This window comes from Bradyrhizobium sp. T-12, assembly GCF_058314695.1.
Map to the genome: position 1 here is coordinate 6,077,290 of NZ_CM177756.1, position 55,650 is coordinate 6,132,939.

The window sequence follows — 55,650 nt, forward strand, 5'->3', positions numbered from 1 at the left end:
GCCTGCATGACCTGCCCCTCCAGCAGGAACATCACGTCGTTGACGAGCTCGACGGAGACCTTGCGGTCCACGCGCAGCACCGCGCCGTTGATGTAGATGCGTTCGCCCGCCCGCAAGGAGACTTTCATCAAAGGGCGTCTCGGATCAGGCGGTTGATTTCGATGAGCTGCATCACGTCGTTCGATCGCTCCTCGCGCAGGCGATCGGCTTCCTTGACCACCCAGAGGCCGATCGAGATGATGTCGGCGCGCAGCTTGTCCGGCAGCCCGTTTTCCGGGTGCGAGAGGTCCTCGATGAAGATCGTCCACAAGCGCCGGACGTAGAGCAGGCTCTCGACCAGATCCTCGAGGCTGAAGCGCCCCTTCTGGAGTCGTTCGAGCCGGTCGATGCCGAGGCTGAGCGCCTGCCGCTCGCGGCCGCGCGCTTCAAAGCCACTCTCGTCGACGACCGCTTCATAGGCTTCAAACGTCATCAGAACCACTCTGCGCAGGAGATCGAAAAACAGGACAAAGGTCGCGAGCCCAACTCAGAGATAGTTGATGAGGCTGATCTGCTGGAGCTGCGAGGTTAGCGCGAGCGCCGTCTTGATCTGGGTCTGCAAGGTATTGACCCGGACCGAAGCCTCGGTCGGATCGACAGCCTCCATCTGGACGATCTGGTTGTTGAGGATGTCCTTCTGGATCTTCAGCTTCTCGGATGCACCGGTGACCCGCTGCTGGATCGACCCGACGGTGCCGCCGAGCACGGCGAGATCATTGATCGCGCCGCTGACGAGACTGATGGCCTTGTCGACGACGACCTGGAACGTGTCCTTGCTCAGGCTGGTGTTGCCGAGGTCGGTGAGCATGGTGTAGGCCTCGGCCAGCTTGCGGAAGCCGGGCTGGTTTGCGCTGACCGAGCTGTCGACGACCTCGGTCGTGGAGATGCGGCTCGACAGCGTCTGGTCCGTGGCCGCCGACCAATTGGTGTTCCAGGCCGGGCTTGCAAACTCGGGATCGAGGACGTTGTCGAGGAAATTCTGCATCTGCGCCGGCGTGATCGTGCTCACGCCCGGCGCGGACTGCGAGAAGCCGAACGTCGCCAGGAAGTCCGCGTCGACCTGGTTCTTGCTGGCCGAGCCGGCCGTGTAGCTCGTGACCGGCACGGTCTGCGTGTTGATGCCGCCGAACAGGTACGACCCGTTGTAGGAGACGTTGAGCGCGCCAATGAGGTCCTGAAGGTTCGCGGACGCGCTCGGCAGGATGATCTTGGCACCGCTGTCGGCGTCGCGGGCCGCGATCAAATTCTTGAGGAAGTCCGACGCTGTCTTGCCGAGCTGCGTGATCCGGTTCTGGGTCACATCGAGCCGCCCCGTCACCAGCTCGTTGGTGTCGACCAGCTGATCGGCGAAGTTGAAATCGGCCCGCAGCGCCACGTCGCGGCCCGTTCCCGTGCCGAGCTCGAGGCCGACATCGGCAAAACGGCCGGTAGTCGCTTCCTTCGAGGCCTTGGTCAGCGCGCTCTGGTTGTTCGTGATCGACGACCTCAACGACGACGACAGCATCAGGGTCGAGATGTAGTTCGCGCTCATCATGACTTAGTTCCCCACGGCCGCCAGCAGGCTCTGCAACATCTCGTCGACGGTCGAAATGATCTTCGACGACGCCGAATAGGTGCGCTCGACCTGGAGCATCAACGACATCTCGTCGTCCATGTTGACACCGGCGACGTTGGACAGCGCCGCGGTGCTGCGGTCGAGCAGCGTGTTCTGGTACTTGACGTTGTCGTCAGCGGTCTTGCGATGGCTTTCGATCCAGCTCGCCGATGACGACGCGAACTCGATCACGCTGCCGCTCGGCTTGCCCTGGGCCGTGGCGTCGAACGGCTGCGACGCGTTCATGTTGTCGATGAGCTGATGCAGGCGGGTCGAGAAGCCGGCGTTGCCGGTCGTGTTGTAGTTGAAGGCGGGATTGCCGCTGATCGCGCCGTCGCGCAGAAGGTTGGGATTGCCGCCCGCGGCCGGGTCGACCGACGCAGCCACCGAGATCAAGCCGGCGAGACCGACCGAGATCGTGGCGCTCGCAGGCATCGCGGGCGCGCCGGGATAGGTGAAGAGGCCGGGCCTGTCCGCCAGCGTCGGAACGGCCGATTGATCGCTTTCCTTGAAGGTGTCGATCAGGCCGCGCGCGATTTCGTCGAGCTGGCTCTGATACGTGACCGTGTCCTGGTCGCGCAGCTGGGCCAGGCCGGCGAGCTTGCCGGACTTGAGCGGCATGACGGAATTGGCACCGGTCACGGGGACACCGTCGATGAAGACGGCGTTGCCGGTGGTGCCCGCCGTGTAGGCGTTGGTCGGCGCAAAGCTCACGGTGCGCGCCGACTTGTCGAACAGCACGACGCCACTGTCGGTGTAGAGCGCCGCGTCGCCATTGGGACGGAGCGACATGGTGACGCCGACCTCCTGCGACAGCTTCGAGACGATGCTGTCGCGCTGGTCGAGATAGTCGGTGACGTCGTCGCCGGTGATCGTGCCCTTCACGATCGCGGTGTTGACCGTCTGGAACTGGGTCAGCAGCTGGTTGATGTTGGCGACGGACGTCGCCATGTCGACGTCCGCCCCCTCGCGAACCGACTGCACCGTCTTGGTGGCCTGGTTGAGCGCGGTCACCATGTCCTTGGCCGAGGTCACGGCGGACTGCGCCAGGGTCGCATTGTCGGTCGAGTTGGCGTATTGCTGCAGCGCCTGTTTCAGCTTGTTGAGCTGGGCGGTCGGCGACTGTTCGAGCTCGGGATCGTCCACCGTCGCGGCCGCGATCTTCTGCAGGCCGTCATAGATCACGCTCTGCTTGGCGGACGATGACGTCGCGGTGAGGACGTTGGAATAGAGGCCCGAAGACGCCGCGCGCTGGATCGCCGCGACATAGACACCGGTGCCGGGCAGATTGTCCAGCATGGTGAGCTTGCGCGAATAGCCGGGGGCGCTGGCCCCGGCGATGTTGCGCGAGATCGTCGCCGACTGGATGCCCGACGCCATGAGCGAGGAGCGGGCGGAGTTGAGAGCGGCGGTAATGGACATGACGTGCCCTTGCCCGAAACGAGCGCTGAAGAGTTCAGCGCTTCAGGTTGACGACGACGTCCAGCAGGTCGGCGCCGGTCTGGAACGATTTCGAGTTCGCGGTGAAGCCGCGCTGGGCCTCGATCATCGAGGTCAGCTCGTCCGCGAGATCGACGTTTGAATCTTCCAGCGCACCGGATTTGACGGTGCCGAGACCGCCCTGGCCGGCGAGGCCGACCTGCACGTTTCCGGACTCCAGGTTCGGCGAATAGACGTTGCCGACCTCGGGCGTCAGATGGTCCGGGCTCGGCACGGTGGCGAGCGCGATCTGGAAGCTCGGCAGCGTGGTGCCGTTCTTGAGCACGGCGGTGACGATGCCCTTGTCGTCGATGTCGACCTTCTCAACCGAGGACGGGGCGTTGCCGTCGACCGTCGCCTTGAAGTCGAAGGCGGCGGCGACCTGGGTCATCGCCGACAGGTCGATATTGAAGGCCGCGGAACCACCGGGGATGGCGACCGAGAGCGCCGTCGGGCTCGCCGCGGCCAGCTTGCCTTTACCAGTGGCGGTGACGTCGAAGGTGAACGTGGTCGCGGGGCCGGCTGTCGTCAGTGCCGTCGCGCCGTTGTAGACCTGGATGTCCCAGGTGTTGGCGCCGGTCTTGGCGGCGTAGACGTCGAGCGTCACGGCGTTGCCGATGTTGTCGTAGGTCACCATCGACGTCTTCGACGTGTAATTGGCGGGCCCTGCCGGCGCTGCGATCGCGGTTGCGCTCGGATCGAGATTGGCGGCCACGGTCGCCTTGGTCGACGGCGCAGCCTGCAGCGCCATCTGGTTGACGTTGATGACCTGGAGACCGCCGAAGCCGTTGGCGGCGACGTTAGGGACGGCACCGTTCGCGATGTTGTAGCCCATCAGCTGGAAGCCGGCGGTGTTGACAAGATTCCCGGTGTTGTCGGGCACGAACGCGCCGGCGCGGGTGAGAAAGTTGTTTCCGTTCGCATCCTGCACGACGAAGAAGCCGTTGCCCTGGACCGCGAGATCCGTCGTCGAGGTCGTGAAGTGATAGTTGCCGGCGTCGGAGATGGCATAGCGGACCGAGGTCTCGACCGCGCCCGAATCGTAATTGCCGGAGCCGCTCTTCAGGATCAGCGAGGAGAATTCGGTGGAAGCCCGCTTGTAGCCGGTCGTGTTGACGTTGGCGATGTTGTCCGAGACCGTCGACAGCTTGTTGGACTGCGCGTTCATTCCGGAAACGCCGGTGCGCATAACACCATACAGGCTCATGAAGGGGGCTCCTTTGGTAGGTTGCAGCTACAATGCGGGTTCTTGCTTGCGCGGGGCTGATGATTGGGAACGATGCACAACTTGTCGTCGTGCCGACGCCTGTTGCTTCAGGCCCTCACATCAGGTTGCTTTCGGCTGACAGAACGAGCGCGCCTTGTCGGTCCAGGCGCCGAAGCCGCTCGAGACGAGATGAGCGACGATGTGACAGACGTAGCGCTTCTGCGCCGGCTGATTGTTTGGGCCGGCATTGTAGCGCGCGACCGCCATGGTCCAGCTGCCCTCGCGCTGCTTCAGCTCCTTGAGGAAACGCGCGGCATAATCGACGTTTCTGGCGGGGTCGAACATCGCCCGCACCGAAGCGAACTTTTCGCCGTGATAATAGTGGTTGATCTGCATGCAGCCGAGGTCGATCAACTTGATCCCCTTGCCCCGCATCGCCTCGAAATTCGCCATCGCATCGTTCATGTCCTTGGCGAACACCGTCTGGCCGTCGGCGCCGAGCGCGTAGGGATGGAGCGCGCCGCGCCGTCCGGTCTCGGTGAGGCCGACCGCATAGAGAATGCCGAGCGGAATCCCGTGCTGCTGGGCCGCGCGCGCCATCTCGCGCTCGCAGGGGCGCGCGTTGTCGGTCGCCGCCGCCGCAGCACCGACGTTACAGATAAACAGGGCCGCGACGATTCGGCTGGCCCAATTCCTGATCATGACGCGTCTCCTGATTGGACTGGCGCTCCTGCCGGGCCTGTCTCGCGCCGCCGTCGGACTGCCCCGACGACGTGCCGCCGCCGTCGAACGTGCCTTGCGACTGCGACGAGGGCTGTTGCTGGCTGGGGAGCTGCGGCTGCGACTGGCCGGAGCCGCTCTGGAATCCGTCCAGCGAGCCGTGCTGGACCGGTGCGACATCGGCGACGTAGCCCGCCGACTGCATGAGATCGCGGATCTGGTCGCGCTGCTGGTCGAGCATCTGGCTGGTGTCCTTGCGCTCGGCCGCAAGATGGATGGACACTTCGGTGCCGACGAGGCGAAGGCGCATGGTGACGTTGCCGAGCGCCGGCGGCTCGAGATTGATCGTCAGGATCTTGAGCGGCTGATCCGGCGCATTGGTCTGGGACGCCGCGAGATCAAGCGCCGCGGGCACCGTCGGGCCGGCGGAGTCCTTCAGCTCAGTGACGACCGCATTGGCGACCTGCTGCGGGGCATTGAACTGCGCGGGCGGCAGATGGGTCTCCTGCTGAACCACGGTGACCTTGGTCGTCTCGGGCAATGCATCACGCCCCGCGGCCTTGGCGGCGCGCTCGACATTGGCCGAGACCGCCTCGAATCCCGGCGTCGCAGGCATCGCGCCTGACGGCTCACTGGCCTGTGCAGGCAAGGATTGCGGCGCGGCCGCCGCTTGCGATGCCGCGGCCTGCGCGCGCGCGGCGGCCGGAGTGACATTGGACGGGGCGGTATCGGCTGTCGCCGCCTTCCCCGCGCCCTGAACCTCACGCTTCGTCGTGGAGGAACGCTCCTCGCGCGCCGGCGCGTCCTTCTCCGCGGCCTGCGATTGCATCTGCGGCTTCCCGGCAGGCGCGGCAGCGATCTCCTGCCCAACCACCACGGCCATGCCCGATGGGTCCAGAACATCCGCCTTGGCGGCATGATCGATCGGACGGTGTTTCTCCGCTAGCCTGTTGACCTTCTCGTCGGAAGCTTCCTCCGTGGGCTCTGGTCGCTCCGACGCCACCGTGAGCTCGTGCACCGAGGCGTTCTTCTTTTCCTTCTCGGTCGGATGCGCCAGATGCGGGCGCAGCGTTGCGGCCTTCGCGGTCGTATCGCTGCCGTCGTCTTTCAGGGCCTGCTTGGCAAGGTTCGAGACGGTATGGAGCAGATCGTTGAACGAGGCGCCTGCCTGGGACTTGGCCCCCGCGCTCTTTCCCCCGCGTGACGACCCCCGGATGTTGAGGCTCTCGGCGAGGCCCGAAAAGAGCTGTCCGGATGTTCCATTGAGCTTGGTCATGGACGGCGGTCCCTGGTGAGGAGTTCGAGTTCGCCCAGCTGCTTCTTCGCGCGCGCAAGCATCACGGTCGACGACGCCAGATCGAGACGCGCCGGCGTTGCCGGAGGCTTGTCGGCGGCAGTAACGGATCCGCTGGGGAACGGCTTGCGCATGTCGAGCGCGAGCTGCAGCGTGGCGTTCAGAAGCGGAACGTCGCGCTCGGGCAGCTTCGCCCGGTCGAGTGCCTTCAGCTCGGCGAGACCGCCGTCATACTCGTCGGTGAGCGCTCGCGCGGCGCCGCGGAAGAAATGCGCCCGCTCGCGCTCCGCGGAGGCGTCGGCGCTGAGCGTCAGCGCCCGCTCGCCGGCAAGCCGCGTCACGCCGAGCTGCCCGCGCACCATCGCGGCGCGCGCTATCACGAGATAGAGCTTGAGGCGGCTCGCGCGATCAATCTGCTCCAGCATGGCGGCGATCCGCGCGAAGCGGCGCTCGTCGAGCGCCAGGCTCGATTGCGTCAGGCCACTGGAGAAGCGCTGCCAGAAATCGCCGGCATAGATCGAGTTGCGGTAGTGGCGCAGATAGGCCAGCGTCAGGAACTCGAACTTGTCGAAGTCCTCCGCCTGCCCGACCAGCAGGATCTCGCGCCGCAGCGCCGCCTCCTCCACCAGCGTTCCGGGCAGCAGCAGGCGCGCGTCGTCCAGCCGCTCGATCGCGAGCGATGCTTCGGAACGCGCGAACAACGCGCCCTGCACCAGCGCGACCTGTCCGCCGAGGCCCGAGGACAGCGTCCGCGGCTTGACGTCCTTGAGCAGCTCCCGCGCTTCCTCCTGACGCCCCTCGACATAGGCGAGCGCGCCGTTGAACAGCCGCTCGTCCACGCTCATCTTGTCGCGCGGCAGCTTGCGGACGATTTGCGGTGCGCCGCCGCTGAGCAGGTAGATGACGACAGCCTGGCTGTTCTGCGGATTGCTCCACACGGCAGGATCGGCGGCGAGAAATTTCTCACCGACCTGCCGGATCAGCGCGATGTGGCTGCCATGCGCGGCTGTGTCGCCGTTGGCGATGCCGTCCTGCACCGCCTGCAATGCGCGGACGAGCTCATAGGGCTCGCCCGGCTGGCGCGCGGACTGGGCCCGCACGTTCGCCGCCGTGAACGGCAGGAGCAGCAGAGCGGCGCAGAGCAACGGCCTGATCAAGGGCGCTTCTCTCGGAGCAGGATCTCGATCCGGCGGTTCTGCGCGGCCGCCGGATCGTTCGGAAGCTTCGGCCGCCGATCGGCGTAGCCTTCGACATGCTCGATCCGCTGCGCGTCGACGCCGGAGCGAACCAGCATGTAATAGGCCATCTGGGCGCGCGCAGTCGACAGCTGCCAATTGTCGTAAGTGTCCGAACGATACGGCCGATTGTCGGTATGGCCGCGGACGATGATCACGCCCTGGCGTTTCGTCAGCAGCGGCCCGATCTTGTCGATCACGCGGATCAATTCGGGCCGCGGCTCGGCCGAGCCGACCGCGAACATGCCGAAGCTTGCATCGTCGGTCAGGCTGATCAGGAGACCCTCCTCGACCTGACGCACCTCGGCCGCCGGTCCTGCGCCCGCCTTGACGTCCGACAGCGCGTCCGCGATCGCGGACTGCAACTGCTTGATGGTCGGCTGCTGAGTCTGGGCCACATCGCGCGGTTCGGATTCCTTCGTCGCATCGCTCTGACGCGCCTGCGCGTTGGCTTGAACAGTGGTTTGGGCGCTCCCTTCGCGGGGCGATTGCGCCGGCGCGGGCCCCGGCGGCAGCAGGGGCGACAGGTTTGCGGATGGCGCATCCGCGCTCGGCGCAACGCTTCCGCCGGCATCGTCGGTCTTGGCACGACGTGCTTGCTCGCCCTGATTGGTCGCGGGCACGGCGTCGCGCGCCGCATGTGGCCTGGGCTCGCTCTCGATCATGCGATCGGCGTCCTTGGACGCTTGCGGCGCCAGCTTCCAATAACCGGGGTCAAAAGGGTCACGGTAGGCGTCGCCGCCCTTGAGGCCTTCCTCTTCGGCGGACGTCAGCGCACCGACGCGCCGCTGTCCCGAGGACTGGTTCGCGCTGTTCGCGATCTCCGCGAGCGTCGCATAGGGATCACGGAACAGGACCTTCTCTTCAAAGGAGGCCGGCTTCTCGATCGTCGGCGAGTCACCGCGACGTTCTTCGTTCGAGCCGGCCGGCTGACGCTTGCCGTCCTGGCCTTCGAACGACGTCGGCTCCTTCTTGGAGAGATTCTTCAGGCCCTTCGGCGCGGGGGCATTTTCCGCGAGCTGGATCGGGTTGAAATAGCTCGCGACCACCTGCTTCTGGTCCTGGTTGAGCGCGTTGAGCAGCCACATGACCAGGAAGAAGGCCATCATCGCGGTCATGAAGTCCGCGTAGGCGATCTTCCAGACGCCGCCATGATGCGCCTCCTCGGCGAAGGCGCTGCGCCGGCGGACGATCACGAGCTCATGCTTGACCTCTTCCATGGCGGATTACCGGCGCGCTTCCTTAAGGCGTTCGCTCCAGGCCGAGATCTGCGTCTCGATCACGGTCTGGTCCGCAACGACACGAACCTCGAGCGCCTCCGCCGTCTCGTACTCGATACCGATCCGCCTGGACGTTTCGAGCTGCGTCTTCACGAGGTCGAGCAGTTCGCTCGGACCGGTGACCTTGAACGCCGGCGCCGACGAGTTGCCGGTCAGCGCCGCAATCTGCTCGACCAACGATCCGATCGCCTTGTCGCGGACCGCGTCGGCGAGGAACGGCAGCAAGATCCGCGCGACGGAGCTCGCGATGTTGGTCTCGATCTCCCGGCAGGCCGCCTCGAAGCCGCCGACGATGGCGACCGCCTGCTGGTCGGACCATTTGGCGCGCTCCTCGCCGAGCCGGATCGCGCTGCGGACGCGCTCTTCGGCGAGCTTGGCGTCGCCTTCCGCAACCCCGGCCGCAAGACCGCGGCGGTAGGCGTCGTCCAGCAGATTGGTAGGGGGAGCCTCGGCCTTCGGCGCCGGAGGCGGCGAGTGTGGCAACGGCTGCGGCTGAGCCTGAAGTTGCGGCTGAGGTTCGCGCACCACCTCCTTCGGCCGGGTCAGCAGGTCCTGGACCCTGGGCGGCGGAGCCGGTGGTGACTTGGCCCGGCCGTTCGCGTCGAACTGCGTCAGGAACTTTCCGATTGCCGCGTTCATGCCGCCTCCTCGCGTCGCATCCAGTCTTTAAGGATCGCTGCCGCCTGCGCCTGATCGAGCCGAACGATCTGCTCCAGCCGCTTCTGCGGCGTACGCTGCATCTTGCCTTCGAGGTCCTCGACAAGGTTGAGCTCGGAGTCCTGACTTTCGGCCAGCGCGAGGGCGGCAGACGCTTCGAACTCGGCGGCCTCGGCCGCCTCCACCTGCTCCTGCTCGGCGCGATGGGTCAGGATGCCGTTGACCGCCGGCCGCAATCCGAACCAGACCAGCATCGACGCAACGGCCAGGATCGTCACCGCGTTGATGACGCTGCCAAGCTGCTTGTTGATCATCTCGACGAAGCTGATCGGAGGCACCGGCGCCAGTTCGCGCGAGCCCTCGATGAAGTCGACGGCCGTCACCTGGATCTGGTCGCCGCGCGTCTTGTCCAGTCCGCCAGCCGTCGCCGCGAGCTGGCTGATCTCGGCGAGCTTGCTGTCGACGATGGCCTGGTTGGTCTTGTCGCCGAGATCGGCGACCAGCCGCGCGCGGTTGACAAGGACGGCGATGAACAGCTTCTTCACGGCGTAGCCGTCGCTCACCGTCGTCGTGGTCTTGGACGAGACTTCGAAATTGGTGACGTCCTCGCGGCGGGTCTTGTCCTCGCTGGAGTTCTTGCCGCCGCCGGCGTTCACCTGCTGATCGGGAAGGTTCTGCTGCACCGTCGTCGGGGTCGAACGGTCGGCGTTCTGCGACGATTCCTTCTCGCGCACGTTGCGCACCGAACGCTCGGCGCGACTCTCGGGATCGTAGACGGTCTCGTTGATCTGCTTCTTGTCGGTGGAGAGCTGCGGGGCGACGCTGACCTCGAAATTGTCGAGGCCGAGATACGGCGTCAGCGCCTTGCGGATGTTCTCCTGCACCATGCCGCCGACCGTCTTCTGCAGGCTCGCCATTTTGGTCGGGGCGGCGCTCGCCTCGTCCTCCTCGGCGAGCAGCATCGAGCCGTCGGCATCCAGCACCGTCACCTTGTCGCGGCTCATGCCGGGAATCGCGGCGGCGACGAGATGACGGATCGACTGCGCCGTGCGCGCCTCGATCGCGCCGTCGGTGCGCAGCACGACCGAGGCCGAAGGCGGCTGCTGCGTCGCGCGGAACGAACCGCGGACCGGCATCACGATATGCACCCGCGCCGCCTTGACGCCCTTCATCAGCTGCACCGTGCGCGCGATCTCGCCTTCCAGCGCCCGGAGCTTGGTGACCTCCTGCATGAACGAGGTGAGGCCGAGCGAGCCGATCTTGTCGAACAGCTCGTAGCCGGAATTGGCGCTGGTCGGCAGCCCCTTCTCGGCCAGCAGCATCCGCGCCTGCATGGTCTGGCTCGGGCGCACCGAGAGCGCGTCGCCGGCCGTATTGACGTCGAACGTGATGTTCTGCTCGCGCAGCGCCGCGCCCATGCGCGTCACGTCCTCGCGGGTGAGGCCGGTATAGAGCGTTTCAAACTCGGGACGGCTGAGATAATAGGCGCCGCCGACGACGGTGACGAGAACGGCAAAGCCGATCAATCCCAAGGCCATCAGGCGTCGCGGCCCAAGCTCCAGCAGATTATTGAGCAGTTGCTGTATCTGCGCACGACTGAGCATATGACCTCGTACCAATGCGAACGGTGAGGACACTCCGCTGCCAACCTTGTCTGAAGGTTGCGCGAGGACGGCATTGTGTCAGTTCGCAGGCACGGCGTTGCAATTTTACAAGAAACCTGGAGACGCCGGCTTTCCGGAAACGCGCGAACGCTCCGGGCGCATCATGGTGCGATCGGTTGCGGCGGGCCGTATGAGATCTGGCATCGGGGTCGATTGCGGGCACGTCATGTGCCGCCGCATCCGCCGGTCACGGCGGGGACCGTGCTCCCCTTAGGGAGCACGGTCGTTTTCGAAAGCGCCTCTTAGCCGCGGAACAGCGACAGGATGCTCTGGCTGTTCTGGTTGGCGATCGAGAGCGCCTGAACGCCGAGCTGCTGCTGGGTCTGCAGCGCCTGGAGGCGGGTCGATTCCGCGTTCATGTCGGCGTCGACGAGCTGGCCGATACCACGATCCACCGAGTCCATCAGCGACTTCACGAATTCCGTGTTGTTCGAGATGCGGTTCTTGATGGCACCGAGGTTGGCGGCCGACTGGCTGACCGTGTTGATCGCGGTGGTGACCTGCGCGATGTAGCCGTCGAGGATGGTCTGGTCGGCTGCCGAGTCGGTCAGCGAACCGATGCCGATGGTGTTGACCGACGCGCTGCCGGTCACCGTGTCGAGGATGCCGCTCGTGGACGCCGTGTAGAGCGAGTAGTTGGCAACCGTCACCGTGATGGTGTTGATCGTCGGCGTGCCGCCGACGCGCGAGAACGACGACACCAGGTTGACCGTCGTGGGGGTGGATGCGTTGGTGCTGAGCCAATTGACGCCGTTGAAGGTCGCCGCGTTGGCGACGTTCTTCATGTCCTGCTGGATCTGGGTGATTTCAGCCTGGATCTTGGTGCGGTCGATGCCGGCGGTCTTGGCTTCGACCAGCAGCGCCTGCAGCTTGGTCAGGCCGGAGTTCTGGTCGCCGATGACCTTGTTCAGAGCGGTGTACTCGGTGTCGACGGTCGCGGCCGACAGACCGAGCGAGTCGGAGACGGCAGAGAGCGCGGCGTTGTCGGCGCGCATCGAGGTCGCGATCGACCAATAGGCCGAGTTGTCCGAAGCGGTCGAGACGCGCTGACCGGTGGAGATGCGGTTTTCGGTGGTCTGCAGGCTGGCGCTGACATTCCGGAGGGTCTGGAGCGCAGTCATTGCGGCGGAGTTGGTAAGCAGGCTGGAAGCCATCTTTGATGTCCCTTTGAAAACAGATTGAATGGGGACATACCGGGCTTGCACCGGTACGACAGGGCGGCATCATGCCTTTGGGTCTGCGGAAATGCGCATGAACCCAACCCGTCGTAACGGCCAGACTAGCCAACGAAGCTTGTGCGGGGCTTGTGGCGCTGTGATCCTGCGGCAACAGCGCAGCCGAAATCGCGGCGCACGGCGCCGCGTCAAACGAAAGGGCCGCGCTTCGCGAGAAGCGCGGCCCTCCCGGACTATCTAAGACTTAGCGGAACAGCGACAGGATGCTCTGGCTGTTGTTGTTGGCGATCGAGAGCGCCTGAACGCCGAGCTGCTGCTGGACCTGGAGAGCCGCCAGGCGGGTGGACTCCTGGTTCATGTCGGCGTCGACGAGCTGGCCGATACCGCGATCAACCGAGTCCATCAGCGACTTCACGAACTCCGAGTTGTTCGAGATCCGGTTCTTGATGGCGCCGAGGTTGGCAGCGCCCGAGGACACCGTGCCGATCGCCGCGGTGGCCTGCGCGATGTAGCCATCGAGAATCGTCTGGTCAGCGGCCGAGTCGGTCAGCGCACCGATGTTGAGGGTGTTGACCGACGCGCTGCCGCTCACCGTGTCGAGGATGCCGCTCGTGGACGCAGTGTAGAGCGAGTAGTTGGCGACGGTCACGGTGATCGAGCTGGTGGTCGGCGTGGAGCCGACGCGCGAGAACGACGACACCAGGTTGACGGTGGTCGGCGTGGAGGCGTTCGTGCTCAGCCAGTTGACACCGTTGAAGGTCGCCGCGCTGGCGACGTTCTTCATGTCTTGCTGGATCTGGGTGATTTCCGACTGGATCTTGCTGCGGTCGATACCGGCGGTCTTGGCTTCGACCAGCAGCGACTGGAGCTTGGTCAGGCCGGAGTTGCTGTCGCCGAGCACCTTGTTCAGAGCGGTGTACTCGGTGTCGACGGTCGCGGCCGACAGACCGAGCGAGTCGGAGACGGCGGAGAGCGCGGCGTTGTCGGCGCGCATCGAGGTCGCGATCGACCAGTAGGCGGCGTTGTCCGCGGCCGTGGCCACGCGCTGACCGGTGGAGATCCGGCTCTGCGTGGTGGAGAGTTGCGAGCTGACAGACCGCAGGGTCTGGAGCGCGGTCATGGCGGACGAGTTCGTGAGCAGGCTTGACATTGCGAATGTCCCTTTATGTACGCGTTACATTTTCATCAGGGGACATACCGGACTTGCACCGGTACGGAGGGGCGGCATCATGCCTTTGGACTGCTGTGGGTGGGGTCCAACCCGCCGTGACGCATTGCTAACACGCGAAATCTTGCTTGCGGATTAAGATCGGCTTGAATTCTTCAGCAATATCAGATGATTAATATTACCCACCGCTAACCATAACGCGGTACTTTCCGCTAACCATGACGGGGCGCCACGCGGCCACCGCCCCTTACGAGAACGAGCGCACCAGCCCGGAGGCGAGCAGATTCCAGCCGTCGATCAACACGAAGAACAGCATCTTGAACGGCAGCGCGAGGATTGTCGGCGGCATCATCATCATGCCCATCGACATGGTCAGCGTCGCCACGATCATGTCGATCACGAGGAACGGCAGGATGATGAGGAATCCGATTTCGAACGAACGCCTCAGCTCGGAGATCATGAAGGCCGGGATGATGACGCGCAGATCGACCCGCTTGTCGTCGAACTTCTTGCGGAAGCTCTCCGCGGCGAGCGACTCGAAGGTCTGCAGATCCTTGTCCCGGACGTGGGCCAGCATGAACTCGCGGAACGGATCCGTGATCTTCAGATACGCCTGCTCTTCCGAGATCTCGTTCTTCATCAGCGGCTGGACGCCGGTCTCCCAGGCGCGGTCGAAGGTCGGCGCCATCACGTAGAAGGTCATGAACAGCGCGAGGCTGATCATGACCAGATTGGCCGGCGTGGTCTGCAGGCCGAGACCCGCGCGCAGGAACGACAGCGCCACCGCAAATCGCGTGAAGCTCGTCACCATGATGAGCAGTCCCGGCGCCACCGACAGCACCGTGATCAGGGCCATCAGCTGGATGATCCGGCCGCTGGTCGAGCCGTTTCCGGGCGGCAGCAGCGAGTTGAGGTCCGGAATCTGGGCGAACGCCACTTCGGGCAGCACGACCATGATCAAGGCGAGCAGCAGGACTTTCACTCTCACTGGATCACCAACGTCTCAATGATCAATTCGCGAACCTTGCCCGACGAGCGGATGGCGGCGCGCTCGGTCAGGTCGTCGCGCAGATGCTGGAGCCCGCGCGATCCCTCGAACTGCGCCACCGAGGCGGACCGCAAGTAGGTGACGATGTCTTCGCTGATGTGGGCGGCCAGGATGCCGGCGTCCTCGTCGCTCATGCTCTCGGTCACCATGGAGGCCTCGATGCGAGCCCAATTATTGGCCGGCGCGGCCAAGTTGGTCACGATCGGCGACAATTTCCGCAAGCGCGCGCTGCCGGCGTAGCTCGACGCCAGCGGCGGCGGGGTCGCGCCCTTCTTCGCGTCGGCGACGCGCTCGGCGGTCGCAAACAAATGCAGGCCGGCCAGCGCTCCCGCGCCGATCGCGACCAGGGTCAGCACGACGATGGCCGCGATCAGGCGCATGACGTCCCCTGCCCTCGCGACACGGCCAGGCCGGCGCTAACTTCAGAATGGTGCCACGGCGTCATAGATCCGGTGTCCCCATCCAGGCTGCTGCACGTCCGAGAGATTTCCGCGACCGCCGTAGGACACGCGGGCCTCGGCGATCTTTTCATAGGAGATCGTGTTGGTGCGCGATATGTCGCGCGGACGCACGATGCCGCCGACATTGAGCACGCGCATCTCCGTGTTGACGCGGAACTCCTGCGAGCCGCTGATCATCATATTGCCGTTCGGCAACACGTCGGTGACGATGGCGGCGATCGAGAGCTTGATGTCCTCGGTACGGTCGATCTGGCCGTTACCCTTGATCTGGGTGTTGGTGTTGAGGTTGGCGCTTGTCGAGCCCTTGTCCTGCCATCCCGCGACGTCCATCAGCCAGTCGAGCCCGAACTTGACCTGCGAATCGCGCGAGCGGCCGGTCTTGTTGTCGAGCTTGGCCTTGTCCTGCATCGAGATGATCACCGTCACGACGTCGCCGGTGCGCCGGGCGCGGGGATCGCGGTAGAGATCGGTGCCGTCGTCCCAGGTCGAGCGATAGCTGACGGCCGTGCGCATGCGCGGCGTCACCGGGATCGGATCGGCCTGGGTCCGGAGGCCGCTGCCGACCGGGGACATCTGCGGTCCGCTCAGGACCTCGGACGGATCATGCAAGCATCCGGCCAGGAGCACGGACGCCAGGATCAGCGGGAGGATGCGGATCGGCTTCTTCATCTATTTGGTCTTTCCGTCGTCCACGCGACGCATTCCGCCCAAGAGGTCAGCGAGGTGCGCCGCGCGCGCCGTCTCCATCTCATTGAAGATCGCGCTCGAGCTCCTCGGGCTGAGCTTGGCGAGCACGGCGGCGGCGGTCTCGTCCGCCATGCCGGCAATCTGGGTCGCCGCGGCGTCGGGCTTCATGCGCGAATAGATCTCGACGACGCTCGCTTCGGCCTTCTTCAGGAAGTCGTCACGCAGCGCCATCCACTTTTCATATTCGGCGCGCTTGGCCTCAACCTCGGCGATCCGCTCGCGCAGCAGGCTCTCGGCTTTCTCCAGCTCCTTGAGCTGCCAGGCCAGCCTCGCATCGACGGCGGGATCGGCAACGTTGCTGCAGAACAGGGCGACTTCGTTGTCCGCGAACGGCGCGGCCTGCGGCGGTGCGGGCTTCGGCGGGGCCGTGACACTGGCAGGCTTGGCCGGGCGTGCGGGCGCTGCCGCCGGCGCAGGCGTCTCGGGCACCGCACCGGTGGTTGAAGGTCCCGAATCCTCGGCCGCCCATGCGGTCGCCCGCATCGACGCATTGTCGCCCGGCACCGCCGCGACCGGCTGCGGCTTCTGCGGTCCGGGCGCGCGGGCGCGCGCGAAGGAAAGCAGGTTGAGTGGCTTCGAAGGCTTGGCCTCGTCCAGGGCGAGCACCGGCGAGATGCTCGCGAGCATCGATGCCGCGATCAAGAGGAGTTTGGCTTTGTGATCCAGCGTCAGCATCGGGCCGCGTGCGATTCTCGCTTCAGACCTGAGCATTGAGCGACCAAGCTTGCACGACGCTTATGCATCATTGCACGATGACGTCGGCCTGGAGCGCGCCGGCGGTCTTGATCGCCTGAAGGATCGCGATGATGCCCGATGGTTTCAGGCCGATCTGGTTCAGCCCGCGCACCAGGCGCTGCAGATCGACCCCACTGAGGATCGCCACCTGCGATCCCGCCTCGTTGGCCTCGACCACGGTCTGCGGGACGACCACGGTCTGGCCCCGCGAGAACGGCGCCGGCTGCGACACCACCGGCATCTCCGTGACGCGGACCGTCAGATTGCCGTGCGTCACGGCAACGGTCGATATTCGCACGTCGCGCCCGATCACCACCGTGCCGGTGCGCTCGTTGATCACCACCCGTGCCGGCGTGTCCGGCTCGACCGTCAGCTCACCGATCTCGGCAAGGAACCGGACCGGGCCGATGTGGCGCGGCTTCGACAGCACGATGGTGCGGTAGTCGCGCTCGAAGGCGATCTGCGCGCGGTAGCGCCCGCCGGCGAAGCGGTTGATGGCGTCGAGGATGCGCGTTGCGGTGACGAAGTCCGGGTTCTTCAGCTGTAGCACCAGGTACTCCATCTCGTGGAGACTTCCCTTCACCTCGCGCTCGACCAGCGCACCGTTCGGGATGCGTCCGGCGGTCGGGGTGCCCTGGCTGACGTTCTGCGCCTGGCCTCCGACGCTGTAGCCGGCGACCATGATCGCGCCCTGCGCCACCGCATAGACGGCGCCGTCCGCCGCGCGCAGCGACGTCATGACCAGCGTACCGCCGAGCAGCGACGTGGCATCGCCGAGCGAGGACACCGTGACGTCCATGCGCTCGCCGGGCCCGATCGAGGGCGTGAGGTCCGCAGTCACCATCACGGCCGCGACGTTGCGCGTGCGCAGCGTCGTCGGACGGGGCGGATTGTTGGTGCTCGTGGTCTCGTTCCTGACATTGATGCCCATGTTTTCGAGCATCGATTGCAGGGACTGCTCGGTGAACGGAGCGTTGCGAAGCGTATCGCCGGTGCCGTTGAGGCCAATGACGAGGCCATAGCCGACGATCTGGTTTTCGCGCAGACCCTTGATGTCCGCGATGTCCTTGATGCGGACGGCGGCATGAGCGCTGGCGGCCGAAAGCAGCAGGACGAGCGCAAGCAGGAGCCGGGTCATGAGCCGTCCGCGACCTTGACGGTACCGTCCGGCTGGACGACGCCTTTGATGATCACGCCGGTATCGGTATTGCGCACCGGGATGAGCGCGCCCGCCGCGCCCGACTGCATCGCCGAGCCGTAGGTGACGATGGACAGTCCGCTGTCCTCCACCACGACCTTGACCATGGCGCCGCGCGCGACGGTCCAGGGATCTTCCACCGCATTGCTGGGAATGGGCTGGCCCGGCAACAGCGCGCGCCGCGCCATGCGGCCGACCAGGACCTGGCGCCCCTCGATGAACATGGCAACGCCGAGCAGGCCCGATGCGAAGGCGCGCTCGGTGATCATGTCGTCGCGGATCAGCTCGCCGGCGCGGATCGCAACCGCCGGCACGGGAAGCCGCTTCTCCTCGGCCATGGCGAGGCGACCCGAGGCCAAAATCAGCAGCACGGCGGCCAACCCGCGCATGATCAGGCCCACCCTGTTCACCATCGCAACACCGGAACTAGCGCATGCCCTTCGAAACCGTTTGGGCCATTTCATCCGAGGCCTGGATGACCTTGGCGTTCATTTCGTAGGCGCGCTGCGCCGAGATCAACTCGGTGATTTCCTTGACCGGATCGACGTTCGAGGCTTCGAGATATTTCTGGTTGATCTTGCCGTATCCGGAATCGCCGGGAAGACCGACGACCGGCGTGCCCGACGCCGTGGTCTCCTTGTAGAGATTGCCGCCGAGCGGCTCGAGGCCGGCTTCATTGGCGAAGTTGGCGAGGTTGAGCTGGCCGATCTGCCGCGGGTTCACTTCCGTGTCGAGCTTGGCAAACACCTGCCCGGTGGCGTTGACCGTGACCTCGACGGTTCCCTGCGGCACGGTGATCGCGGGGTCCAGGAGGTAGCCGTCGATCGTGACGAGCTGGCCGTTGGCATTTGTATTGAACGAGCCCGCGCGGGTGTACTGCACCTCGTTGTTGGGACCGAGCACCTGAAACCAGCCGCGGCCGTTGATCGCCATGTCGTAGGGATTTCCGGTCTGCGTCAGCGCGCCCTGGATGTGCAGCTTGCGGATCGCCGCCGACTTGACGCCAAGGCCGAGATTGGCGCCTTCCGGAATCGGCGAGGAGCCGTTGACGTTGGCCACGCCCTGCATGCGGTCCATCTGGTAGAACAGATCGGTGAATTCCGCCCGCGCCCGCTTGTACGACGTCGAGTTGATGTTGGCGATGTTGTTCGCGATGACTTCGATGTTGGTCTGTTGGGCATTCATGCCCGTGGCCGCAATGGCGAGCGATTTCACTTGAACCTATTCCTTCAGATCAAATCGACATCCGGACGACTTCTTGATAGGCCTGCACGACCTTGTCGCGAACCGCGACCGCCGTCTGCAGGGCCTGCTCCGCCGACATCAGCGCCTCGACGACGCGCCGGGTCGATTCCTTGCCCTGCATCGCCGAGATCGACGCGGCTTCGCCCGCCTTCAGCGTCCCGATCGCATCGCTCGTCACCTGCTTCATCACAGACTCGAAGCCGACATCGTCCGTGGACTGGACTGCCGTCGTCGCCGCAGGCGAGATCGCCTGCGTCTCGGTCGCGCGCGACGCCGCCTGTCCTGCGGAGATCGCCGTGGATGAAATCGCCTCAAGCATTGTCAGCTCCTTAGGAGGTCGATGGTCATGCCGAGCATCGACCTGACCTGTTTCACGACCTGGAGATTGGCTTCATAAGACCGGTTGACTTCCCGCATGTCGGCCATCTCGATCATCATGTTGACGTTCGGCAGCTTGACGTAGCCGGCCTTGTCGGCGGCGGGATGCCCGGGATCGTACTCGACGCGGTACGGTGTGGTGTCGACGCCGATCTCCTTGACCTTCGCGAGCTGCGAGCCCGAGGCGCGGTCCATCGCGGCATCGAAGGTGATCGTCTTGCGCTGATAGGGATCAGCGCCGGCGGTGCGTCCCGTCGAGGTCGCGTTCGCGAGATTCTCCGAGACGATGCGCATGCGCGTCGACTGCGCTTCGAGCCCGGAGCTCGCGACCGTGAGGGAGGCGCTCAGTGAGTCCAGCATGTCAGTTCACCTCAGGCCTTCGCACCGGCCAGGACCATGCGGTGGAACGACCGCACGATCGCCGAGTTCATCGAATAGTCGCGGTTGACGTCGCTGCCCTTGATCATTTCCTGCTCGAGGCTGACGGAGTTGCCGGAATGGACCACTTCCCAGCTGTCCTTCTTCGCGGTTGCGCGCGTGTCGGTCTCGGCCGCGGACAATTGCAGGTGCGAGGGCGACGTCGTGGCGAGCCTCACCGGCATGCCGTCGAGCACCTTGTTGAAGGGCTCGACGTCGCGCGCGCGAAAGCCCGGCGTGTTGGCGTTGGCGACGTTGGTGGCGATGGTCGACTGGCGAAGCTCGAGGTAGCGCGCCTGCGACGATGCGAGTTCGAAGAGATAAAGCGGTCCCACGACAGCCCCGTTCTGGTCCATTCGAGAGGAGCCTAGGGCGTTAAGCTTTCGTCAAGCTGTTGGGCCGGACGTCGTCCTCGGAATTCTACTGGACCTTCTCGGTGCGCGGCGTCTGCTTCGACTGCAGGAAGTAGATGATCTCGGCGACTGGGCGGAAGAACTCCGCCGGAATCACCTGATCGACCTGGACCGCCTCGTAGAGCGCGCGCGCCAGCGCCCTATTCTCGATGACGGGAATCCGGTTCTGTTCGGCGACCTCGCGGATCTTCAGCGCGATCACGTCCATGCCCTTGGCCACCACGAGCGGCGCGGGATTTTCCTCGCGGTTGTAGCGAAGCGCGATCGCAAAATGCGTCGGATTCGCGATCACCAGGGTCGCTCGCGCGGCGGAGGCGATCATGCGCTGCCGCGAGCGGTCGCGCGCCAGCGAGCGCAGGCGGGCCTTGACCAGCGGATCGCCCTCGGCCTGCTTGTGCTCGTCCTTGATCTCCTGCTTGGTCATGCGCAGCTCGCGCCGCCAGTGGAAGCGCGCCCAGGCAAGGTCGATCGCGACCAGCACGATGGTCGCGATGCAGATCGCCGAGACGATCCGCATCGCGATATTGAGAATCATCTCCGGCAGCGCGACCGGATCGGTGTACATCGCCTCGAACGCCTTCGCTTCCGACGAGCGCAGCACGAAGACGACCACGGAGGTCACCGCGGTCAGCTTGAACAGCGACTTGCCGAACTCGACGAGGCCACGCGTTCCGAACAGCCGGCTCCAGCCGCCAATCGGGGAGATGCGCGACAATTCCGGCTTGATGCGCTCCAGCACGAAGCGCGGCGCATTCTGCAGCAGCGAGGCCGCGAGCCCGAACACCATGAGGATGACGACCAGCGGCACCAGGAAACGCAGCGCCTGCAGGCCGACCACGGTGAGCAGGTTCTGCGCGTCCGCGCCTGTTGCGAGCGGGAAGCCTTCGGGATCGTCCAGCAGGCTCGTCAAGGTCGGCGTCAATTGCTGCACGCCCTGACCGATCAGGAACGCCATGATGACCATCAGCGCGGCCATCGAGGCGAAAATAGAAGCCTCCCGAGAGACCGGGATCTTGCCCTGTTCGAGCGCATCACGGACTTTCTTCTCGGTCGACTCTTCTGTCTTGCTCTCCTGATCGGATGATTCTGCCATGTCCGTTCAGCGGTCAGCGGAAGACCAGCTCATCCTCCTGCTCGGGGTTGAGCTCGATTTCGCCCTTCTCCGCGAGCTCGAGCGCGAGATCGGTGATCACGCGCCGCGCCTCCAGCACGTCGCGCTGGTTCGAGGGCTCGCCGATGGCGAGCTCGTGCTCGACGACACGACGGACGCGCGAGGCGACCGAGGACAGGATCAGCTCGCGGAAGTGCTTGTCGGTGCCCTTCAGCGCGATGACGATGCGATCGGTCGGCACCTGGTCGAAGATCATGATGCGCGCCTTCGGCGTCAGGTTGGTCACGTCGTCGAAGGTGAACAGCAGCTCCTTCAGCACCTCCGCCGATTTCGGCCGCTTCTCCGACAGGCTCTTGAGCATGTCCTCGATATGGCCGCGCTCCATCTTGTTGATGATGTCGGCGACGCGAGCATAGGTGTCGGCGCCGAGATTGCGGGCGAAATTGAGCGTCAGGTCTTCGTGCAGCGTCTTCTCGAGCACTTTCATCGCGTCGTCGACGATCGGCTTGAGGCTGAGCACGCGCCGCATCAGCTCGTTGCGCAGGCTCGACGGCAGCTGGCTCATCACCTTGGCGGCGCAAGACGGCTTGACCTTGGACAGGATCAGCGCCGCGGTCTGCGGATGCTCCTTGGAGAGATAGGTCGCAAGCGAATTTTCCGATACCGACGAGACGCGATCCCACACCGACCGGCTCGAATTGCCGAGCAGGTCCGACATGATCGCCGACACCTGGTCGGCGGGAAGCACGTCGCCGAGCACGGCCTCCAGACCGCCGAGGGTGCCGAGAATGTTCGCGCCCATCGAGAATTGCTGCGCGAACTCCTCGACGATGGATTCGAGCTCCTGCGCCGTGATCGGCCGCAATTCGGCCGCGGCCTTGGTGACGATGCGAATGTCCTGGGGCTCGAATTGCGCGAGCACGCTCGCGGCCGCCTGCCGGCCCATTGCCAGCAGGAGCGCCGCGACCTTTTCCGTTCCGCCCAGCGCGGCAACGCCTCGCTGCTTGATGGGAGCGATGCCGACCTGTGCCGCCATGGTCAGCTATCGCCCTGCCCCAGCGGACCGACAATCTCGGTGAGCGAGACGCCGAAGCGGGAATTGTCCTCTTCGACGACGACCACCTCGCCCCGGGCGACGATGCGGCCGTTGACCACGACGTCGACGGGCTCGCCGACCCTGTGGTCGAGCGGAACCACGGCACCTCGGCCGAGCTTCATCAGGTTCGCCACCGGAATGGTGGCCGATCCCAGCACCACCTGCATGGTGACGGGAATGCGCAGGATGGCGTCGACATTGGCGAACTTGCCGCTCTCCTCCGCGGTGCGCGCGGCGATTTCCGCGAGCCGCTCCAGCGGGGTCGTGTCGGTATGCCCCTCGTCGGCGGCCGGTGCTCGCGTGGCAGAGTCATAGTCGAAGGATTGCGCCATCTGGTATCGCCTCTTGGTAGTTCCGCTCCCGGAACGCCCCGGCGTTCCGCTCGTATTGGTTCTGCCGGCTTGGGCTTCAGTGCTTGTTCACTTCGGTGCCGCCCGTGGTCGCGGCCGGCGCAAGCCCGCTGCGCGCGTCGAGCGCCGCGATCGCCTCATGGGCCTGATCGATCTTGGTGCTCAGCACGTTGGCGAGGCGCCCGAGATTGGCGGTGGAATCATGCGCCGCGGTAATGACCGTGTCGAAGGCGCCCGCCGTCTCGTGGACGATGGTGGAGAATTCGCCCTGGTAGCTGCGCAAACGCGCCAGTTCGCGGTGCATCCGCGTCACCCGCATGCTGGTGAAGGCGAGCGCGATCAGCAGCACGGCATCAACGAGATAGGATATCATCGACGAACTCCCGTTTCTGATCCACGGGATCGGCCACCTGCATGGCGTAATAGCCGTCAAGTTGGCCGATCTGACACCAGAACAGCACCTGGTTGTTGCTTTCGAGACGGGCCAGCGTGCGCGGTGTGGCCTCCAGCTCCAGCACCTGCCCCACCTTGAACTTCACGACGTCCTCGAGCGAGATCATCTTCTCGTCGAGCACGGCGCTCAGCGTCACCTCGGTGCGGTGGACCTCGCTCTCCATCTGCTCGCGCCAGCGCGGATCGGTCGTGCGGCCGTCGCTGGCAGTGACGGTTGCGAGCTTCTGACGCAGCGGATTGAGCGCGGAGTGCGGAATGATCAGGAACATCTGGCCGCCGCGGTAGAGCGCCTGCACCATCATGTTCGCGCAGATCGACATGTTGCTGGCGCGCCCGATCGCCAGCGACGCCATCGCCGTCTCGACCCGCTCGACACGGAAGGTGACGTTGGAGGTGCCGGCGAAGGCGCCCTGCAGCGCCTTGGCGAAGCGCTCGAACAAGGCCTGGACCAGCCGGATCTCGATGTTCGAGAACGTGCGCTCGACATCGAGCGGCGGTTCCGCACCGTCGGATCCGAACATCGCCTCGACCATCGTGAACACGAAGTCGCGGTCCAGCATGATGATGACGCGCGAGTCCCACTGCTCGGCATAGAGCACGGCAGCGACCGCGTTGCCCTCGTAGTCCTTGATGATATCGCCGAGAGGATCGTTGGTGATGCCGTTGACCGAGAAGTAGCACGGCGTTCCCGCCATCGGCTGCAGGCTGTCGGTGCACGATGCCGCCATGCGATCGAAGATCACATTGAGCATCGGCATGCGTTCGATGGATATGCCGGCAGCGTCCAGCAGATAGTTCGGGAGCTGCTTCTTGTGATCGACGCCGACGTCGTCTTCCATCATCATGCGCGGGCGGCCTTGGGTTCGGGCTCGGTGACGACGGCCTTGGGACCTGCGATTGTCTCGTTCTCGACGACGTCGATCGAGGGCCGCTCGCCGCTCGCGATCATCTTGCGGCCGTGTTCGACGGCGATCTGCGGCATGGCGCCGTTCATGAACGCGAGCAGCGTCTGCTTGACGATGATGTAGGGGCGGCACTTCTTCTCGCGCGTCATCTTGATCTTGATCGCGAAGGGCGAAAGGACGCCGTAGGACAGGAAGATGCCGGCGAAGGTGCCGACCAGGGCCGCGCCGATGAAGCCGCCGAGCAGCTTCGGCGACTGGTCGAGCGCGCCCATCGCCTTGATGACGCCGAGCACGGCAGCGACGATGCCCAGCGCCGGCAGCGCCTCGGACACCGTCACCAGCGCATGATAGGGCGCCAGCTTGCTCTTCACGATGGTGTGGATCTCCTCGTCCATCAGCGCCTCGATCTCGTGCGTGCGCGCGTTGCCCATGATGATGAGGCGGACGTAGTCGCAGATGAACTGGAGCAGCGAGGGATCGCCGAGCACGCTCGGAAACGCCTTGAAGATCTCGGAGGACGCGGGATCGTCGATATGCGCCTCGACCTCGTTGCGGCCCTTGCCCCTGAGCTCGCGCATCAGGGCATGGAGCGCCCCGAGCAGATCAAGGTAGTAGCGCTGGCCGGGCACCGCGCCGGTGATGGCCTGCATGCAGGCGACGCCGGTGTCCACGACCGTCTTCCACGGATTGGCCACGATGAAGGTGCCGACCGCGGTCCCCATGATGATCACGAATTCCCACGGCTGCATGAGCACGCCCAGGTGCCCGCCCATGGCGGCAAATCCACCGAGCAGCGCCGCTACCGTGATGAAAACCCCCACGAAACTGCCCAACGCGCCGCTCCATCGCCGATCCCATCGGGAATATCTAGTCGGCGAGCCTTGCGCGAAGCTGGCTTCCCGCACCGCCAGCCCCGCGCAAGCAATTGGCGGCACCTTGAGGCCGCGTCGCATCAGCGGCCAGAGAGGCGCGTGTCATGCTATCCACCATCGCGGACTACACCCGGCTGACCAAGGACATGGGCAAGTCGCTGACACAGGTCGCGACGCAGCCGGATGTCAGCCGCGAGACCGATTACTTCCTGAGCCATATCGGCAACGTGAAGACGATCGACGACTTCCTGAAGGACTATCGCCTCTATTCCTACGCCATGAAGGCCTATGGCCTTAGCGACATGACCTACGCCAAGGCGTTCATGCGCAAGGTGTTGACCGAGGGTGTCGCGAACAAGAACACCTTCGCCAACAAGCTGACCGACACCCGCTACCGCGAATTCGCCACGGCCTTCAATTTCGCCGCCCTCGGCAGCAACGCGACGAAGACCGTTCAGGCCACGACCGGAACGGCGACCCATTACGTCACGCAGACGATGGAGCAGAAGGCCGGCGACCAGAACGAGGGCCTGCGGCTGGCGCTCTATTTCACCCGCAAGGCGTCCACGGTCACGACCGCCTACCAGGTGCTCGCTGACAAGGCGTTGACGCAGGTGGTCCAAACCGCGCTCGGCCTGCCCTCGACCATCAGCGCGGCCAACATCGACGCCCAGGCCAAGATGATCACGGACAGGATCAACCTCGCCGATTTCAAGGACCCGGCCAAGGTCACCAAGTTCGTGCAGCGCTTCGCAGCGATGTGGGACGCGACCCAGGCCCAGAGCGACAATTCGACCAATCCCGCGCTGGTCCTGATCGGCGGCGTATCCTCGGCCAGCATGGACACCAACATGCTCGCGAAACTTCAGTCCATCCGGTTCGGAAAGTAGCCCATGCAATCGGCTCTCTATGTGGGATTGTCGGCGCAGGTCGCCCTCGAAAAGCGCCTCCAGACGATCGCCAACAACGTCGCCAACGTGAACACGGCGGCGTTCCGCACCGACGTGGTGAAATTCGAGACCGTGCTGTCCAAGGCGGGCCCGAACCCTGTCGCCTTCTCCTCGCCCGGCGACAACATCATCTCGCGCGAGATGGGCAACATCACCGAGAGCGGCAACCCGCTCGATGTCGCCGTGGTCGGACAGGGCTGGATCGCTTTCGCGGGCCCGAACGGCACGGTCTATACCCGTGACGGCCGCCTCCAGATCGCCCCCAATGGCGATCTTCAGACCGTGAGCGGTTTCCCCGTCGTCGATTCCGGTGGCGCCCAGATCACGCTCGACGCCAATGGCGGGCCGATCTCGATTGCGCGTAGCGGCGCGATCACCCAGGACAACAACGAGATCGGCACCATCGGCCTGTTCAACATCCCTTCTGACGCCAATCTCGAGCGCTACGGCAATTCCGGCGTGACGCCGGACCGGCCCGCGACCGCCATCGCCGATTTCTCGCGCGATGGCTTCAAGCAGGGTTATGTCGAGGGCTCCGGGGCCAATCCCATGATGGAATTGACCAAGCTGATCGCGGCCTCGCGCGCCTTCGACGGCACCAATTCGATGATCGAGGGCACCGAGGGCTCGCTTCAGAACGCCATTCGCACGCTGGGCGAACCCGGCAAGTAAAGCGCTTCGCGCGCATTGATTGAGGTTGGACGGTTTCCTTGAACGCTCTTCGGCAACTCGAGTGGGCGCTGCTGGAGCTTCAGCAGAGCACTCCCCTGGCAAGCGTCAGCGGCGCGATCTCCGAGATCGCGCCGACGCATTTCCGTGTCTCCGGCCTGTCGCGCTTCGTCAGGCTCGGCGAGCTCATCGGCGTCAATTCGGCCGGTAAGCCCCAGATCGGCGAGGTGGTGCGGATCGACAGCGAGGGCATCGTCGCCAAGCCGTTCGACCGGCACTTCGCCGGCGGCCTCGGCTCGGTCGCCTACCGGATGCCGCCTCTGTCCTTTGCGCCCGACCCGAGTTGGAAGGGCCGCGTCATCAACGCCCTCGGCGCGCCGCTCGACGGACAAGGCCCCCTCACCCCGGGCTCCCTTGCCGTCTCGGCCGAAGCCGACGCGCCCTCGGCCATGAAGCGCGCACGCGTGCACAAGCCGCTGCGCACCGGCGTGCGCGTGATCGACCTGTTCGCGCCGATCTGCGCCGGCCAGCGCGTCGGCATCTTTGCCGGCTCCGGCGTCGGCAAGTCGACGCTGCTGGCAATGCTCGCCCGCAGCCAGGGTTTCGACACCGTCGTGCTGGCCCTGGTCGGCGAGCGCGGCCGTGAGGTGCGCGAGTTCATCGAGGACGTGCTGGGCAACGATCGTCAGCGCGCCGTCACCATCGTGTCGACGGGAGACGAAAGCCCGATGATGCGGCGGCTGGCGCCGAAGACGGCCATGGCGGTCGCCGAATATTTCCGCGACCGCGGCGAATCGGTGCTGCTCATGGTCGATTCGATCACCCGTTTCGCTCATGCGGCTCGCGAGGTCGCGCTCGCCGCCGGAGAGCCCGCCGTCGCGCGCGGCTACGCACCGACGGTCTTCACCGATCTGCCGCGCCTCCTGGAGCGCGCCGGCCCCGGCGAGGAAGGTTCCGGCACCATCACCGGGATCTTCTCCGTGCTGGTCGATGGCGACGATCACAACGAGCCGATTGCCGACACCATCCGCAGCACGCTCGATGGACATATCGTGCTGTCCAGGCACATCGCCGATCAGGCGCGCTATCCGGCTGTCGACGTTCTGGCCTCGGTCTCCCGCCTCGCCCATAACGTATGGGATCCCGAGGAGCGCGAATTGGTGAGCAAGCTGCGCGCCATGATCGCCAAATACGAGGATACGCGCGACCTTCGCCTGATGGGCGGATACCAGGCAGGGCGTGATTCGGGCCTCGACCAGGCTGTCGACATGGTTCCGAAAATCTACGGCGCGATGCGGCAAGACGCTTCCGCTCCCCCGAGCGCCGATCCGTTCCGCGAGCTCCGGGACATGCTCAGGGGCGACTAGCAGCCGAGAAGCCGGGACCGCGTGCGACATGCGCGCTGCGCCGTTCCCGCGCGTTGTTTTCGACAGGAGATTGCGCATGCCGCCGCGCCGCCGGCGCATGCGCCCGAACAGCCGCCTCCGGTTTTCGTCGTAACGCCTCCGCCATTGGAGCGAGAGAGCAACGCGCGGCAGTGCCGGAAGCAATTGCATGGTCGGCTCTGCGCCTGCGGCGATCAACAACCGGCGCGTGCAATTCCTGTGAGTTCCCTCGATGATTCTCCGACACCACGCACAAGTTGTGGATGACGTTGCCTATACGCATCGTCGGCCTGCACAAGCTTCAATCAGTTTGCGCCCAAACACAGACATCGAGATGACATGCAATCAAGGTGTCGCAGCGCCGAGTGCATTTCATTCGCGGCACAACGTATTGCATTCACTATCATGTGTACTGACCGAGCGAGAATGTCTTGAACGTTACATTCGCACGCAACGACATCTGGGGCTCGCGAGGGTCTGTACTTGATTTTGTTGAGAAGCTCATTCATCGTTTCGACGGAATATAAGAAACGTCTGCGTGTGACTTGAACTCAGGGGCTTCGGTTGAACTATTCCGATCCATCGTCTGCTGGCGACGGCAAACCGGGCTCCCGTGCGACGACGCCGTTGGCATGCCAATGGCGCAGTGACTCGCTCCAGAACACGCGAGCCTTGCGGATCAGGATCGGGCGCGCTGCAATTCGTTCATTCGAAGCTGAGCTCGACACGACGTGCGCGCCGGACGGCTGCAATCGTTGGATGCCCTTCGAAGGATTCGCAGACTGTTGCGCAAAGCGGCTTCGGGACGCCGCAAATGATGTTCCGGGGACGAGGTAGATTCATGCCATTGGCGCGGGAAGCCGTCGAGCTGCTGGTTCAAGCGGCGAGGGCTTGGTATTTCGAAGGCAACCAGCATGGATTGCGCGATCGGGAATGGATGGCGCTGCGCTTTCTCGGCCGCGCCAACAGGTTTTCGCGCACGCCGTCTGCGCTTGCCGGCTTCATAGGCGCCACCAGAGCGACCGCATCGCAAATCGTGAAGACGCTGGAGAGCAAGTCCTTCCTGGTGAGGAAGCCGTCGCAGGAGGACAAGCGTTCCGTCGTCCTGCACGTCACCGCGCAGGGCGAGAAGTGCCTCAATCAGCACGACCCGATCAATCACGTGGTGAACGCCGTCAGGGCGCTCGGCAATGACGAATGCGTCAGGCTGCGCGACTCGCTCCGCGAAGTGCTCAATCACCTCGACGCAGCCCATCAACGGCTCGATGCCAGCGTTTGCCGTGACTGCATGTTTCTCGCCGAACGCGGCCCGGCGGCCTCCAAGGGACGCGCAAGCGCCGAGTTCATGTGCCGGCTGTATCGCGCTCCGATCTCGCTCGAGGAAACCGAACTGCTGTGCACCAGCTTCGAGCGCACCCGCGACCGCCCGAAGATCGAAGAGCATCTCGACCGCGCGCGGATGGCGAGTCAGGGCTGAGACGCGCGCAATTTCCGGGTAAGTCTTCGGATAAGGCTTTGCGGATCCTTTCGCAGCAGCGCCTGTTCCAGAATGCGCACGCGCTCTCCACATCGTCAATGTGAGGCGGCAGCTTGTCCTCCAAGTGCCGTGTCATTCCCGCGAAAGCGGTGAATCCAGGACGCCGCGGCTTCGCGGTCCAATCACGGCCGTCTCGGACTACTGGATCGCCCGGTCAAGCCGGGCGATGACATTGAGCGTGGGGCGACAGGCACCTTCGCGCAGCGACATCCGGGATGCTCGCGACCGAGTCCCGGGTATCGCTGCCCTCACCCAGGGCCACCGGCCGCCGAATCTCCCGCACCATCACGCACAAAAAAACACCCGGCGGTTTCCCGCCGGGTGCTCGTCGAAAGACTTCGACTGATCTTACCAGTTGCGCTGAGCGCGGAGCAGCAGGGTGACGCTGTCCTGATCCTTCAGCTCGTACAGGGCGGCCGGCTTGGCCGTCGTGCCGGCACCAGCGTAACCAACCGTGCCCGAGTACTTCTGGTCGAGGCGGGTCCAGTTCAGGTCGCCCGAGAACGTCAGGTTCTTGACCGGGGTCCAGCGGGTGATGATACCGATCTGGCCGACGGCGAAGTCAGGGTTACAACCCGTGACACCGGCGAGACCGCCGAACACGCCGCCCGCACCGCCAGCGCCGCAGAGCGCGGTCTTGGCAGTCGAGCCGTACTGCGCCTGAGCGTAGGCACCGTAGAGCGCGGTGTTCCAGTACGGATCCCAGTTATGGGTGAAAGCGCCGCGGAAGCCCCAGGTCTTCACAGTCTCCTGCTGGCCGCCCGTGACGAACACGGTGTCCGGAGCATAGGCGAAGCCGACGCTCTGGTAGGCAACGCCCGAGTTGCCGAACATCGAGTAGCTGCTGCCCGCCAGGTTCTGGAAGTTGTAGCGGGTCGCACCGTCGGTGTAGACGCCCGAAATGTTGAGCACGTCGCCCGCACCGGTCGGGATGTTCTTGATCGACAGAGCGAGCTGAACTGCCCAGCCCCACTTGTCGTCGGGGTGGCCAGTGGCTTCGTTGGCGCCGTAGTAGGCAACGTGGTTGTCATGAGCAGCAACCGACGCCTGGAACATGCCCCAGGCCTGGTCGACACGGACCATACCGACGAGGTTCGGCGAACGCGAACCGCCGATGGCGTTGGTGCCGTAGGTGCCGCCGATCATGCTGCCAGCGGTCGCGCCGGTCAGGTTGACGTTGCCGGCCTGATAGTAAGCCGTCGCGTCTTCAGCCGAGAACGCCGCCGTCACGCCCTGACCGAAGTCAGCAGTGTAGGTGAACTGGTTGACGCCGGTGACAGTGCCGGAACCGCCGACGAGGCTGTCGATGTTGTTGCCGGGATAGTTGGTCCAGGGCGCGTCGAACTGCGACACGGCCTTACCCATGGTGAAGCCGGCGAACTGGATGAAGGCGTAGTACACGCCGAGCGAACCGCCCGAGGTGTTGCCGTCGGTGCCGTTGATCGACGAACCAACGAGCGCCGGGGTGGCGCCGGAGGTGTTGAGGCCGAGGTTGCCGGTGTAGACAGTGCCGCCCGTCGCCGAGCCGGAGCCCTGATAGCCGCCGGTGGTCCAGGTGAACACGCCGTCGAAGAAGGTACGGACGACGCCGTACTCGGTCGCGGTGCGCGTGTCGATGTTGAGATCTTCACGAGCGCGCATCTGGTAGTAGTTGCTCAGGCGGTTGTGTGCACCGGCCGGAGAACCGTTCGAGATGCCGTAGTTGCTGTTGGTGTTGAACGCGACTTCGGCGCGCAGATAACCACCCAGCTTGATGCAGGTGTCGGTGCCCGGGATGTAGTAGAAACCGGCGCCGTACAGCGAGCAGATCTTCACGTATTCGACCGCCTTGGCCTTCACGGGAAGATCGGCTGCGAACGCCCCGGAGACGGCCATCAGGCCGGCAGCCGAGCCGAGAAAGAGCGACTTCGTCAACTTCATTTAGGTAAACCTCCAGGTCGATTCAGGGGGCTCGGCTTCCTCGGAGGACACCGCTTCACCCTCATAATTTCCGTCCAATTCAGATCCGCACTGAGGTCCGGACTGAAACGACAGTGAGGTGCCCCCCCTCCGTCGTGACTCACGTATAGTTTATAAAAACAACCGCCTCAATTTATTGATCTAATGAATTGTAAGTTCGGCGGAAGATGTTGCTCGCGAGCAACAGAGCTTGCGAGAAGGCTAACTAAGATACTGAAGAAAAAGTAAAAAGCCCTCAGGGGGCATCCCGAGGGCTTTCTTGGAGGTCTCACATCGCCGTCTGTCGACAGGGTCAAGAGCAGCAAAGATTGAGTGGCACGAGACGTAATTGAATTAATTGATTTATGCAAGTATCAAATGGCTAAGCCATTCCAACAATGCTGTATCTGTCGCCTGCTTTCGACGCGCGACATAGGAGACGTCCCCGCGATATCCCGATAGAACATTGATCCAAGACCAATAAAAAAAGGATCAACGCCAAAGGGGGAGGGGCGACGCGGCATGATCGAGAAGAAGCTCGACAAGGCGATCAGGGACTTCATCTGGAATGTCGTCGAAATTCACGCGCAGCTGGATGACATCCACACCAGCTGGGCCGGATTGCTCGGCATTACCCAGCCGCAATGGCTGATCCTGATGGCGATCACCGAGCTGGACCAGGGGCAAGGCGTCGCCGGCACGGACATCGCGAACAAATTGCGCGTTCATCCGGCCTTCGTGACCAACCAGACCAAGATCCTGGAAAAGGGCGGCTTCCTGTCGCGGCGGCCGGCGGCGAACGACGCCCGCTTCGTGCTGATGTCGCTGACCGCGAAAGCGACCACCGACATCGAGCAGTTGTCCAAGAGAAGGCTCGCGCTGAATTCGACGATGTTCAACGATCTCGACGAGAAGACCCTGGCCGACATGAACACCGCGCTGGCAAAGATCGCCAAGAACGCCCGGCTGGCGGCGCGATTGCTGGCGATCGACGTGTCGTGATCCGCCGGGAAGCAAGCCCGGCCGACTAGAGATAGGTCACGTCCTCGAGCTGGGGGGCGCTTCCGAGCTTGCTGTCGAGCCATTCGAAAATGAAATCGTCGACGGCGACGAAATTCTCGACCTCGCCGAGGGGATGCGGGATGCGGCTCGGAACGACCACCGAGCAATCGGCTCCGGCCTGTCGATAGGCCGATTGCAGTTCGAGGGCATCCTGCTCCAGCATCATCGAGCGACTTCCGACCACCATGAGCAGCGGGCACGGGAGCTGGCGCGGGGCCATCATCGAAACCGGCACGCTCGCGTCAAGGGCCGCCTGCTCGACGTCGGTCATCCAGCGCAGCGATGCCCGGCACATCACCGGGCTCAATAGGCCCCCGTCGCACACGGCGGCGGCGAGCCGGCGATCCGCGCGGGCAAGACGGGACGCATGCCCGGCGCCCGCCCCTTCGCCATAGATCGCGATCCGCTGCGGATCGACATCCGCTCGCCCCTGAAGATAGTCCAGCCAGCATTGAAGCATCTGCTCCGGCTTGAAGGGGCGGCGGGCGGATGAGCGGCGGGCGTCGACGAGCAGGAGCGATATGTTGTGACGGAGCGATGCCGGCAGCAGCCTGATCATCATCGAGCCCAGCGTGATGTCCTCGTCGCCGACGCAGATGACCGCGGGGGCGGACGACGCCCGGCAAAGCGCCGGGACGAAGAATCCGGTGAGCGCGGCCTCGTCAAAGCCTTCGAGGGTCACGCGCTCGATCGCGGGGCCGGCGTCATCGGCCAAGCCTTTCAGGCTGATATCGACCTCGTTTGCGAAATCGGCGGCTTCGACGTCGCCTGGGCAAGACACGCTTCTGACGACTTCCAAGGCCGTCAACGCACATAGCCACGCCTCCCGCGCGGTCGGGATGGTCCCATCCTCGCCGGCGAACTTGGCGAAGGTCCGGTAGTCGTCTGCGACCCGCAGCCAGTCCGAAACCCACAGATGCCGGTGCGTCTCCCGCCCGAGTTCTGCGACCGACAAGCTTTCAAAGAATCCGGACGCGCGATGCCGCAACTGCGCCAGGCTGCGACCGCAGCCATCGCACGAGCCGTGTGGCCAATGATCACTTTCCATGCCAGCCCCCAAACGACGCTATCCGCGCGCCCCCAGACATGCGCCGGGATCTTCGAGCGTCGTCTTCGGCGCAGCGAAGGCACTGCGCGAAACGGTCCTGCTTCCAAACGAGCCGGCCTCGGTGCAATGTCCAAGCCCGCTCAACGCGATCGTCACGTCCCAGCTCCGTCGCTGATCCACAGTCATTTGCCGCGCACCAGTGATGCGGGCTCGTTCGTCTCTTGTTGCGACAGGCAAGCCGGAAATGCGCCACCTGTCGATCAAACAGACATGACTGCGTAAACCGCCGTTGTGAACGCACGATATGGTGAGATGCGTCCGATTGCCGCCTTGCCTGACAATGCGAGGACGGAAGCCGCCGGCACGCTGATCCATCGCAATGACGGCGACGACTTATGTGACGTGCTCATGACTAGTCGTCACGCGCGCGAGAGCGACTGGACCCAAATTCTGTAAATCAAAACTCTTCGGCACATTGGGAGGGCGCATGCGGGCGTTTCAGGAGGCCCGCCGGTCACCCTTGTATGCATTATCCCAGTTGCCATCTCCGCGGACTTCGCTTTACATGCCGGCAACTCGCCCGCGGATGACGGCCGGGGCTGAAAAATCACGCACATTGTCAAAGGGACGGAGCATGGCGCGCAACATATTGATTCTCGGGGCTTCTTACGGCTCGCTGCTGGGCACGAAGCTGCTGATGGCCGGGCACAACGTGACCCTGGTCTGCCGCGCCAAGACCGCCGAGCTGATCAACCGCGAAGGTACCGAGGTGCGCATCAAGCTGCGTGACGAGGCGGTGCACCGGGCGATCTTCTCGCGCGACCTGCCCGGCAAGCTCGACGCCGTGACCCCGGCCAATGTCGACCTCTCCCGCTATGATCTGGTCGGCCTTGCGATGCAGGAGCCGCAATACACCAACCACACCGTGCGCATGCTCATGGTCAAGATCGCCGCAGCGAAGCTGCCGTGTCTGTCGATCATGAACATGCCGCCGCTGCCCTATCTGAAGCGGATCCCGGCGCTCGCCGATATGGACCTCGAAGAGGCCTACACCAATGCGCAGGTGTGGGAGCGGTTCGAGCCGGGGCTGGTGACGCTGTGCTCGCCCGACCCGCAGGCGTTCCGTCCGCCGGAAGAAGCCGCGAACGTGCTGCATGTCGGCCTGCCCACCAATTTCAAGGCCTCGGTGTTCGCCGACGAAAAGCACAACAAGGTGCTGCGTGAGCTCGAGGCCGACATCGACGCGGTGACGCTCGACGGCCACGACGTGCCAGTGAAGCTGAAAGTGTTCGACTCCCTGTTCGTGCCGCTGGCGAAATGGTCGATGCTGCTCACCGGCAATTATCGCTGCATCACGCCGAACGAGCCGCAGTCGATCCGCGACGCCGTGCACGGCGACATCAAGCGCTCGCAGACGATCTACGACCATGTCGACGCCATCGCGCGCCGCCTCGGCGCCGATCCGCAGGACCAGGTGCCGTTCGCGAAATACGCCAAGGCCGCCGAGAGCCTGCTCAAGCCGTCGTCGGCCGCGCGTGCGGTCGCAAGCGGCGCGCCCTTCATCGAGCGCGTCGATCTCCTGGTGAAGCTGATCTCGCATCAGCTTGGCGTGCCCAATCCCGAGATCGACCGCACGGTCGACACCGTGGACCAGAAGCTGAACGAGAAGATCGTGCAGGGCGGATCCGGCGCGCAGTAGGCGCGCCGTTCCGAGTATTGCTTGCCGGCTGCGCGCCCATTGGAAAGATTGCGGCCGGATCAGCCGCGTCCGCCTCGGCCCCGGCCTGTTTGCGAAAAATTTGCATCCATGCGACGTCTGGCCTTAGTTAATGGAGGCTGCCGAGATGTCTCGGCAGTATCTCTGGACGCCGGTTCCGGACAGCAGGTTCCGGGTCTGCCGGCGACAGCCGGATGATGGGCGAAAGAACAAGTCATCGAAGATGGATCAGTCGACGTTGCAGGTCGTGCGCGCGGTGGAGGCCGGCGCGACAACCATGAAGAGTCTCATCGACGCGACCGGATTGTCCCGTCTCAAGGTCGAGCGCGCGTTGAACACGCTGGAGAAGCAGAAGCTGCTGGTCCGCGACGGCCAGGGCTTTCGTGCGACCGCCGTGCCTAAAGCAGCTCCGCTGGCCCGGCAATGCGGATCGTGCAACGCATGCTGCGACATTCTCGAAGTGGCCGCCGTCGACAAGCCGGTGAACCAGCTCTGCAAGCACTGGCAGACCGGCACCGGCTGCACCATCTACGACCGCCGCCCCCAGATGTGCCGTTCCTTCGTCTGCGCCTGGCTGCAGGGGCATCTCGACGACGACTGGTTCCCGGCGAAGTCGGGCATCATCGTGCATTTCAGCCAGGATGCAGTGAACGTGACGGTCGACGACCATTGCCCTGATCGCTGGCGCGAGGAGCCTTATTTCAGCAAGCTCGCCGAATGGTCGCTGAACGGGATCAAGCGGATCGGAAATCGGGGCTATGCCACCCTCGTCGTCTCCGGCGCCGACCGCTTTCTGCTGCTCGGACGCACCGTCGTTCCCGAGCCGACGCTGTTCGGCACGGCCTTCGTGCCGCTCACTGCCGACACGTTCCGGTTCTGGCGGGCAACGTCGCCGGAACATTTGCAGCGATTGCACGAGCGCATCGCCGAGATGGAGCGGATCAGGCAGGAATTCGGCTCATGCGTCATCCCCGAGAACGAGGACGACGATCCGCAAGCCCCCTATCGGCCCGCACTTCTACGGCAATCGAACCACGGCTGAACGCCGCCGTGGGCAACGCGGCATGATCAGCGCCATGCCGCTCGACGCGTCGCGGCGGGATTGATAAGCCGCTGTCCGCGAATGACGGGGACTTGAGTCGGGCATGACAGTTGCAATCGAGATGGGGCAGACCACGGCGGGCGCCGCGGCCGCCATGGACCTCGAGGAACTGCTGGCGACCCGCCTCCTCGTGCAGGGTAATTCGGGCTCCGGCAAATCGCATCTGCTGCGGCGGCTCCTGGAACAGAGCGCGCCCTGGGTGCAGCAGGCCATCATCGACCCCGAAGGCGATTTCGTCACGCTGGCCGAACGCTTCGGCCATCTCGTGATCGAGGCCGAGGACCACACCGAGCGCGGCCTTCAGGTTGCCGGCGAGCGCGCGCGGCTGCATCGCGTCTCCACCGTGCTCAATCTCGAAGGTCTCGACGCCGAGAACCAGATGCGCCGCGCCGCCGCGTTTCTCGGCGGGATGTTCGACGTCGACCGCGACCATTGGTATCCGATGCTCGTGGTCGTCGACGAGGCCCAGCTGTTCGCGCCGGCGGTGGCAGGCGAAGTCTCGGACGAAGCGCGAAAGCTCTCGCTCGGCGCCATGACCAATCTGATGTGCCGCGGCCGCAAGCGCGGACTCGCCGGCATCATCGCGACGCAACGGCTGGCAAAGCTCGCCAAGAACGTCGCGGCGGAAGCCTCCAACTTCCTGATGGGCCGGACCTTCCTCGACATCGACATGGCGCGCGCCGCCGATCTGCTCGGCATGGAACGGCGGCAGGCCGAAGCCTTTCGCGACCTCGAGCGCGGCCAGTTCATGGCGCTTGGACCTGCGCTGTCGCGCCGTCCGCTGCGCCTGAACATCGGCCCGACCGACACCTCCCCGCGCAATTCGACGCCGCGGCTGATGCCGCTGCCGGAGGCCACTGAAGATATGCGCGCCGTGATCCTGGCCGCGCCGCCGCCCGATGCCAGCCGGCCGCAGCGACGGCCCGCGCCGGATCTGCTAGAGCAGCTGCGCGCCGCAAAGGCGGCCGCACCGGTGATCCAGCCTGAGGTGGTCGAGGTGCCGGTCAGTGCCGAGGAACTCGCCGAGCGGCGCGAGCGCGTGGATCGTACGCTGCGGGCCGTGCTCGCCGCGCCCGACGCCGGCTTCCGCGCCATCGGCGTGCTCTATCAGGAGTTCGTGGTTCGCTGCCGCATCGAGGGCCTCGGCACGGCGGTGCCCGATCTCAACGAATTTCGCCGCATGCTGACCCATGCCCGCGCCGGCCTCGGCACGGATCTGGCCGAGGACGACGCCTGGCAGGACGTCTCGCTGCGCGCGTCGATCTTGCCCGACGACATGCAAGGCGTGTTCATGATGATCGCGCGTGCCGCCAAGGAAGGCTGGCCCTGCCCCGGCGACGCCGCGATCGCCCGCGCCTACGGCTCGCATTCGCTGCGCCGGGCGCAGCGGCTGCTCGGCTATATGGAGGAGCAAGGCCTGATCGTGGTCCAGCTCGACGGCAGCGGCCGCCGGATCGTGACGCTGGTGGAGCTGGCCTGGGCCACGGCCCCCGGTGATCCCAATGGCGACGACCTGCCGGCCGAGCCGGTCGTGCGCGCGGCGTCGGCGTGAGGCGTCAGGCCGCCTCGGAGCCGCCGAGATAGGCGTCGCGGATGCGGGGGTCGTCCTTCAGCGCGCGGGCCGGGCCCGACAGCACGATCCTGCCGGTCTGCAGCACATAGGCTTCGTGCGCGATTTCGAGCGCGAGGCTGGCGTTCTGCTCGACCATGAACACCGAGACGCCCTCCTGGTTGATGGTCCGGATCAGCTCCAGCACGCGGTCGACATAGAGCGGCGACAGGCCCATGGTCGGCTCGTCCATCACGATCATCCGCGGCCTGCTCATCAGCGCGCGCGCCATCGCGACCATCTGCTGCTCGCCGCCGGAGAGCGAACCGGCGCGCTGCGACAGGCGCTGGCCGAGCTTGGGGAACAGGGTCAGCATCCTGTCGAGATCCTGCGCCACCGCATCGCGGTCATTGCGCACGAAGGCGCCCATCAGGATGTTCTCGCGCACGCTCATGTCCGCGAACAATCGCCTCGCCTCCGGCACCGAGGCAATGCCGCGGCGGACGATCTGCGGTGTCGAGAGGCCGATCAGCGAGGCGCCGTCGAAGCTCACCTCGCCCGAGCGCGGCTTCACCAGACCCAGGATGATCTTCATCGTGGTCGACTTGCCGCTGGCATTGCCGCCGAGCAGGCAGACGATGTGGCCGCGCGCGACCGTGATCGAGAGATCAAAATGCACCTGGGCCTGGCCGTAGAACGTGTTGACGTTGGACAGTTCCAGCAGCGCTTCGGGCGACGCATTCGTCATGCCGCGCTCTCCTGCTCTTTGCTCAGGCCATGGCCAAGATAGGCCTCGATCACCTTGGGATCGGTCCGCACCTGCTCGCCCGGCCCTTCCGCGATCTTCTTGCCTTCGTCCATCACGATGACGCGGTCGGACAGGCGCATCACCATCTCCAGCTTGTGCTCGATCAGGAGGATGGTCAGCCCTTCCGCCTTCAGTTCGGCGACGAGCCCCTGCATTTCCGCCGTCTCGGTCGGGTTCATGCCGGCGGTCGGCTCGTCGAGCAGCAACAGGCGCGGCTTCAGCGCGAGCGCGCGCGCGATCTCGACGCGGCGGCGGTTGGCGTAGGACAGGCTGTAGGCGGGTTGGTCGATGCGCGGCAGCAGCCGTTCGCCGAAGCGGGCGAGAATGGCCTTCACCTCTTCCCGTAGCCGCTCTTCCTCCGCCTTGACGCTCGCGGGCCGCAGCAGCGCCAGTCCGAGTTCGAGCAGCGGGCCGATCACCGGCACGGCCGGCTTCACCGCACGCAAGCGCGTGTGCGCGCCGATCAGGACGTTGTCCATCACGCTGAGATTGCCGAAGACGCGGCCGAGCTGGAAGGTGCGCGCGATGCCCTCGGCCGCCAGCCGCTCCGGCGACAGACCGGTGATGTCCCGGCCTTCGAAGTGAACCGTACCCGCATCCGGGCGGTCGAGCCCGGTGACGAGATTGAACAGCGTCGTCTTGCCGGCGCCGTTGGGGCCGATGATGCTGACGAGCTCGCCTTTGGCGAGATCGAGATCGATGGCGTCGACGGCGGTGAGGCCGCCGAAGCGACGCGTCAGCCCGCGCAGGGACAACATGGGTACGTGCTGCTCCGCCATCAGATCGTCCCCAGCAGGCCCTGCGGCCTGAACCGCACGAGCAGCAGCAGCACGATGCCGTAGATCAGGATGCGATACTCCGCCGCGATCCGGAACACCTCGGGCAAGCCGACCAACGCAACCGCCCCGAGAATGGCTCCGACGACATTGCCGAGGCCACCGAGGATGACGACGGTCAGCGCCAGGATCGATTGCTGCGTGTTGAAAGTCTCGTGGTTGATGTAGGAATAGAGATGCGCGGCAATGCCGCCGCTGATTCCGGCGGCGAACCCGCCGGAGATGAAGGCCAGCGATTTGTAGCGGTTCAGGCTGAGACCATAAGCCCGCGCGGCGACGTCGTCGTCGCGGATGGCGCGGAAGCTGCGGCCGAGATGCGAGCCGAGCAACCGGCCCTGCAGCAGCGCCAGCACGATCATCACCGCGAAGCTGAACCAGTAGATCGAGGTCGGGCTGATCAGATCGTAGCCGAACAGCGACAGCGGCGGGATGCCGGAGATGCCGATCGGCCCGCGCGTGACGGTCTCCCAGTTCAGGATCACCAGCGAGACGATCTCGCCGATCGCGAGCGTCGCGATCGAGACATAGTGCCCGCGCAGGCGGAACGAGGGTGAGATCAAGGCTGTCCCGAGCGCCGCGCTCATCAGACCTCCGCCGATGATCGCGAGGCCGACAGGAACGGAGAACGTGAGCGACAGCAGCGCGGAGGTGTAGGCGCCGATCGCGAGCAGCGCGGCGTGACCGAGCGAGACCTGGCCGATCGTGCCCGCGACCAGCGTCAGGCTGAGCGCGAGCATGCCGAGCAGCCAGGCGTTGATCAGGGTCTGAAGCACGTAGAACGACATCGGGAACAGCGGCAGGACCGCGAAGATCGCTGCCGCAACAGCCAGGGCCCAGCGCGGAACCCGCACGGGACGGCTCGGCGCGATGAAGGTGCCGGTGAGCGGCTCGGGCGGCGCCTGCCGCGCGCTGGCGAACAGGCCGTTCGGCCGCAGCACGAGCACGACGACCAGCAGCAGGAATGCGAACAGATTGCGGTAGCTGGTGCCGAACACGGCAACGCCATAGCTCTCGACGAGGCCGAGCAGCAGGCTGCCGATCACCGCGCCCGGCACGTTGCCAGCACCGCCGACGACTTCTGCGACGACGCCCTTGAGCGTCGCCTGCAGGCTCATCGCGGTGTCGATCTGGTTGTAGTACATGCCGACCAGCATGCCGGAGACGCCGCCGAGCGCGGCGGCGATGCCGAATACGGCCTGATTGACGCGGTTGACGTCGACGCCCATCTGCATCGCGGCGTCGCGGTCCTGCGAGGCCGCGCGCACCGCCCAGCCGAGCTTGGAGTAGCGCAGGAACACGAACAGCAAGAGCGCGCTGGTGAGGCCGACACCTGCGATGAGCAGATCAAGAGGCCCGATCGTGCCGCCACCGACCTGGAAACGCACATCCGGCAACTGGCTCGGCAGCGCGCGCGGATTGGGCGAGAAGGTCAGCATCACCAGCTGATCGAGCACGAAGCTGATGCCGATGGTCGCCAGCAGCGGTGCGATGCGCACCGAGTTCTGCAGCGGACGCAGGCCGAACCGCTCGATGATCAGCCCGACGATCGCAGCCGCTACCGCGACCACGATGATGGTGAGGGGCAGCGGCGTATGCAGCTGCACTACAGCGACCCAGCCGACATAGGCGCCGACGAGATAGATCGAGCCTTGCGCGAAGTTGATCAGCCGGCTGACGCCGAAGATCAGCGCGAGCCCGACCGCAACGAGCGCATAGACATTGCCGACGATCAGCCCGTTGATGGTGTAGTCGAGCCAGGAAGACACGCAGTTTTCCTACTGAAGGGAGAACGGGCCGAAGCGAATGCTCGGACCATCAGGTCAGGTCGGCTTACCGTCCCAGAGCGCGAACTGGCCCTTGCGCACGACGAGCTCGGCGTTCATCGCGCCCTTGACGCGGCGGCTCTCGACGTCGAAGGTCGCTTGGCCGAAGATGACGCTGGAGACGTCCTTCACCTTGGCGAAGGCATCGCGGACAGCGCGGCGATCGGTGCCGCCGATCTTGACGACGGCGGCGGCCATGTTCATCGCATCGTAGGAATAGGCGTTGAAGGCATCGGGCTCCTGCCCGCCATACTTGGCCTTGAAGCCGGCGATGAACTTCTTCACCTCGGGCCTGGGATCCTGCGGGAAATAGCGCGTGCCGAGATGCACGTCCTCGACCGCCTCGCCACCGAGCTCGATGAATTTCGGCGAGTAGACAGAGCTTGCGGCGCACATCACCTGCTTCAGGCCGACCTGCCGCGCCTGACGGGCGATCAGCGCGCCGTCGGAATAATAGGAGATCAGGATCAGCCCGTCGGGATTTGCATCGCGCACGCGCACCAGCGTCGAGCGGAAGTCGCGCTCTTCCGCGATATAGCCCTCGGTCACCGCGATCTCGGCGCCGTATTCCTTGGCGGCATTGACGAAATAGTCGCGGCTGGTGCGGCCCCAATCGGTGTTGAGATGCAGCACCGCGAGCTTCTTGAGGCCGAGGCGCTTCACCGCATAGGCCGCCAGCAGCGGCTGCTCGTCGGCCTGGCTGACCGAGGTACTCCACATGAAGTCGCCGCCCTTGGTGAAATCAGGGTGCGAATTGGTGAAGCCGAACTGCACGAGGCCGCCGCGCTGGTAGATCGGGGATGCCGCCATCGAGGCGGGGCTCGAGAAATCGCCGAGCTCCATGACGATGCGGGGATCGGACACGAACTTCTGGGCGATCGCCACCGATTGGCGCGGATCGCTCTGGCTGTCCTCGAACTGGTAAGCGAGCTTGCGGCCGTTGATGCCGCCGGCCGCCATGATCTCGTCGAGCGCGAGATCAAAGCCCTGCTTCCACTGCGTGCCATATTGCGCGTTCGGTCCCGTCAGGGGGCCGCTGACGCCGAGCAGAATCGACTCGGAGGATTGCGCGAAGGCACCGCGCGAAAAGGCCGCGCCCGCCATCATGGCGGCAAGCGAGCCCTTCACCAGGGTACGACGATCGATGTTGCTCATGCACGGCTCCATCCACTCAGGTGTTGAAACAAGCAGCAAGTCTTGTGCCGGTGATATTGCCTATTTCGAGGGCTCGCCGAGCGACAGCATCAGCCGGTTGGCCCAGTTGAAGAACGAGGCGTTGTTGATGACGTCGACGATCTCGGCATCGTCGAGACCGGCGCGGCGCAGCTCCGCGATATTGTCAGGGCCGAACGCGATCGGCGTCGCGGCCAGCGCCACGGAGGCCTTGACCACGGCATTCCAGCGCTCGCCGAGATCGGCCTTGACGCCTTCATCGAGCAGCTTCTGCACGTCGTCGCGGCGCTTGGAATAGGTGCTGGCGAAGCGCGCATGCACCGAGGCGCAATAGATGCAGCCGTTATAGCGCGAGGTCGCGGCCGCCGCGAGCTCACGCTCGGCGCGGGGCAGGCCGTCGGCGACGTTGTAGAAGATGTCCTTGTCGGTCTTGGTACGAGCTTCCAGCACCTCGGGATCGCGCACCAGCAGGCGGAAATATTCCGACTTGGCGCGGGCGCGGTCGACGAGACCAGCGTAATGCCGCTCGGTCAGCTCGGCCTCGGGCAACGGATCGATCCAGGAGACCCAGCCAAGCTCATCCTGGGTGAAGACGACGGGCGGGTTGACGGTGACGCTCATGAAACACCCTCCTCTTATGCGTTCGCGGCGGCGAGCGTGCGCAGGCCACTGACGACCCGCAGCTGGAACGACAGGAACGCGACGAGCTGGGAGAAGGTGACGATTCCGGTGGCCGACCAGCCGGCGCCCAGCAACGCCTTCATGTCGGCGGACGCGGCATCGCGCGGCCGGAACACCAGGAGATGCGCATGTTCGAGCGCCGCGACGAGCCGCGGACCGAGGGCAGCCTTGCGCTCCGCGCTCACGCGATAGATCAGGCCGGCGGTGTTCTCGATCGACAGCGGACCGGCGGGATACGAGCCATACGGACCCGAGGTCTTGCCCCCTGCGATCTCGCCGTCGATCGCCTCGATCAGGCGCGCGCCATCCGCGTTGGCGGCCAGCTTGTCGCGATAGAAGGCGGCGACGGGGGATTCGCCGTGCAGCCCGGTCACGAAGGCCGCGACCGCGGCGCGTTCTACCAGCGAAAACTCGCTCGCGTCGATCGGCTCGAACAGCGAGAGATAACTCTTCTGCGCATTGTCGCGCGCCTGCAGGCGGCGGGCGCGGATGGCGTCCAGAGCCGAGCCGGGCTCGATCCCGGCGAGCGTGTCGATGATATCTGGTGTTGCCATCATTCAGCCTCGTGCCACGCGATCGCGTTCATAGCGGTTAACCTGCGAGCGCCACGTCGGGCGCCGTCCGCGTCCAGCCCAGCGCCGGCGCGACCTTCTCCGCGACAAGATCGATCGAGCGCAGGACGCAGGCGTGCGGCGCATCGACCGAATGCACCTGGAAGACGAGATCGGTGATCCGCTCCAGCGTCGCGTCGCCCCGCAGCGAGGCGACGACGTGATCGGCGTCGCCGACATGGGTGTCGAACGCCGTGATCATTTCCTCCAGCGTCTCGCCCGGCTTGGCGTGACCGCCCTTCATGAATTGCGGCAGCGCGCGGCGCAGTCCAATGTCTGCGAGCCGCATCGCTTCGGCATGATCGTCGGCGACGAAGACGCTGCGCGAGGCCATGATGCGCGGCTCAGCCCCCTTGGGCAGCGCTTCCAGATAGGCATCGATCACCGGGTTCTGGATCTCGGCGAGCGTCGCCTTCGGTGCCTCCTTCGGTCGCGGCTGGGTGCGCGACAGCAACAGGCCATCGCCCGCCTTGCCGGCGCGGGCGCCGCCGGCGACCGAGAACGTCGCCTGCCAGATCCGCTTGTCCAGCTGCGGCCGCTGCGGATAGATCGTGTCACCGCCATCGAGCGGCTTGCCGACCAAAGCGGTGCGGACGACCTCGAGATTGCGGGCGAAAATCTCGTTGCGCTGGGCGCTGTCGAGGCCGAAGGCGGCGAAAGCCGACGGATTGCCGCCGGTGCCGACGCCGAGCTCGAAACGGCCGTTGCATAAGAGATCCAGCACCGCGGCGTCTTCCGCCACCCGCACCGCATTCTCCAGCGGCAGCGTGACGATGCCGGTGCCGAGGCGGATGCGCGAGGTTTGCGCTGCGACGTAGCCGAGGAAGGTGAAGGGCGACGGCAGGCCGCCCTCGCGCTCGTGGAAATGATGCTGCGCGATCCACGCGGAATCGAGCCCCGCCTTTTCGGCGCGCACGATCTGCTCGGCCGCGAAGCGGTAGCGGTCCGCCGGCGGGGCCTCGTCGAGCAGCCGCGTGAAGAACCCCAGGCGTTTCAGATTTGCAAAGCGTTTCATACGACCCCTGTCGGGCTGGATGGCCAGGCCCCCGATGATGTCGGTTACTGCTGCTCCAGACAAGCGGGCATTGCGCAAGGCTCATAGGCAAGGCTCATAAGCAAGGCTCACGCGCAAGGCCGCCCACCGGATCGCCCGCGACTGCGCTGGAGCTGGGCAGATTGCCTACCAGCTCGGCAGCACCGCGCCCTTGAACTTGGCGAGGACGAACTCCTTCACCTCTGGCGTGTGGTAGCTGTCGACGAGGATCTTGACCCAGGGCTTGTCCTTGTCGGCGGTGCGCACCGCGATCAGGTTGACGTAGGGGCCCTTGGGGTCTTCGCGCAGGATCGGATCCTTGACCGGATCGAGACCCGCCTGGGTTGCGTAATTGGTGTTGATCGCGGCGGCGTCGACGTCGTCGAGCGCGCGCGGCGCCTGCGCCGCGTCGACCTCGATGAATTTCAGCTTCTTGGGATTCTCGGTGATGTCGAGCACCGTCGGCTTGAAGCCGGTGCCGTCCTTCAGCTTGATCACGCCCTTGTCGCGCAGCAGCAGCAGCACACGGCCGCCATTGGTCGGATCGTTGGGGATCGAGACCTTGCCGCCCTCGGGAATGTCGGCGAAGGCCTTGTGCTTCTTCGAGTAGACGCCGATCGGGAAGTTCACGGTCAGGCCGACGGCCTCGATCTTGTAGCCGCGGTCGGCCTTTTGGTTGTCGAGATAAGGCTGGTTCTGGAACGAATTGGCCTGGATCTCGCCGGCATCGAGCGCGGCGTTCGGCACCACGTAATCGGAGAACTCGAGAAGCTGGATGTCGAGGCCCTGCTTGGCCGCGACCGGTTTCACCGCCTCGAGGATCTGCGCATGCGGCCCCGGCGTCACGCCGATCTTGATGGTCTCGGCTGAGCTTCCTGCCGACCAGGCGGCGAGCAAGGTTGCGAGGATCAGGGGAAGGCGAAACGACATCTTGGTCTCCATGGCACGGCGAAAATGACTGGAACCGTATTCGCTTCTCCGTAGGCCGAAATCAATGAAATGGAAATCCATATTGCATGCTCGGGGCGGGCACGCGTTCTCCATTCGGCGGCAAACGCGGAACGAATTCGCGGCGGCCGCAAAGCGTGAGGCGCATCACGGCAACGCGGCGCCCGGCGCGCGAGATTGGCGACATCACCAGCGGAACCAAAGGAGCAATCGGCCATGACCGCACTTGCCACGCCAAAGCTCACCGGCCGAAAATGGCTCGAATGTTTTGCACTCTATTTTGTGCTTCAGGGCGTGCCGATCTATTCCGGCGTCGCGCTGCTGATCAAGCTGATCGACGCGGCCGAGTTCGTCGGCCAGCCCTTCGGCGCCGTCATCTTCGTCGCCATGATGTCGACTTTTCACGCCCTGCTGACCCCGGGGTTCGGCGCCAGGTTCCCGCATTTCTTCCGGCACAGCTTCGAGCCGCTGTTCGCCGACACGAATTTGTCCTTCTCCGAGCGGGTCTCGCGCTGGCTGGCACTTCCGAACACGGCGCTGCAGCTGCTGAGCCAGGCATTGCTGCTTTCGGCCCTGGCGATCGGCGTCGTCAGCATCGGCTAGATGCCCGGCGCGTCAAGGGGCCTGCGCGGCGATCCCGCTCGTGACCCGCGCGGGCTGTCCCCATCGTCATTTCGTCGCAGGGCGGCATTGCCGGCATTGCCGCCTCGCGCATGATGCAACATGATGACCGCCAGGGACGATTTGTCTTCGAGGTGGAGGGTCATCTGATGAACGAGAATGAAATCCGGGGTCTGGTCGGACAGGTCAAGCAAGGCACGCTGTCGCGACGCTCGTTCATCCAGAAGGTGGCCGCGGCCGGCATCGCGGCCCCGATCGCGAGCCAGATCCTGGTCTGGAACGACGTCGCGATGGCGGAAGCCACGCTGCCCTACAAGCCGACGAAGGCCGGCGGCGGCGGAACGCTCAAGATGTTGCTGTGGCAGGCGCCGACCTTGCTCAATCCGCATTTCGCGCTCGGCACCAAGGACCAGATCGCCTCGCGCGTCTTCTTCGAGCCGCTCGCGGGCTGGGACAAGGAGGGCAACCTGATCCCCTGCCTTGCCGCAGAGGCCCCGACTAAGGCCAACGGCGGCCTCGCGGCCGACGGCATGAGCGTGGTCTGGAAGCTCAAGCAGGGTGTCAAATGGCATGACGGCAAGCCCTTCACCGCCGACGACGTCGTCTTTACCTGGCAGTATGCCGGCGACCTCGCCACCGCGGCCTACACCACCGGCTCTTACAAGGACATCAAGGTCGAGAAGATCGACGACTACGCCGTCAAGGTGATCTTCAAGGCGCCGACGCCGTTCTGGGCCGATCCGTTCGTAGGCTCGGTCGGCCAGATCCTGCCAAAACATCTTTTCGGCGATTATGTCGGCGCCAAGTCGCGCGAAGCGCCGGGCAATCTGAAGCCGGTCGGCACCGGCCCGTACAGATTCGTCGAGTTCAAGCCGGGCGATTTGATCCGCGCCGAGCGCAATCCGGACTATCACATCAAGAACCAGCCGCATTTCGACACGCTCGAGATCAAGGGCGGCGGCGATGCGGTGTCCGCGGCGCGCGCCGTGCTGCAGACCGGCGAATACGACTTTGCCTGGAACATGCAGGTGGAGGAGGAGGTGCTCAAGCGCATGGAAGCGGGCGGCAAGGGCAAGCTCGACATCACGCCCTCCGGCAATGTCGAGTTCATCATCCTCAACACGACCGACCCCTGGACCGAGGTCGACGGCGAGCGTTCGAACGCCAAGACCAAGCATCCGACGCTGTCCGATCCGGCGGTGCGCAAAGCGATCAACCTGTTGATCGACCGCGACGCGATCCAGAAATTCATCTACGGCCGCGGCGCAGTCGCGACCGCGAGCTTCGTCAACGCACCGAAGCAGTTCAAGTCGCCCAAGCTGACATACGAGTTCAGCATCGACAAGGCCAACAAGATCCTCGACGAAGCCGGCTGGAAGAAGGGCGCGGACGGCATCCGCGAGAAGGACGGCAAGAGGCTCAAATACGTCTTCCAGACCTCGACCAATGCCCCGCGCCAGAAGACCCAGGCCATCATCAAGCAGGCCTGCGAGAAGGCCGGCATCGAGATCGAGATCAAAGCGGTCACCGCCTCGGTGTTCTTCTCCTCCGACGTCGGCAATCCCGACACCTATTCGAAATTCTATGCCGACATGGAGATGTACAATACCACCCAGCCGCAGCCCGATCCGGAGCGATTGTTGAATCAATGCGTGTCCTGGGAGATCGCGACCAAGGACAACAAATGGCTCGGCCGCAACAATTCGCGCTATGCCGACCCTGAAGCCGACAAGTCCTACAAGGCGGCGCAGAACGAGCTCGATCCCGCCAAGCGCGCCGCGCTGCTGATGAAGGTGGACGAGATCTTCTGCGGAGCCCACGTGTTCCTGCCGCTGCTCTCGCGCCATATCGTCAATGCCGGCGCCAACAATTTGATGATCGACATCTCGGGTTGGGACACCATTACGTGGAATCTGGCGGCGTGGTATCGGGCCTGAGGGCTGGACGCGCGTGTCCCGAACAAGCCGCAGCGCCTAGAGCGCTGCGGCACCGAGCCGGGCCGGCGGCTTGCTTCAGACACGCCTTTTCGACCTAGCGGTGCATTTCACCCGAGCTTTGCTTCGTCTCGCCACCCTCTTGTCGCTCCCAGCGCCGCCATCATCCGTCCACTGTGTGGTTCAGATCACAGCAGAATCACACGCCTCCGCCTACTATGACGGTGCATGGCCGCAAACAAGGTAACGGCGGTACGCGTAAGGCTGCGGCGACGATCGACAGCTCGGGACTTTTCGAAGCCGCCTGGTGAGAGCCCGGCGGCTTTTTCTTTGTTGCAACGCGGCACATGGCCCCTCCAATCGCGCGCGCAGCTTGCACCTATGAAGCGCCCGGGCCCTTCCGCTCCTCGCGCTCGTCCTCGATCTGCCGTTCCGCTTCGAGCCAGAATTCCAGATCCTGGCCGGCTGGCCGTCCCGCCTGCTCCCAGAGCTCGTAGGCTCGCGCGCGCACCTGGCCGCGCCGCATCATGCGACGGAGCTTGCGCTTCAGCTCGTCGGCGAAATTCCTGAAGCGCTGGCCGGTGGTTTCGTCCTTGACGAGCGCTGCCGCTCGCGTCGCGAGTTCGATCTGGTGCTCGATCTTCTTCTGCTCATCCACCGCTGACACTGCCGTGGGAAAGGATTGTTGTCAGAGCCCGTGCTGTTCAGAGACTGAATTCCTTTCCGGGATGGTCTGTTCCCTCGGCAACAGCGTGAGTTAGCGGACGGCGTAACCCACCCCACGCACCATCACATCTGCTCGACGAGCTAGTGCCAGGTCGTATCGGCTTCGACGATCACCACGCGGATCTCGGGATCTTCGGTCGTGTTGCAGGTGCAGGGCATGCCCTCGCCGCAGCGGCAGCCGCCAAGCTTCTCGCTCCAGGCCCGGAGCGGGTGGTTTTCGCAGACCCATCCCAGACCCCGGCAGAATGGGCAGGTCTTGTCGGTCACAGCGTGTCCGGCGTCCGCAACGTGCTCGACTTGTCCTCGTTGCGCAGCTCCTGCTCGGCGGCCTGCCAAAACTCGTCCTCGCGGCCTTCGGGCTTGCCGGCCTGCTCCCACAGGCGGTGCGCGCGTTCCCTGATCTCTTGCTCGGCCGGGTCGGACAATGCTTTCTCCTCGCGTGACGCACGGCCCACCCTGGGGGGGCATGGGGGCTTGGAGGCGGGCCGTGCAGGCCAGCAATCGGCGGCGACTCTGGCCCGCCGATTCAAGCCGCGACCGTGCGCGGAGTTCCTAAAGTGAGCGCATTCGTCTCTGCGACCGGCAAGGCTGCCGATCCCCCATCGCGGAGCCTCAGCTGGTACCTCGAACGGAGGTCACCGCCGATCCCGGACTATTGCTTCAGCCCATCTGCTCATAGAATGCGAAGCCTTCCTCGACACCGCCGAAGAAGACGCCCTCGCCCTTGGACAGCACCAACGCCTTGGTGCACATCAACCGGCACAGGTCTTTTGAATGCGATGCGAGCAGCAGAATACGAGCGCGGCTGACGAACTGGTTCACGCGCTCGTGCGCCTTCTCCTGGAAGTGCGCATCGCCGGCGCCAATGCCTTCGTCGATCAACAGGATGTCCGGATTCTGGGCGGTCGCAAGCGCGAACGAGAGCCGCGCCTGCATGCCTGCCGAGTAGATGCGCGTCGGCAACGACAAATAGACGCCGAGCTCGGTGAACTCCTCGATGTCGCGCACGAGGTCCTGATATTTGTCGCTCGGCCAGTTGTAGAGATTCGCGATCAGCCTGATGTTCTCGTATCCGGTCGCGTCGGCATTGAGCGCGATGCTGCCGCTGAGCAGCGTGAACGCGCTTCCCTTCACGTCCACCGAACCGGTCGACGCCGGGTAGATTCCGGCAACCAGCCGCAGCAGGGAAGTCTTGCCTGCACCGTTGTGGCCGATCAGGCAGATGCGGTCGCCCTCTCCTAGGTCGAGCGACAGGTTCTTCAAGGCATGAATGACGATGATGCCGTTGGTGCGGCTTGCCGAGTCGGAGCCGACCCGGGCATTGCTGAACGACGGCAGGCGGATCAGGCGGAGCGCATGGCTGTCGTAGATCGGGATGCTGACGTTGACGTTCTTCAGACGAACATGAGCCATCGGTCAGCCGTTTCTCGTGAGAATCTCTTGGTTGAGCATGATCCGCTGGGAAGACCGATGTTCGATTTTTCGGGCATGCTCTAGACGCAGAAGGCGAGTTGACCGCGCATCCGGCGGTACACCATGAAGGCGAGGCCATAGCCGGCGACGGTCACGCCGAGCACCGTCAGATAATGCGCAAGCGGCGGGACCTCGCCGAGGAGTGGATTGCGTATGATCTCGATGAAATAGAACAGCACGTTGTATTCGACGAGAAACTGCCGGTCGCTGGCGATCTGCCGATAATTCCAGAAGACCGGCGTCACGAAGAAAGCAAGCTGCATCAAACTTCGCACGATCAGCTCGACGTCGCGGTACCGCGCGCAAATGAAGCCGAGCACCATCACGACCCAAAAACCATTGACGAACAGCAGGATGATGCCGGGGATAGCCAGCAGGCTCGTCCAGCTGAGCGGGACCAGCGCAAACACGAGGCCGAGCAGATAGATGATGGCGTGATGACCGAAGGTGATCATGATCTTGAAGACGGTCCGGCCGACATAGAGACCAAGACCGAGCGTGGAATTGCTGAGATATCCGGCATTTCTGACGAAGACGCCGCCCCCTTCGATGACCAGCGCCGATATCGCCGACCACACGATGATTCCGACACCGACATAGGCGATGATGTCGGAGACGCTGCTGCCGAAGATGGCCGACGAGACGACGCTCAGGCCCAGCAGCATCACGAGAACGTTGAGGGTTTCCCACAGAGGGCCGATCCTCGAGCGCCGATACTGGCAAACCGTGTCGAGCCATGCCCAGCTCAGGGCATTGGACAACGTGTTCAAGCCACCCTGAATTGCCGAAGCCAGGGGGTGCGGTTCTGCGATCGGCTTTACAAATGTTGAGGCCAAGACCACTCCCAACTTCGTGCACGCTCCGCCTCAGGCGCCGCGCCCTGTATCGCACCCGACGGGCAGACCGGACGAGACGTCCGCGCAAAAGGACCGGCAGGCGCCCGCGAGATCATTCCGGTCGTCAAAGAATCGGTCAATCGCAGAATGATCTACCGAACCCCCGTGCACAGTGTCACCCTCCATTCAAAGGGACCCTGGAAGGGCTTCGAATTCGAAGTGAAAGAGAGACTCGCCACGCTGATAGGCGGGAGGCCTCTCGGGAGGCCCACCATAACAGTGGGAGGTACGTGGTAGCGGGAGAGGGACTCGAACCCCCGACCCCAGGATTATGATTCCCGTGCTCTAACCAGCTGAGCTACCCCGCCACAGGGTCGCGAACGGCTGCGACGGCCGATCTCGCGAACGCGCGGCATATAAAGAAGGGGGCGGCGGGAAGTCAAGCAAAGCGGCCGCCTTTTTCCGCCTTCGCCAAGGCTATCGTGGGGCAAGTGCCTTACGAATACGGCATCTTTTTCAATGAGTTCGTCATGGCCGGACTTGCCCCGACCACCCACGCCTCGATTTGCGGGCCCCAAGAACGCGGATGCCCGGGGACAACCCCGGGCATGACGCGATCTGGAGTACGGCGCGCTATTTCGGCCTGACGTTGGGGTCGCCGCCGGGGCTGCCGGGGGGCGGGATCACCGGGGTGTTGCCGCCGCTGTCGGGGGCCGGGGCGTGCATGTCGGGGTCGACGCCGGAGGGCGGGCAGAGCACGCCGTCGGACTTGGCCAGTTTGTCGCCGAGCGGTTCCCGGGACTGGCCGGTTGTGATGCCGTCCGACGAGCGGCCCGGCCGGTCCTGCGGGGCGCAGTTGGCGGCATGTTGCGGGGATGGCGGCGCGGTCGCTTGCGGCGGCGTCGCCGGGGCGGGCGGGGCCTGGGCGATCGCTCCGCCGGAAGCGGCGATCAGGAGGCCAGCCAGGATGATGTTTGATGTCGTGCGCATGGGAGGGAAACGCGGGCGCGATGCCCCCTGTTCCCGCGTCACATGATCACGATTTGCGGTAGCGGATCAGCGAAAAGTGCCCCATCGGCGGCATCGGGCGGCGTTCGGCCAGCGTGATTCCGCCGTGCCTGGCGGCCCAGTTCACGAGGCGGGCCCACGGGAATTCCGGGCGCCAGCCGAGGCGGCGGGCGATCGGCGCGAAGGCCAGCTCGAACAGCTTGCGCGGACCACTCTCGGCGCCGATGTGGTTGACCAGGATCAGTTCGCCGCCCGGCTTGAGCACGCGCACGAACTCGTCGAGCGTACCTTCGGGATCGGGCACGGCGGTGATGACGTACTGCGCGACCACCGCGTCGAAGAAGTTTTCGGGGAAGGCGAGGTTCTTCGCGTCCATCACCGAGAGCACCTCGACGTTGGAGAGCCGCAAGCTCCGCACGCGCGCCTGCGCTTTGCGCAGCATCGGCTCGGAAATGTCGACGCCGCAGATCTTCGTGGTGCGCGAATAGTCCGACAGCGACAGCCCGGTGCCGACGCCGACGTCGAGGATGCGGCCGCCGATGCGGTCGGCCTCGGCGATGGTCGACTGCCGTCCGGCGTCGAACACCTTGCCGAACACGAGATCATAGACCGGCGCCCAGCGGCCATAGGCCTTCTCGACCCCGGCCCGCGAGATGTCTGCTGCCATGCCCCTGCCCTGCCTGAACGCTTCTATTCGGTAATGATCATTGGTGAGATCAGATCCAACTCCGTGCGCGGCCTAGAGCCTCTCCCGCTTGCGGGAGAGGTCGGCGCGCAGCGCCGGGTGAGGGTTCTTTCCGCTCGCGATATATCGCTGGTGGAGAGAGCCCCCTCCCTTACCCTCCCCCGCAAGCGGGAGAGGGGGTGCACCTCTTTCGCGGTAGCAGTTGGGGCCGATCTCGGCAAGATTAGCCGCGAACCGCTTCGGCAAGCGGGCGCGCCGATGCACCGCCGACCTTCGCGGCGGCGCTCTGGATGAAGCCGCCGCCGAGCACGCGCGCCTGCCCGCTGGCTGCGTCGTAGAACACGCAGGCCTGGCCGGGCGAGACGCCCTCCTCGCCGGCGACGAGCTCGACCTCGTAATGGCCATTGCCGCCGCGCAGCCAGGCCGGCTGCGGCGAGCGGGTCGAGCGCACGCGAACGAACAGTTCGAGGCCGCCGCCGATGGCGCGGTCGATGTCGCCGTCGCCGATCCAGTTGACGTCGCGAAGTGCGATGCGGTGCATCTTCAGCGCATCGCGCGGACCGACGACGACGCGGCGGTGAGCCGCCTCCAGCCGCACCACATACAGCGGCGCGTGAGCTGCGATGCCGAGCCCGCGGCGCTGGCCGATGGTGAAATTGGCAATGCCGTTGTGCCGGCCGAGCACGCGGCCGTCGAGATCGACGATGTCGCCGGGGTCCATCGCGTTCGGCCGCAGACGCGTGATGATGTCGGTGTAGCGCCCGGTCGGCACGAAGCAGATGTCCTGGCTGTCGTGCTTGTCGGCGACGGACAGGCCAAAGCGCCGCGCGAGCTCGCGCGTCTCGGGCTTGGTCATGTCGCCGAGCGGGAAGCGCAGGAAGTCGAGCTGCTCTTGCGTCGTCGCGAACAGGAAATAGCTCTGGTCGCGGTCGGCGTCGGCCGCGCAGACCAGCGCGCGCGAGCCGTCCTCGCGGCGGCGCGAGGCGACGTAATGGCCGGTGGCAAGCGCCTGCGCCCCGAGCTCGCGCGCGGTCTTCAGCAGATCACGGAACTTGACCGAGCGGTTGCACTCGATGCACGGCACCGGCGTTTCGCCGAGCGCGTAGCTATCGGCGAAATTGTCGATGACGGACTCGCGGAAGCGATCCTCGTAGTCGAGCACGTAATGGGGAATACCGAGCTTGGCCGCGACGTCGCGCGCGTCGTGGATGTCCTGGCCGGCGCAGCAGGCGCCCTTGCGGTGCGTCACCGCGCCGTGATCGTAGAGCTGCAGCGTGATGCCGACGACGTCGTAGCCTTCCGCCTTCAACAGCGCAGCCGTCGTCGAGGAATCGACGCCGCCCGACATGGCAACGACGACCCTGGTGTCCTCAGGACGGCCTTCGAGATCCAGACTGTTGAGCATGGGCCTTCAAGGGTTGACGGCGGCGCGCGGCGACCCGCGATTTCTTGCTTCTCGCGGGACATCGGCGATCCCCGGGAACTTTAGTTCCCAAAAGGCACATCTGCCCGGTCGAAAGCGGCTGAGAGTAACCTCTTTAATATAGGCGGCACTCCGGTGAAGCAATCACGGGGGTGGCCAGCTTAGGGCAATTTCTGCCGGGGAGGCAGAAATGACGGGGTCGCGGCGAGCCCGGCTGCAGCGCCATAAAACAATCAAGCTATTGATCTTATTATATAAAATCACGCATCGCGGTGCTGGCCCGCTCCTTGCTCCGTTGATGCCGAAGATGTTTCCAAGGGGTCGCCTGTGGTCGGTCGTACGTCAGAAGTCGCGGCAAGCGTGCAAGTTTCGAGCACGCAACAAAAGCCTGCCCGCTCGCAGAGCGCCAAAGATGCGCCCGCGACCGACAGCTTCGGGTCGCTGGTCGACAGCAACGCCCAGGCGATCAGCACCAATGCGGCCTCGCAGGCTCAGGACAGCGCGCCGCGGCGGAGCGATTCGTCCTCGTCCTCCCAGGACAAGGGCCCGCGCGACACCTCATCCACGGATCAATCCTCGCAGAGCAAGGCGAGCGACGACACCGACGTATCGGCCCCCGCCAGGGACGACAAGACGGGCGACGCCACCGCCGACCCGGCCAAGGACGCCGGCAAGGCCAAGGACAAGGTCAAGGACAAGTCCGAGACATCCGACGCCAAATCGGCTGACGCGTCCGAGGAGACCAAGGGCGACAAGGCCGAGGCCACCGACGGGCTCGCCGCCGCCGTGGATCCCGCGGCAATCGCACCGACCGACGCGGCGCTGGCCGCCGTGCCCGATCCCAACGCGATCGTGGTGGCCGCGCCTGTGGTCCCGACCGATCCGAACGCGGCTGCGACCCAGGCCGCCACCTCCTCGCCGCTGACGATCGCCGCCGCAGGCCTTGCCGCCAGCGCCTCGACCGCGGCGCAGATTGCGGGCACCAAGACCGACACCGCAACGCCAGGCGACAAGAGCGCCAAGACCGCCAGCGCCAAGGTCGATGCCGACACGTCGGCGACGCTGGCCGACGCCGCGACCGGCGCAACCGACGAGGTCACCGCCGACGCCAAGCCGACCAGTGGACTGGTCCC

At 64.9% G+C, this 55,650-nt stretch carries 58 protein-coding genes and 1 tRNA gene (2 of these 59 cut by a window edge); 11 read left to right on the forward strand and 48 right to left on the reverse strand.

The annotated features are described in order from the left end of the window. The 29 genes from flbT to motA all read right to left on the reverse strand — a co-directional run. Window positions 1-128, reverse strand: partial view of a flagellar biosynthesis repressor FlbT gene (flbT, locus tag AC0WRY_RS28965; protein ID WP_194404164.1) — the 5' end (the start) only. It extends 283 nt beyond the left edge of the window; 128 of the gene's 411 nt are visible here — the first part of the coding sequence; its start codon is at window positions 126-128; its stop codon lies off the left edge, out of view. Then, window positions 128-472 carry a flagellar biosynthesis regulator FlaF gene (flaF, locus tag AC0WRY_RS28970; protein WP_167767411.1) on the reverse strand — a complete coding sequence of 115 codons (345 nt, stop codon included), beginning with the start codon at window positions 470-472 and terminating at the stop codon, window positions 128-130. The genes flbT and flaF overlap by 1 nt, the downstream gene beginning before the upstream one ends. Window positions 473-526: 54 nt before the next feature. Further along, complete coding sequence (locus tag AC0WRY_RS28975; RefSeq protein WP_285807764.1) at window positions 527-1,573, reverse strand: flagellar hook-associated family protein; 1,047 nt, start codon at window positions 1,571-1,573, stop codon at window positions 527-529. 3 nt (window positions 1,574-1,576) lie between these two features. After that, a complete protein-coding gene (flgK, locus tag AC0WRY_RS28980) occupies window positions 1,577-3,055 on the reverse strand; it encodes a flagellar hook-associated protein FlgK (RefSeq protein ID WP_491122078.1) in 1,479 nt (492 codons plus the stop codon). Between the two features lie 34 nt (window positions 3,056-3,089). Next, a complete protein-coding gene (locus tag AC0WRY_RS28985; protein WP_491122079.1) occupies window positions 3,090-4,319 on the reverse strand; it encodes a flagellar hook protein FlgE in 1,230 nt (409 codons plus the stop codon). Between the two features lie 120 nt (window positions 4,320-4,439). Continuing rightward, complete coding sequence (locus tag AC0WRY_RS28990) at window positions 4,440-5,021, reverse strand: transglycosylase SLT domain-containing protein (protein WP_491122080.1); 582 nt, start codon at window positions 5,019-5,021, stop codon at window positions 4,440-4,442. Continuing rightward, on the reverse strand, window positions 4,972-6,315 hold the full coding sequence (gene fliK, locus AC0WRY_RS28995; protein WP_491122081.1) for a flagellar hook-length control protein FliK: 1,344 nt from the start codon (window positions 6,313-6,315) through the stop codon (window positions 4,972-4,974). Before fliK ends, AC0WRY_RS28990 begins: the two co-directional genes overlap by 50 nt. Continuing rightward, window positions 6,312-7,490 (reverse strand): chemotaxis protein, encoded by a 1,179-nt coding sequence (locus tag AC0WRY_RS29000; RefSeq protein ID WP_491122082.1) that lies wholly within the window; start codon window positions 7,488-7,490, stop codon window positions 6,312-6,314. Before AC0WRY_RS29000 ends, fliK begins: the two co-directional genes overlap by 4 nt. Then, window positions 7,487-8,788, reverse strand: a complete 1,302-nt coding sequence (locus tag AC0WRY_RS29005) for a MotB family protein (protein ID WP_491122083.1) — start codon at window positions 8,786-8,788, stop codon at window positions 7,487-7,489. The genes AC0WRY_RS29000 and AC0WRY_RS29005 overlap by 4 nt, the downstream gene beginning before the upstream one ends. Window positions 8,789-8,794: 6 nt before the next feature. Continuing rightward, window positions 8,795-9,487 (reverse strand): hypothetical protein, encoded by a 693-nt coding sequence (locus AC0WRY_RS29010; protein ID WP_212067302.1) that lies wholly within the window; start codon window positions 9,485-9,487, stop codon window positions 8,795-8,797. Next, window positions 9,484-11,109 (reverse strand): flagellar basal-body MS-ring/collar protein FliF, encoded by a 1,626-nt coding sequence (gene fliF / locus AC0WRY_RS29015; protein WP_491122084.1) that lies wholly within the window; start codon window positions 11,107-11,109, stop codon window positions 9,484-9,486. The genes AC0WRY_RS29010 and fliF overlap by 4 nt, the downstream gene beginning before the upstream one ends. A 302-nt stretch (window positions 11,110-11,411) precedes the next feature. Then, window positions 11,412-12,323, reverse strand: coding sequence for a flagellin N-terminal helical domain-containing protein (locus AC0WRY_RS29020; RefSeq protein ID WP_194404175.1), 912 nt, complete (start codon window positions 12,321-12,323; stop codon window positions 11,412-11,414). A 265-nt stretch (window positions 12,324-12,588) separates the two neighbouring features. After that, on the reverse strand, window positions 12,589-13,494 hold the full coding sequence (locus tag AC0WRY_RS29025) for a flagellin N-terminal helical domain-containing protein (protein WP_491122085.1): 906 nt from the start codon (window positions 13,492-13,494) through the stop codon (window positions 12,589-12,591). A 265-nt stretch (window positions 13,495-13,759) separates the two neighbouring features. Continuing rightward, entirely contained in the window at window positions 13,760-14,500 is a 741-nt protein-coding gene (gene fliP, locus AC0WRY_RS29030) for a flagellar type III secretion system pore protein FliP (RefSeq protein ID WP_212067304.1), read from the reverse strand. Further along, window positions 14,497-14,940, reverse strand: coding sequence for a flagellar basal body-associated FliL family protein (locus tag AC0WRY_RS29035; RefSeq protein WP_194404178.1), 444 nt, complete (start codon window positions 14,938-14,940; stop codon window positions 14,497-14,499). Before AC0WRY_RS29035 ends, fliP begins: the two co-directional genes overlap by 4 nt. A gap of 42 nt (window positions 14,941-14,982) precedes the next feature. Next, complete coding sequence (gene flgH / locus AC0WRY_RS29040; protein ID WP_491123510.1) at window positions 14,983-15,678, reverse strand: flagellar basal body L-ring protein FlgH; 696 nt, start codon at window positions 15,676-15,678, stop codon at window positions 14,983-14,985. A gap of 12 nt (window positions 15,679-15,690) precedes the next feature. Next, window positions 15,691-16,443, reverse strand: coding sequence for a MotE family protein (locus tag AC0WRY_RS29045; RefSeq protein ID WP_491122086.1), 753 nt, complete (start codon window positions 16,441-16,443; stop codon window positions 15,691-15,693). 67 nt (window positions 16,444-16,510) lie between these two features. Then, on the reverse strand, window positions 16,511-17,641 hold the full coding sequence (gene flgI / locus AC0WRY_RS29050) for a flagellar basal body P-ring protein FlgI (RefSeq protein ID WP_491122087.1): 1,131 nt from the start codon (window positions 17,639-17,641) through the stop codon (window positions 16,511-16,513). Beyond that, complete coding sequence (gene flgA / locus AC0WRY_RS29055; RefSeq protein WP_194404181.1) at window positions 17,638-18,114, reverse strand: flagellar basal body P-ring formation chaperone FlgA; 477 nt, start codon at window positions 18,112-18,114, stop codon at window positions 17,638-17,640. The genes flgI and flgA overlap by 4 nt, the downstream gene beginning before the upstream one ends. Window positions 18,115-18,127: 13 nt before the next feature. Then, window positions 18,128-18,916 carry a flagellar basal-body rod protein FlgG gene (flgG, locus tag AC0WRY_RS29060; RefSeq protein ID WP_063201481.1) on the reverse strand — a complete coding sequence of 263 codons (789 nt, stop codon included), beginning with the start codon at window positions 18,914-18,916 and terminating at the stop codon, window positions 18,128-18,130. Between the two features lie 19 nt (window positions 18,917-18,935). Further along, entirely contained in the window at window positions 18,936-19,265 is a 330-nt protein-coding gene (gene fliE / locus AC0WRY_RS29065; protein WP_211416090.1) for a flagellar hook-basal body complex protein FliE, read from the reverse strand. Between the two features lie 2 nt (window positions 19,266-19,267). After that, window positions 19,268-19,684: a flagellar basal body rod protein FlgC gene (gene flgC, locus AC0WRY_RS29070; RefSeq protein WP_100174722.1), complete on the reverse strand. Its 417-nt coding sequence runs from the start codon at window positions 19,682-19,684 to the stop codon at window positions 19,268-19,270. An 11-nt stretch (window positions 19,685-19,695) separates the two neighbouring features. Beyond that, window positions 19,696-20,097, reverse strand: coding sequence for a flagellar basal body rod protein FlgB (gene flgB, locus AC0WRY_RS29075; RefSeq protein WP_194404183.1), 402 nt, complete (start codon window positions 20,095-20,097; stop codon window positions 19,696-19,698). Between the two features lie 64 nt (window positions 20,098-20,161). Continuing rightward, complete coding sequence (flhB, locus tag AC0WRY_RS29080) at window positions 20,162-21,247, reverse strand: flagellar biosynthesis protein FlhB (protein ID WP_491122088.1); 1,086 nt, start codon at window positions 21,245-21,247, stop codon at window positions 20,162-20,164. Window positions 21,248-21,260: 13 nt separating this feature from the next. Then, on the reverse strand, window positions 21,261-22,301 hold the full coding sequence (locus tag AC0WRY_RS29085; RefSeq protein WP_491122089.1) for a flagellar motor switch protein FliG: 1,041 nt from the start codon (window positions 22,299-22,301) through the stop codon (window positions 21,261-21,263). Window positions 22,302-22,303: 2 nt separating this feature from the next. Then, the gene (gene fliN / locus AC0WRY_RS29090; protein ID WP_018318435.1) at window positions 22,304-22,693 is read right to left on the reverse strand and encodes a flagellar motor switch protein FliN; all 390 of its coding nucleotides are present in this window, start codon (window positions 22,691-22,693) and stop codon (window positions 22,304-22,306) included. A gap of 76 nt (window positions 22,694-22,769) precedes the next feature. Continuing rightward, a complete protein-coding gene (locus tag AC0WRY_RS29095) occupies window positions 22,770-23,084 on the reverse strand; it encodes a hypothetical protein (RefSeq protein WP_212067306.1) in 315 nt (104 codons plus the stop codon). Next, the gene (locus tag AC0WRY_RS29100; protein WP_211416604.1) at window positions 23,065-24,006 is read right to left on the reverse strand and encodes a flagellar motor switch protein FliM; all 942 of its coding nucleotides are present in this window, start codon (window positions 24,004-24,006) and stop codon (window positions 23,065-23,067) included. The genes AC0WRY_RS29095 and AC0WRY_RS29100 overlap by 20 nt, the downstream gene beginning before the upstream one ends. Next, the gene (gene motA, locus AC0WRY_RS29105) at window positions 24,006-24,902 is read right to left on the reverse strand and encodes a flagellar motor stator protein MotA (RefSeq protein ID WP_211416087.1); all 897 of its coding nucleotides are present in this window, start codon (window positions 24,900-24,902) and stop codon (window positions 24,006-24,008) included. The genes AC0WRY_RS29100 and motA overlap by 1 nt, the downstream gene beginning before the upstream one ends. 143 nt (window positions 24,903-25,045) lie before the next feature. On the opposite strand from motA, the gene AC0WRY_RS29110 reads away from it, so the two are divergent. From AC0WRY_RS29110 to AC0WRY_RS29125, 4 genes are all read left to right on the forward strand, one after another. Continuing rightward, a complete protein-coding gene (locus AC0WRY_RS29110) occupies window positions 25,046-25,831 on the forward strand; it encodes a DUF1217 domain-containing protein (RefSeq protein WP_491122090.1) in 786 nt (261 codons plus the stop codon). Between the two features lie 3 nt (window positions 25,832-25,834). Continuing rightward, window positions 25,835-26,563 carry a flagellar basal-body rod protein FlgF gene (gene flgF, locus AC0WRY_RS29115; RefSeq protein ID WP_212067307.1) on the forward strand — a complete coding sequence of 243 codons (729 nt, stop codon included), beginning with the start codon at window positions 25,835-25,837 and terminating at the stop codon, window positions 26,561-26,563. A gap of 38 nt (window positions 26,564-26,601) precedes the next feature. Continuing rightward, window positions 26,602-27,927, forward strand: a complete 1,326-nt coding sequence (gene fliI / locus AC0WRY_RS29120) for a flagellar protein export ATPase FliI (RefSeq protein WP_211416085.1) — start codon at window positions 26,602-26,604, stop codon at window positions 27,925-27,927. Window positions 27,928-28,786: 859 nt separating this feature from the next. After that, window positions 28,787-29,422, forward strand: coding sequence for a MarR family winged helix-turn-helix transcriptional regulator (locus AC0WRY_RS29125; protein ID WP_194404191.1), 636 nt, complete (start codon window positions 28,787-28,789; stop codon window positions 29,420-29,422). 408 nt (window positions 29,423-29,830) lie between these two features. Here the strand turns inward: AC0WRY_RS29125 and AC0WRY_RS29130 are convergent, their stop codons facing one another. After that, window positions 29,831-31,402, reverse strand: a complete 1,572-nt coding sequence (locus AC0WRY_RS29130) for a porin (protein WP_313753844.1) — start codon at window positions 31,400-31,402, stop codon at window positions 29,831-29,833. Between the two features lie 540 nt (window positions 31,403-31,942). On the opposite strand from AC0WRY_RS29130, the gene AC0WRY_RS29135 reads away from it, so the two are divergent. Continuing rightward, window positions 31,943-32,422 carry a MarR family winged helix-turn-helix transcriptional regulator gene (locus AC0WRY_RS29135; protein ID WP_194404193.1) on the forward strand — a complete coding sequence of 160 codons (480 nt, stop codon included), beginning with the start codon at window positions 31,943-31,945 and terminating at the stop codon, window positions 32,420-32,422. Window positions 32,423-32,447: 25 nt separating this feature from the next. Here AC0WRY_RS29135 and AC0WRY_RS29140 read toward each other — a convergent pair whose 3' ends face one another. Next, window positions 32,448-33,542 carry an alpha/beta hydrolase gene (locus AC0WRY_RS29140; RefSeq protein ID WP_313753843.1) on the reverse strand — a complete coding sequence of 365 codons (1,095 nt, stop codon included), beginning with the start codon at window positions 33,540-33,542 and terminating at the stop codon, window positions 32,448-32,450. A 622-nt stretch (window positions 33,543-34,164) separates the two neighbouring features. On the opposite strand from AC0WRY_RS29140, the gene AC0WRY_RS29145 reads away from it, so the two are divergent. The 3 genes from AC0WRY_RS29145 to AC0WRY_RS29155 all read left to right on the forward strand — a co-directional run bounded on the left by AC0WRY_RS29145 (window position 34,165) and on the right by AC0WRY_RS29155 (window position 37,901). Continuing rightward, window positions 34,165-35,229 carry a ketopantoate reductase family protein gene (locus AC0WRY_RS29145; protein WP_212067310.1) on the forward strand — a complete coding sequence of 355 codons (1,065 nt, stop codon included), beginning with the start codon at window positions 34,165-34,167 and terminating at the stop codon, window positions 35,227-35,229. 241 nt (window positions 35,230-35,470) lie between these two features. Continuing rightward, window positions 35,471-36,289, forward strand: coding sequence for a YkgJ family cysteine cluster protein (locus AC0WRY_RS29150; RefSeq protein ID WP_212067311.1), 819 nt, complete (start codon window positions 35,471-35,473; stop codon window positions 36,287-36,289). 103 nt (window positions 36,290-36,392) lie between these two features. Beyond that, the gene (locus AC0WRY_RS29155) at window positions 36,393-37,901 is read left to right on the forward strand and encodes a helicase HerA domain-containing protein (RefSeq protein ID WP_491122091.1); all 1,509 of its coding nucleotides are present in this window, start codon (window positions 36,393-36,395) and stop codon (window positions 37,899-37,901) included. Window positions 37,902-37,905: 4 nt separating this feature from the next. Here AC0WRY_RS29155 and AC0WRY_RS29160 read toward each other — a convergent pair whose 3' ends face one another. The 8 genes from AC0WRY_RS29160 to AC0WRY_RS29195 all read right to left on the reverse strand — a co-directional run bounded on the left by AC0WRY_RS29160 (window position 37,906) and on the right by AC0WRY_RS29195 (window position 45,805). Then, window positions 37,906-38,646, reverse strand: a complete 741-nt coding sequence (locus AC0WRY_RS29160; protein ID WP_194404197.1) for an ABC transporter ATP-binding protein — start codon at window positions 38,644-38,646, stop codon at window positions 37,906-37,908. Continuing rightward, window positions 38,643-39,485 (reverse strand): ABC transporter ATP-binding protein, encoded by an 843-nt coding sequence (locus tag AC0WRY_RS29165; protein ID WP_491122092.1) that lies wholly within the window; start codon window positions 39,483-39,485, stop codon window positions 38,643-38,645. The genes AC0WRY_RS29160 and AC0WRY_RS29165 overlap by 4 nt, the downstream gene beginning before the upstream one ends. Then, window positions 39,485-41,308, reverse strand: coding sequence for an ABC transporter permease (locus AC0WRY_RS29170; protein ID WP_491122093.1), 1,824 nt, complete (start codon window positions 41,306-41,308; stop codon window positions 39,485-39,487). Before AC0WRY_RS29170 ends, AC0WRY_RS29165 begins: the two co-directional genes overlap by 1 nt. 54 nt (window positions 41,309-41,362) lie before the next feature. Continuing rightward, window positions 41,363-42,520, reverse strand: a complete 1,158-nt coding sequence (locus AC0WRY_RS29175) for an ABC transporter substrate-binding protein (RefSeq protein WP_491122094.1) — start codon at window positions 42,518-42,520, stop codon at window positions 41,363-41,365. A gap of 60 nt (window positions 42,521-42,580) precedes the next feature. Next, the gene (locus tag AC0WRY_RS29180) at window positions 42,581-43,159 is read right to left on the reverse strand and encodes an alkylhydroperoxidase domain protein (RefSeq protein ID WP_491122095.1); all 579 of its coding nucleotides are present in this window, start codon (window positions 43,157-43,159) and stop codon (window positions 42,581-42,583) included. Window positions 43,160-43,173: 14 nt separating this feature from the next. After that, window positions 43,174-43,773, reverse strand: a complete 600-nt coding sequence (locus AC0WRY_RS29185) for a CMD domain protein (protein WP_491122096.1) — start codon at window positions 43,771-43,773, stop codon at window positions 43,174-43,176. 37 nt (window positions 43,774-43,810) lie between these two features. After that, window positions 43,811-44,845, reverse strand: a complete 1,035-nt coding sequence (locus AC0WRY_RS29190) for a putative FMN-dependent luciferase-like monooxygenase (RefSeq protein WP_491122097.1) — start codon at window positions 44,843-44,845, stop codon at window positions 43,811-43,813. A gap of 165 nt (window positions 44,846-45,010) precedes the next feature. Then, window positions 45,011-45,805 (reverse strand): MetQ/NlpA family ABC transporter substrate-binding protein, encoded by a 795-nt coding sequence (locus AC0WRY_RS29195; protein WP_211416603.1) that lies wholly within the window; start codon window positions 45,803-45,805, stop codon window positions 45,011-45,013. 222 nt (window positions 45,806-46,027) lie between these two features. Between AC0WRY_RS29195 and AC0WRY_RS29200 the strand changes: the two genes are divergently transcribed. Both AC0WRY_RS29200 and AC0WRY_RS29205 read left to right on the forward strand, forming a co-directional pair. Beyond that, window positions 46,028-46,414: a hypothetical protein gene (locus tag AC0WRY_RS29200; RefSeq protein ID WP_194404204.1), complete on the forward strand. Its 387-nt coding sequence runs from the start codon at window positions 46,028-46,030 to the stop codon at window positions 46,412-46,414. Between the two features lie 167 nt (window positions 46,415-46,581). Further along, a complete protein-coding gene (locus AC0WRY_RS29205; protein WP_259216601.1) occupies window positions 46,582-48,369 on the forward strand; it encodes a peptide ABC transporter substrate-binding protein in 1,788 nt (595 codons plus the stop codon). A 376-nt stretch (window positions 48,370-48,745) separates the two neighbouring features. Here AC0WRY_RS29205 and AC0WRY_RS29210 read toward each other — a convergent pair whose 3' ends face one another. From AC0WRY_RS29210 to mnmA, 9 genes are all read right to left on the reverse strand, one after another. After that, complete coding sequence (locus AC0WRY_RS29210; RefSeq protein ID WP_194404206.1) at window positions 48,746-49,024, reverse strand: DUF2934 domain-containing protein; 279 nt, start codon at window positions 49,022-49,024, stop codon at window positions 48,746-48,748. 149 nt (window positions 49,025-49,173) lie between these two features. After that, the gene (locus AC0WRY_RS29215; RefSeq protein WP_194404207.1) at window positions 49,174-49,359 is read right to left on the reverse strand and encodes a hypothetical protein; all 186 of its coding nucleotides are present in this window, start codon (window positions 49,357-49,359) and stop codon (window positions 49,174-49,176) included. Further along, window positions 49,356-49,517 (reverse strand): DUF2934 domain-containing protein, encoded by a 162-nt coding sequence (locus tag AC0WRY_RS29220; protein WP_491122098.1) that lies wholly within the window; start codon window positions 49,515-49,517, stop codon window positions 49,356-49,358. Before AC0WRY_RS29220 ends, AC0WRY_RS29215 begins: the two co-directional genes overlap by 4 nt. Before the next feature lie 235 nt (window positions 49,518-49,752). Continuing rightward, a complete protein-coding gene (locus AC0WRY_RS29225) occupies window positions 49,753-50,505 on the reverse strand; it encodes an ABC transporter ATP-binding protein (RefSeq protein WP_212067321.1) in 753 nt (250 codons plus the stop codon). Window positions 50,506-50,585: 80 nt separating this feature from the next. Beyond that, entirely contained in the window at window positions 50,586-51,335 is a 750-nt protein-coding gene (locus AC0WRY_RS29230; protein WP_483071061.1) for an ABC transporter permease, read from the reverse strand. Between the two features lie 357 nt (window positions 51,336-51,692). Next, window positions 51,693-51,769: transfer RNA gene (locus AC0WRY_RS29235), tRNA-Met, on the reverse strand. A gap of 265 nt (window positions 51,770-52,034) precedes the next feature. Further along, the gene (locus tag AC0WRY_RS29240; protein ID WP_491122099.1) at window positions 52,035-52,391 is read right to left on the reverse strand and encodes a hypothetical protein; all 357 of its coding nucleotides are present in this window, start codon (window positions 52,389-52,391) and stop codon (window positions 52,035-52,037) included. 46 nt (window positions 52,392-52,437) lie between these two features. Then, window positions 52,438-53,076, reverse strand: coding sequence for a class I SAM-dependent methyltransferase (locus tag AC0WRY_RS29245; protein WP_211416066.1), 639 nt, complete (start codon window positions 53,074-53,076; stop codon window positions 52,438-52,440). A gap of 241 nt (window positions 53,077-53,317) precedes the next feature. After that, window positions 53,318-54,499: a tRNA 2-thiouridine(34) synthase MnmA gene (mnmA, locus tag AC0WRY_RS29250; protein ID WP_491122100.1), complete on the reverse strand. Its 1,182-nt coding sequence runs from the start codon at window positions 54,497-54,499 to the stop codon at window positions 53,318-53,320. Window positions 54,500-54,844: 345 nt separating this feature from the next. On the opposite strand from mnmA, the gene AC0WRY_RS29255 reads away from it, so the two are divergent. Continuing rightward, window positions 54,845-55,650: the beginning of a flagellar hook-length control protein FliK gene (locus AC0WRY_RS29255; protein ID WP_491122101.1), read on the forward strand. Its footprint extends 826 nt past the window's final position; 806 of the gene's 1,632 nt are visible here — the first part of the coding sequence; it begins with the start codon at window positions 54,845-54,847; its stop codon lies off the right edge, out of view.

What these genes read in the sequence shown, in the direction of transcription:
- flaF (WP_167767411.1), bottom strand. Translation starts at nt 472, where the DNA reads ATGACGTTTGAAGCCTATGAAGCGGTCGTCGACGAGAGTGGCTTTGAA.
- AC0WRY_RS28975 (WP_285807764.1), bottom strand. Translation starts at nt 1,573, where the DNA reads ATGATGAGCGCGAACTACATCTCGACCCTGATGCTGTCGTCGTCGTTG.
- flgK (WP_491122078.1), bottom strand. Translation starts at nt 3,055, where the DNA reads ATGTCCATTACCGCCGCTCTCAACTCCGCCCGCTCCTCGCTCATGGCG.
- AC0WRY_RS28985 (WP_491122079.1), bottom strand. Translation starts at nt 4,319, where the DNA reads ATGAGCCTGTATGGTGTTATGCGCACCGGCGTTTCCGGAATGAACGCG.
- AC0WRY_RS28990 (WP_491122080.1), bottom strand. Translation starts at nt 5,021, where the DNA reads ATGATCAGGAATTGGGCCAGCCGAATCGTCGCGGCCCTGTTTATCTGT.
- fliK (WP_491122081.1), bottom strand. Translation starts at nt 6,315, where the DNA reads ATGACCAAGCTCAATGGAACATCCGGACAGCTCTTTTCGGGCCTCGCC.
- AC0WRY_RS29005 (WP_491122083.1), bottom strand. Translation starts at nt 8,788, where the DNA reads ATGGAAGAGGTCAAGCATGAGCTCGTGATCGTCCGCCGGCGCAGCGCC.
- AC0WRY_RS29010 (WP_212067302.1), bottom strand. Translation starts at nt 9,487, where the DNA reads ATGAACGCGGCAATCGGAAAGTTCCTGACGCAGTTCGACGCGAACGGC.
- fliF (WP_491122084.1), bottom strand. Translation starts at nt 11,109, where the DNA reads ATGCTCAGTCGTGCGCAGATACAGCAACTGCTCAATAATCTGCTGGAG.
- AC0WRY_RS29020 (WP_194404175.1), bottom strand. Translation starts at nt 12,323, where the DNA reads ATGGCTTCCAGCCTGCTTACCAACTCCGCCGCAATGACTGCGCTCCAG.
- AC0WRY_RS29025 (WP_491122085.1), bottom strand. Translation starts at nt 13,494, where the DNA reads ATGTCAAGCCTGCTCACGAACTCGTCCGCCATGACCGCGCTCCAGACC.
- AC0WRY_RS29035 (WP_194404178.1), bottom strand. Translation starts at nt 14,940, where the DNA reads ATGCGCCTGATCGCGGCCATCGTCGTGCTGACCCTGGTCGCGATCGGC.
- AC0WRY_RS29045 (WP_491122086.1), bottom strand. Translation starts at nt 16,443, where the DNA reads ATGCTGACGCTGGATCACAAAGCCAAACTCCTCTTGATCGCGGCATCG.
- flgI (WP_491122087.1), bottom strand. Translation starts at nt 17,641, where the DNA reads ATGACCCGGCTCCTGCTTGCGCTCGTCCTGCTGCTTTCGGCCGCCAGC.
- flgA (WP_194404181.1), bottom strand. Translation starts at nt 18,114, where the DNA reads ATGGTGAACAGGGTGGGCCTGATCATGCGCGGGTTGGCCGCCGTGCTG.
- fliE (WP_211416090.1), bottom strand. Translation starts at nt 19,265, where the DNA reads ATGCTTGAGGCGATTTCATCCACGGCGATCTCCGCAGGACAGGCGGCG.
- flgC (WP_100174722.1), bottom strand. Translation starts at nt 19,684, where the DNA reads ATGCTGGACTCACTGAGCGCCTCCCTCACGGTCGCGAGCTCCGGGCTC.
- flgB (WP_194404183.1), bottom strand. Translation starts at nt 20,097, where the DNA reads ATGGACCAGAACGGGGCTGTCGTGGGACCGCTTTATCTCTTCGAACTC.
- flhB (WP_491122088.1), bottom strand. Translation starts at nt 21,247, where the DNA reads ATGGCAGAATCATCCGATCAGGAGAGCAAGACAGAAGAGTCGACCGAG.
- AC0WRY_RS29085 (WP_491122089.1), bottom strand. Translation starts at nt 22,301, where the DNA reads ATGGCGGCACAGGTCGGCATCGCTCCCATCAAGCAGCGAGGCGTTGCC.
- fliN (WP_018318435.1), bottom strand. Translation starts at nt 22,693, where the DNA reads ATGGCGCAATCCTTCGACTATGACTCTGCCACGCGAGCACCGGCCGCC.
- AC0WRY_RS29095 (WP_212067306.1), bottom strand. Translation starts at nt 23,084, where the DNA reads ATGATATCCTATCTCGTTGATGCCGTGCTGCTGATCGCGCTCGCCTTC.
- AC0WRY_RS29100 (WP_211416604.1), bottom strand. Translation starts at nt 24,006, where the DNA reads ATGATGGAAGACGACGTCGGCGTCGATCACAAGAAGCAGCTCCCGAAC.
- AC0WRY_RS29110 (WP_491122090.1), top strand. Translation starts at nt 25,046, where the DNA reads ATGCTATCCACCATCGCGGACTACACCCGGCTGACCAAGGACATGGGC.
- flgF (WP_212067307.1), top strand. Translation starts at nt 25,835, where the DNA reads ATGCAATCGGCTCTCTATGTGGGATTGTCGGCGCAGGTCGCCCTCGAA.
- AC0WRY_RS29125 (WP_194404191.1), top strand. Translation starts at nt 28,787, where the DNA reads ATGCCATTGGCGCGGGAAGCCGTCGAGCTGCTGGTTCAAGCGGCGAGG.
- AC0WRY_RS29130 (WP_313753844.1), bottom strand. Translation starts at nt 31,402, where the DNA reads ATGAAGTTGACGAAGTCGCTCTTTCTCGGCTCGGCTGCCGGCCTGATG.
- AC0WRY_RS29135 (WP_194404193.1), top strand. Translation starts at nt 31,943, where the DNA reads ATGATCGAGAAGAAGCTCGACAAGGCGATCAGGGACTTCATCTGGAAT.
- AC0WRY_RS29145 (WP_212067310.1), top strand. Translation starts at nt 34,165, where the DNA reads ATGGCGCGCAACATATTGATTCTCGGGGCTTCTTACGGCTCGCTGCTG.
- AC0WRY_RS29150 (WP_212067311.1), top strand. Translation starts at nt 35,471, where the DNA reads ATGGATCAGTCGACGTTGCAGGTCGTGCGCGCGGTGGAGGCCGGCGCG.
- AC0WRY_RS29155 (WP_491122091.1), top strand. Translation starts at nt 36,393, where the DNA reads ATGACAGTTGCAATCGAGATGGGGCAGACCACGGCGGGCGCCGCGGCC.
- AC0WRY_RS29160 (WP_194404197.1), bottom strand. Translation starts at nt 38,646, where the DNA reads ATGACGAATGCGTCGCCCGAAGCGCTGCTGGAACTGTCCAACGTCAAC.
- AC0WRY_RS29165 (WP_491122092.1), bottom strand. Translation starts at nt 39,485, where the DNA reads ATGGCGGAGCAGCACGTACCCATGTTGTCCCTGCGCGGGCTGACGCGT.
- AC0WRY_RS29175 (WP_491122094.1), bottom strand. Translation starts at nt 42,520, where the DNA reads ATGAGCAACATCGATCGTCGTACCCTGGTGAAGGGCTCGCTTGCCGCC.
- AC0WRY_RS29180 (WP_491122095.1), bottom strand. Translation starts at nt 43,159, where the DNA reads ATGAGCGTCACCGTCAACCCGCCCGTCGTCTTCACCCAGGATGAGCTT.
- AC0WRY_RS29185 (WP_491122096.1), bottom strand. Translation starts at nt 43,773, where the DNA reads ATGGCAACACCAGATATCATCGACACGCTCGCCGGGATCGAGCCCGGC.
- AC0WRY_RS29190 (WP_491122097.1), bottom strand. Translation starts at nt 44,845, where the DNA reads ATGAAACGCTTTGCAAATCTGAAACGCCTGGGGTTCTTCACGCGGCTG.
- AC0WRY_RS29195 (WP_211416603.1), bottom strand. Translation starts at nt 45,805, where the DNA reads ATGGAGACCAAGATGTCGTTTCGCCTTCCCCTGATCCTCGCAACCTTG.
- AC0WRY_RS29200 (WP_194404204.1), top strand. Translation starts at nt 46,028, where the DNA reads ATGACCGCACTTGCCACGCCAAAGCTCACCGGCCGAAAATGGCTCGAA.
- AC0WRY_RS29205 (WP_259216601.1), top strand. Translation starts at nt 46,582, where the DNA reads ATGAACGAGAATGAAATCCGGGGTCTGGTCGGACAGGTCAAGCAAGGC.
- AC0WRY_RS29225 (WP_212067321.1), bottom strand. Translation starts at nt 50,505, where the DNA reads ATGGCTCATGTTCGTCTGAAGAACGTCAACGTCAGCATCCCGATCTAC.
- AC0WRY_RS29240 (WP_491122099.1), bottom strand. Translation starts at nt 52,391, where the DNA reads ATGCGCACGACATCAAACATCATCCTGGCTGGCCTCCTGATCGCCGCT.
- AC0WRY_RS29245 (WP_211416066.1), bottom strand. Translation starts at nt 53,076, where the DNA reads ATGGCAGCAGACATCTCGCGGGCCGGGGTCGAGAAGGCCTATGGCCGC.
- mnmA (WP_491122100.1), bottom strand. Translation starts at nt 54,499, where the DNA reads ATGCTCAACAGTCTGGATCTCGAAGGCCGTCCTGAGGACACCAGGGTC.